We start from the raw sequence: 57,183 nt of genomic DNA on the forward strand, positions 1-57,183 counted from the left end.
GTCATCTCTTCGGAGATGGAGGAACTCAAAGGGCTCTGCGACCGCATCGCGGTGATGCACCGTGGGGCGGTTTCCGGCGAGTTCCGGCGCGGCCCCGCCGGCTACGACGACCAGCAACTGCTCGCCGCCGCGTTCGGCAGGAGGAACGAACAATGACCCGCCGCCGCGCCGTCACGTTCCGCCAGCGGCTCGCCGCTTGGACACTGGGGCTGCTGTATCTGGCGATCGTCGTCGCGTTCTCGATCGCCAGCCCGCGGTTCTTCACGCTGACCAACGCGCTGAACGTGCTCACGCAGGCGTCGGTCGTCGGCGCCGCGGCGGCCGGGCTCACGCTCGTGATGCTGACCGCCGGCATGGACTTGTCGATCGGCTCGACGATGCTGCTCGCCAGCGCGGTCGGCGGCGCGCTGGTCGTGTGGGCCGACGCGCCGGTCGCGGTCGCGCTGGGCGCGATGCTCGCGGTCGGGGTGCTCGTCGGCTTGGTGAACGGGCTGCTCGTCGTGCGCGCCAAGGTGTCGCCGATCATCGCCACGATCGGCGTGCTGTTCGTCGCGCGCGGGTGCGGCCTCTGGATCACGCAGACCCGCGCCCTCAACCTGCCGGACGAGTTCCGCCAGCTCGCGACCGCGCGGCTCGCCGGCGTGGCCACGCCCGTGTGGACGCTGGCCGCGGTCACGCTGGCCGGCTGGCTGATCACGTCGCGCACCGCGTTCGGGCGGCAGCTGTACGCGATCGGCGCCGACGAGCGTGTCGCCGAACGGGCCGGTGTGGCCGTCGGGCGGCACGTGATGGCGGCTTACGCGCTCAGCGGCCTCACCGCCGGCGTGGCCGGCGTGCTGCTGCTCGCGCAGCTGGCGACCGTGTCGCCCGGCCTGGGGCGCGGCCTCGAACTCGAGGCGATCGCCGCGGCTGTCCTGGGCGGGGTCAGCCTGTTCGGCGGGCGGGGCGCCGTGCCCGGCGCGGTGTTCGGCGCGCTGGTGATCCAGACGGTCCGCAACGGCTTGAACCTCGTCGATGCGAACCCGTTCATTTATCCTCTGGTCACCGGCGGCGTGATCCTCCTGGCGGTCGCCCTCGACTCGCTCCGCCGCGGCTCGCCCGCCCGCGACGCCGCCGGCCCTTGAGCACGCCCCCGACGCGGCGCCGGAACCACCCAGCAACGAGCCCCAAAAGGCGTCGCCCCCCCGCGGCGGGCCCACCCGGAGCGAACCTACGATGAGCAGCACCAAGGTCGCGTTCTACGGCGACGACTTCACCGGCTCCGCCGACGTGATGGAGGTGCTCCAGTGGCACGGCGTGCCGTCGGTCCTGTACCTGGAGCCGCCGACGCCCGCACAGCTCGAGGCGTTCGCCGGCAAGGCGGCCATCGGCGTCGCCGGGTCGGGCCGCACGATGACGCCCGATCAGATGCGCGAGCGCCTGCCCGCCGTGTTCCGAGCGCTGGCGGGCGCCGGCGCACGGTTCGTGCACTACAAGACCTGCTCGACGTTCGACTCGTCGCCGGAGATCGGCAGCATCGGGGTGGCGCTCGAGGTGGGCCGCGAAACGGTCGGCGGGGCGGTCACGCCGATCGTCGTCGGCGCTCCGAACCTGGGCCGCTACCAGGTGTTCGGGAACCTCTTCGCGCGGTCTGGCCTGGACTCGGTCCCGCACCGGCTCGATCGCCACCCGACGATGAGCCGCCACCCGATCACGCCGATGGCCGAGGCCGACCTGCGCGTGCACCTGAGCCGGCAGACGGGCCTGCCGATCGCCCTGTGCGACGTGCTCGACCTGTCGCAGCCCGGCTTCACGCCTGACTACACCGCGATGGCCGAGCGGGGCGAGCGGGCGTGCCTGCTGGACGTGCTGACCGACGACCACCTCGCCGCGGTGGGCCGCGCGATCGAAGCGGCAGCGGCCGACTCCGAGCAAATCTTCGTGCTCGGCTCGTCGGGCGTCGAGTACGCGTTGTGCCGGCACTGGGAGCAGACCGGCGCGATCCCTGGGCTAACCGGGCCGGTCGAGCCGGACTTCGGCCCGGTCGATCAGGTGCTGGTCGTCAGCGGCAGCTGCTCGCCGGTCGGCGCGCGGCAGCTCGAGCACGCGGCGCAGAACGGCTACACGCTCGTGGCGATCGACACGCCGCGGCTGGTCGACCCCGAAACCCAAAAGGCCGAGGTCGAGGCCTCGATCCAGCGCGCGCTAAAGCCGCTTCGCAGCGGCGAGAGCGTCGTGCTGCACGCCAGCCGCGGGCCCGACGACCCGCGTGTCGGCCAGACCATCGATGGATTGAAGCGCCTGGGGATGAGCGACCTCGACATCCGCTTGGGCAGCGGCGAGCGGATCGGCCCGGCGCTGGGGCGGATGATGGCGGCCCTGCTGCGCGAGCACCCGCTGCCGAGAGTGGGCGTCGCCGGCGGCGACACGTCGGGCCACGTGGCGCACGCGCTGGGCATCTGGGCCCTCGAGGCGGTCTCTCCCCTCGCGCCCGGCTCGCCGCTGTGCCGGTGCTACGCCGATGGCCATCAGCAGCCGTTCGAGGCGTTCTTCAAGGGCGGCCAAGTCGGCCGCGACAACGTGTGGCCCCTGTTCCGCGACGGCTCGGCGGCAGCAGCCGCCCCTTGAGCCGATGGCGCTAGCCACGGGCGGGCGGGGTGTGGCGGCCGGCGCTCCGATCGCCCGACGCTAGCGCGTTCGGCTCAAGCGCTCGCCAGCCGTCGCCGGTTCGAGGGCAGTCCGAAGACAAGAAACAAAAAGCGGCCCCGCCGGTAGTCCGGCGGGGCCGCGGTCGATTAGCGAGTCGAGCCGATTCGTCGATCAACGACCAGCACGAACACGGCGGGCGCCGGCCAGGCAGCCGAGCACCGCGAGCGACGCCAGGGTCGACGGCTCGGGCACGACCGAAAGGTCGAACGTGTCGAAGTTGACCTGGAAGTACGAGCCGCCGAAGTTGCCGGCGCCGGCCGTACGCAGGCCGTAGTAGAGCGGGTCGCCGGGGTTCAGCGGCTGGATCACGTCGGTCGAGAACGCCTCGATGGTCCAGGTGTCGAGCGAGGGGAACACGCCCATGGTCTCGTCGCTCTGGTAGCCCCAAGCGGTCAGCGTGCCGGTGATCTTCACGCCCGGCGTGCCGGCGCCGTCGGCGTCGGCCACGTCGACGACCGACATCGACATCGCGAATTCGCGGAGCGAGCCGTCGCGCTCGTCGACGTAGTCAAAGCGGTTGTCGTTGGGCGCCTCGGGGAGGTCTTGGAAGGTCACGAAGTTCAGCTGGGTGTCCGTGCCGTCAACGACTTGACGGATCCGCATGCGGCCGGTGTTCGGGCGCCAGTCGAAGTAGTAGTACTCCGCGGCCGGCGGGCCCGTGGCCGAGTCGTCGTTGTCGATGACGATCGTGTTCGCCCGCGACGCGATGCCGAACGTCATGTTGTTGCCCGGGCCGACCGACGGGATCGTCATCGTGGTGCTGACCAGCAGGTCGTCCGACTCGCCCGCGGGAACCGAAACGAGCGCCGCCGACTTGTTGTTGCCGTTATCGGGGTTGTCGGGGATGCCGTGGTTGATGACCAGCTCGCCCTGCGCCTGGTCCCAGGTCCACATGCCGTCGTTCTTGCCGACCTCGTTGTACGAGTAGAGCGTGAAGTCGCTGATGTCGGTGAGGAAGTCGTTCGAGTACGGCGGCGACACGGCCCAGCCGGTCGAAGCGGCGAGCGTCGACAACACGAGCGCCGCGGTGAGAGAAGAAAACCTTAGTTGCCAAGTCATAAGTCTCACTCCAGAAAAGAAACAGAAAACGTACGCGTGCTGCTGTGTCGCAAATCGGCCGCCACGGGATCGCCCGCGGCCGCCGACCGACCCACGCTCACGCCCCAGCGGGTGGGGCGCTCGCCTGTGGGATCGGAGTAGCCCTCTCGTTGCCTGCAGCTTGCTCCGTTGGTCGCTGTCGTGTCCGCCGCGCCGCTCGCCTGAGGGTGCGAACCCGTTACTGGACAGGCGCCCCGTCGGATGTGAGGTTGAAATCGGCCTGGTCCGTCCCGCCGGGCGGGACGTCGTAGGTCAGTTTCGATTGCACGTTGTACGCGTAGGGGATCCGCTCCGGCGCGAGCAGCTTCGACGTGTTCTTCTCGTCCTCCACGGCGGTGCTGATCCACACCCGGTTTTCTCCGACCACGGCCCCCTCGGGGCCTTCGAAGATCGTCAGGCTGTAGCGCCCGTCGGCGTCTGTCTTGCCGAGGCCGACCATCTTGGTCACCTCGGGGTGGTCCGGCTGCGGCAGCGGCATGAACTGGACCTTGGCTTCGGGCACCGGCTTGCCGTCGAGCGTCACGACGCCCGACACGGGCCCGACCTCGGGCCCGCAGCCGACACACGCGGCGATCGCCACAAGCACAACGGCGGCGAACACACAGCGACTCATTCAATCCACTCCTTAAACGTTTCTCGATTCGTTCTTCGTTCCGGCGCCGCAGCCGGTGACTCGTTCCTCTCCGTCGTCGCCCGCTCAATCGTCAAACGACGACACCTCTTCGCCGGCGATGGTCGCCATGTCGGCGAGCACGAACACGTCGGCCGTGTCGGGGATGCCTTGCACCGAGCCGTCGACCCGCAGCCAGTTGATGATGCCGCCGGAGTGCTTCGAGCCGAACGCCCGAGAGCACGGGTCCTTCGGCAGCGACTGGCGACAACGCTCGTGGTCCGACAAGAAGAGCAGGTTGCCCAGCTCCGGCACGATCGTTCCCTCGTTGTAGCCGTACGGCGTGTAGGCCCAGAAGAGCCCGCGCGGCGGGTGAGAGATCGTCGCGTACTCGCCCACCATCAGGGTCTTCGACGCGCCGTCGATCACGTCGGTGATCGACTCGGGCCGGAGCTTGTGGAAGGGGTCGCTGGAGTTGCCGCGCGCCGCGTAGATCTGCTGCTGGATCTCGGTCGGGCGCTGCGGCTTGGTGACCACGTGCAGGGCGCCGCGCCACTCGCGGGGCACCTGGTTCGGCGTCGAGGCGTCGCCGATCCGCACGCCCCACGCGTCGAAGTACATGTTGGGGTCGCCGGCAACGTACTTGCCCCGACCCGAGACCGACGCGTACGACCCCCGCGCCCACTCCCCGCCGCGCGGCCCGCTCGCCGGGAAGACCAGCTGGCCGGCGTCCTCATCGGACGGGCAGCCCATCACCGCCAGCGGCGTTTGGGCGACGAGCCGGTTGTCCGCGTGGCTGTTGAACGTGTTGAAGTTGTACGCGTCTTGCAGGGTGCCTTCCTCTAGGTAGGGGAGGATCGACACCGCCCAGTTCTCCCAGAAGTCGGCGCCCGAGTTGTTGTTGTTCAGCCACACGCTGCCGGCCGGGAAGGCCTTCATGGCGTCGTGGTAGTTGTGCAGGCCGAGGCCGATTTGCTTCAGGTTGTTGGTGCACTGCATCCGCCGGGCCGCCTCGCGGGCCGCTTGCACGGCCGGCAGCAGCAGGGCTACCAAGATGCCGATGATGGCGATCACCACCAGCAGCTCGACGAGCGTGAAGCCGCGGCGCGTTTTTTGAACGGGCTGCATACTGAAGTCCCTCACTGTATGAACCGAGATTCGAAAGGGTAAGAAATCGCCCGCACGCTCAGAGCGAAGCCCGCCGGCGGCCGATCGTGCCCGCCAACGCGCCGGCCGCCGCCATCAGCAAAGCACACGCGCCCGGCTCGGGAACGGCCGCGGCCGAGCCGGCAGACGCGCCGTAGTTGCCCGCCCAGACGTCGTAGTCGGCTTGCGTGTAGGTCGTGCCCAGGCCGTCGCGCCAGACCGTGTAGTCGGCCGCGTCGACCGTGCCGTCCGAGTTGAAGTCGCCGGCCAGGCCGCCCGCTTCCACGTCGACCGTGAGGTCAAAGTCCAGGAAATCGTAGAACCAGTTGCCTGCGCCCGGATCGTACCGCTGCTCGCGGATGCCGAAGTACTCGCCCATCAGCAGGTCACCCGACGCGTCGTAAGCGGTGAAGGTCTCCTCGGTGAACACGGGCTGCACGCCCTCGTTCTCGTTGACGTTGCCGTACCAGACACCGAGCGTCGCGTCGAACTGCAGGCCCTCGACCATCCCGCCGAGTCCGTCCGGGACCATCGTCTTGGTGACCTCGAGCGAGATCGTGTTCTCCCGCGCCGGGGTCCCTTCGAGCGACAGCTCGGCCAGATCGAGCCGGTTGCGGACGTTCGGCGACGGGTCGAGGTCGATCATGCCGAGGATCTCGTCGACCATCTCCCCTTCGCTGTTGAACGCGCGCTTGACGACCGAAAACTCCGAGGACCGCGAGTTCGCCCGGAACTCGTAGTACTCCGCGTCGTCGAGCTCCGCGACGTTCGCGACGTAGTCGTCCGGGAAAGCCTTGCCGTTGGACAGCTCGCGGGCGAAGCCCTGGGTGGTGTACGGCTTGTTGCCGTAGGCCACGAGGCTAAAGAACGTGTTGTTCTCGAAGCTGTGCCGCGGGAACTGCGTCCACGTGGTCGACACCATCGCCGACTCGCCGGTCGGGTTATTGACCTGCAGCAGGGCCGCGTTGTCGCCGGCGCCGCCGCGGAAGTAGTTCGGGCTGTCGACGTGCGTCAGGCCGGTCTCGAGCCGCAACACGCCCGTGCCGCCCAGCGGCTTGGGCTGCTCGTCCAGCTCGGGCTCCGGCTCGTCCGGCAGGAAGGTCCACTCGCCGTCCGGCGTGAGAATCTCAGGCGTGGCGCTCGGATTCGGGAGGCCGAACTCGTTGAAGCCGTCGCGGTCGTCGTCGTAGTAGACCTGCTCGTTGTAGTAGACGAAGTCGTTGAAGTCCTCGAGGTTGTCGAACTCTGTGCTGTAGGAGAACGTGTCCGCGGCGGCGGGGGCTGCGAGCAGCAGCGCCGCGGCGGTCAGAGAAGCTGCACAAACGAGACCGGGTAGGCCGCGCCGGACCGTTAGGTTGCTGAGCATCGGGGTCGCCTCCAGAGACACGAAAAGCAAGGACGGGGGGTGAGCGTCAGGGTGAGTCGCACCGCCGCAGTTTGTCGAACAGAGGGCAGGAGCCAGCTGCGCCGCGAGGAAAACTCCAATTGCGTAACAAGGCGGAACGCCGGGGTCGCGGAACGAATCCCTCCATCAGCGACGGCCCTCGAGCGGGTCGCCAGTGGCCCCCGCGAGGCCGCCCTGGGGCGACGCGGCGTGCAAGGAAAAGTCGTCTGAACGAAAAGCCCGCCGCGTTTCCGCGGCGCCCGCCTGGCCGCAGGTTATTGGCTAGGGTAAGGCTGAACCTATCTGAGATCTCAGCAAGATTCAACTGCAATTTCTCATCGAACCTTAAGATTTCGCAGGGCGCATCGAGTGGGCGCATTCCGCACGAACCCCCGCGGCGGCCAGGCGTCGCCCGGCCGCGTCTGGCCGCCGGCGCAATCGCAAATTACCGCCCTCCGACGCTGCCCGCGAAGCGCCGCCGGCGGCGCCGCATGGCCGTGGCTCAGCAGCCACTTCCCGGGCGCCGCGAGCAGCGCCCGCCGGAGGTTAGTGCGCCTAATATCCTCCGTTCTATCCCATGCCTTCCGCCGCGGCACACACAGTTAGGATTTCGAACCCAGCGCCTCGGCAGCCGGCCCCTCCCCGAAGCAGCGACCGCTACCTACTTACCCCGACCGACGATCTTGGATGCCGACCTGATGCTCGCCGCACGCCTGCCCGTCTTTCTGGCGGTGCTGGCGATCATGTCGCTCGCCGAGGCCCTCGCGCCGCGGCGGACGCAGGTCGACCGCACGGTGAGCCGCCGGCTGAGCAACGCGGTCTTGTTGGCGGTGGGGGCGACAATCTTGCGCCTCGTCCCGGTGTTGTCGGCCGCGGGGGCCGCCACGTGGGCGGAGGCCCACCGAATCGGGTTGCTGGCGCTGGTCGACTGGCCGCTGTGGGCCGAGCTCGTCGTCACGGTGGCGCTGTTCGACCTGTTGATCTACGCGCAGCACGTGGCCCTGCACCGCACGCCACTGCTCTGGCGGGTCCACAAGGTTCACCACGCCGACTCCGACCTCGACGCCACCAGCGCCCTGCGGTTCCACCCTGGAGAAATACTCCTGTCGGCCGCGATCAAGTCAGCCGCGGCCGTGGCGCTCGGCGCGCCGGCTTCGGGGGTGGTCTTGTTCGAGATCGTGCTCAACGCGGCGGCGATCTTCAACCACGCCAATCTTGCGATCCCGCCGCGTGTCGACCGGTGGCTACGCCTGGCCGTCGTCACGCCCGACATGCACCGCGTGCACCATTCGGTGCGCCGGGCCGAGACCGACAGCAACTTCGGGTTCAGCTTTCCGTGGTGGGATCGCATTTTCGGAACGTACCGCGCTCAACCCGAGGGCGGGCATGAGTCGCTCGAGCTCGGTCTGGCCGACGCGCGTCGGCCCGAAAGCAACCGCGACCTGCGTGTCTTGTTGGGGATGCCCTTCCGTTCCGCAAAGACAGCGGCCCGACGAGATACGCCGAAACGAACGGGCGGCGGCCGATAATGCCGGCTCGCACGCCGCCGCGCCGCGCAGAACGGGATAAAAAACGGGGCGACCGGGACCCCAAAGATCCCGGCCGCCCCGGTAGCGTACATAGCATTATCGATGGCTTAGCGACGCTGCGTTTGTATCAACTAAGCCCTCATCAAGAAACTGAGCCCTCAAGAAACCTGGCGCCAGCCTTCGGCGCCGGCCGCGAAGTCGTAGACCTCTTGGTAGCCGGCCTTTTCTAGCTTCGACGCCGCTTTGTCCGACGAGTGACAGGACTCGCTCGCACAATAGACGACGACGGGCTTGGACTTGCCGCCGGCGATCTTCTCGACTTTTTCGACGAAGTCCGGGTCTTCCTGCGGCACGTTGACCGCGTCAGGGATCTCGGTCGACTCGAACTTGTCTTCGGGCAGCGTGTTGACAATCAACACGTCGTCTTGCGCCTTAAGCTTCTTCAGTTCGTTGGCGTCGATGGTCTTCATCGTGAAGCCTCCCTCAGGTTAGGACGTTTCAACCGATGCCGACCGCCGCGTCGCCGGCAGGTTCACGCCTGGCCCGCGGCGGTGTTCACGTACGACTCGGCGATCTCGGTCAGCTTCTTGTCGGCCGCGCCCTCTTCGTCGAGGGTCTCTTGCAGCAGCGAGACCGCTTGCTGCTTGCCGAGCTGCTTCGCCAGCGCGCGGGCCGAGCCATAACCGGCGATCTCGTAGTGCTCGACACGCTGGGCCGCAGCGATCAGGCCCGCGTCGATCACGTCCGGGTCGCCGTCCGCGTCGATGAACTCCTCACCCTCGCTGATGAGGCCCTTCATCGCGTCGCAGGACTCTCGCTCGGGCTCCACGCCCAACGACGAGAAGACCTTCTCCAGGCGGTTGATCTGCGACTCGGTTTCCTTCAGGTGGTTGTTGAAGGCGGTCCGGAGTTCGGGATTCTTGGCCGTTTTGGCCATCTTGGGCAGGGCCTCGGTGAGCCGGTGCTCGGCGTCGTAGAGGTCCTTGATCTGAGCCGCGAGCAGCTCGTCGAGTGTTTCGAATTTCTTGCTGGTGAATAGTCCCATTTGAGTTCCTCCAATGAAGGTTGCTTGAGTGTTCGTTTAAGGGCGGAAGCCAAGCCCATCGGGGGCGCGGCGTTCTGCACAGCGATACTTGGTTGCAACCCGTGTGCCATCACGGCCCCCATCAGGCCACGCGCGGCGGGCATCTTTCGGTCTACTTGCGAGGCTGAGCGGCCGGCGCGCAGGTCGCGCCGTGACGCACCGCCGCCTGGCCCGGATGTGGCTAGCGGCCACGAGGAACGACGAACGACCCCTAGCCTCGACTAGGAAAACCCCTAGCGAGAGGGGGCAAGGCGCTGACGCGCTCCCCCAGCGGGGCTTATGATTACGGCCATGTCTCGGCCCCACGAACCACGACGTCCGGCGCCCGTCGCGCGGACGCATCGGGCTAAGCGCCGCCGAACCGAACGTGGCCAATCCGCGCGGCAGAGCCCCCGGACGGCCGGCCGCTCGTGTGCCGCCTCACCGTTACGGGCCTCCCCGCGCAGGTGGTCAACGCCTGCTTGGCTGGGCCGTTGGGCGATCACTGCCTGCTCGGTTCTCTTCTTGATTGCGCTCGGATCGCCCGCCCGCGGCGGCGACGAGGCCGATCGCGCGGCGCTGCGTGAGTCGTACGCCGAGCAGATCCGCCCGCTGCTCGAAGGGAGCTGCCTCGATTGCCACGGCTACGGCAGCACCGAGGGCGGGGTCTCGCTCGACCTGGACGAAACGGGCCCCGAGCTGCTCACCGACGCCGACCTCTGGGCGCGGGTGATCAAGAACGTCCGCGCTGGGATCATGCCCCCCGAAGGGTACGACCCCCCGACCGAGGCTCAAACCCGCACGCTCGCCGACTGGGTGAAGCGATCGGTCATCCGGATCGACCCGACGCGCGTCGACCCGGGTCCGGTCACCCTCAGGCGGTTGAACCTGTTGGAGTACCGCAACTCGGTGCGCGAGCTCACGGGCGTCGATTACAACACCCAGCTCAACTTCCCGCCGGACGACACCGGCGAGGGGTTCGACACCGTCGGCGACGCGTTGCTCGTATCGCCCTTGCTCCTCGAGAAGTACCTGCGGGCCGCCGACGAGATCGTCCGGCAAGCGATCCCGAACGGCCCCCGCAGCGAAGAGAACGCCCAGCAGCACGAGCGCTTCTTTGCCCACCCGTCGCCGCCGGAAGACCCGGCCGAGCGCCACGCGTACCTGCGGCGAGTAATCGAAGCGTTCGCCAGCAAGGCGTTCCGGCGGCCCGTCGACCCGACGGCGCTCGACCGGCTCGTCGCGATGGCCGAGGCCTCCGCTTCGGCGCCGGGCCACACCTTCGAGCAAGGCGTGGCGCAGGCCGCCAGGGCGGTGCTCGCCTCGCCGCAGTTCCTCTTCCGCTACGAGGCGGCGGACCCCGACGATTCCGACCCGCTCTACCCGCGCGTCGACCAGCACACCCTCGCGGGCCGACTCTCCTACTTCCTCTGGGCCTCGGCGCCGGACGACGAGCTCCGTCGCCTGGCGGACGAGGGCCGGCTCCGCGAGCAGCTCACCGCGCAGGTCGACCGGATGCTCGCCGACAAGCGGGCGGACGCGTCGCTCAGCAGCTTCGTGTCGCAGTGGCTCCGCGCCCGCGACGTCATGCACACGCCGGTCAACAAGCTGGCGGTAGCGGGCCTGACCGACCGGCGCCGCCAGGTGCTGAGGAAGCTGCGGCAGGCGCGCCGGTCGGACGCGCCGGCCGAGCGGGTGGCCGAGCTCCGCGACAAGTACAACGGGCTTCAAGAGCTGCTCAAGGAGCCGTCGTACCCGCTGCGGAAGGCCATGCGGCGCGAGGCAGAGATGCTCTTCTCTCACGTCGCGCGCGAGGACCGCAGCGTGCTGGAGCTGATCGACGCGGACTACACGTTCCTCAACGAGCCGCTCGCCGAGCACTACGGCGTGCCCGGCGTGGAGGGCGACCGCATGCGGCGGGTGGAGCTGCCGGCGGACAGCCCGCGCGGCGGGGTGCTGACGCTCGCGTCGACGCTCGTGGTCACGTCGAACCCGACCCGCACGTCGCCGGTGAAGCGCGGGCTGTTCGTGCTCGACAACCTGCTCGGCACGCCGCCCCCGCCGCCGCCGCCGGACATCCCGGAGCTCGAAGCGGCGGCCGAGCAGTTCGGCGATCGCCAGCCGACGCTGCGCGAGCTGCTGGCCGCCCACCGCGACTCGCCGTTGTGCTCGGCCTGCCACCAGCGGATGGACCCGATCGGCCTCGCCCTGGAGAACTTCGACGCGCTCGGCCAGCACCGCACCGAAGACAACGGCGCGCCGATCGACCCGTCGGGCGTGCTGGTGTCGGGCGAGCGGTTTGCGGGCGTCGAGGAGCTGAAGGCCGCGCTGGCGGGCCCCCGGCGGCGCGACTTCTACCGCTGCCTGACCGAGAAGCTGTTCGTGTACGCGCTGGGCCGCAGCGTGCGGCCGGAGGACCTGCACACGATCGACCAGATCGTCGATCGGACCGACGCCCAAGGGGGCCGCTTCCGTGCGCTGCTCGACGCGCTCGTCGAGTCGCCCCAGTTCCAGCGGATCCGCCGGGCCGAACCGGCCGCCGAGGCGACCGCCGCAAAGCCAACCGCCGCCGCCACCCACGGCGGCTGAACCGCGGAGACCCACCGATGCACGAGAACCTCCCCGCCCGAATCGGACGCCGACAGTTCCTCCGCGCCTCGGGGGTGTGCGTCGCGTTGCCGGCGCTCGAGTCGCTCGCCGGCGCCGCCCCGGCGCAGGCCGCCGCCGGGGCCGCTGCGGGCGACGCCGCGGCCGCGCCGCTGCGGATGGCGTTCCTCTCGATCCCCAACGGCGTTCAGCAAGACGCTTGGTACCCGACCGGCGCGGGCGCCGATTTTCAGCTCAGCCCGACCCTGGCGCCGCTGGAGTCGGTCAAGGACCAACTGCGCGTTTTCGTCGGCCTCGAGCACGAGAACGCCACCCCCGGCGAAGACGGCCCCGGCGACCACGCGCGGGCCAACGCGACCTACCTGACCGGCGCGCGGGCACGCAAGACGCCGGGCCGCGACATCCATTGCGGCGTGTCGGTCGACCAAGTAGCCGCACAAGCCACCCGCGGCGCGACGCGCTTCGCGTCGCTCGAGCTGTCGTGCGACGCGGTCCGCAACTCCGGCGCGTGCGACTCCGGCTACGCGTGCGCGTACCAGTACAACCTGTCGTGGAGCTCGCCCACCACGCCCGTCACGCCCGAGCCCAACCCGCGCCTGGTGTTCGAGCGGCTGTTCGGCTCCGGGGGCCCGGAAGAGCGGCGCCACAACTTCCTCGTGCGGCGCGAGCAGCAGCGGTCGGTGCTCGACTTCGTGCTCGACGACACGCGCCGGTTGCACCGGCGCTCCTCGGGCTTGGACCGCCGCAAGCTCGACGAGTACCTCACCGCCGTCCGCGACCTCGAAACACGCCTGTCGCGCTCCGGCGACGACGACGCCCCACCCGAGGTCCGGTTCGAGCCGCCCGAGGGCGTGCCGGGAGACTTCGGCGCCCACATGGACGCGATGTACGACTTGCTTACGCTGGCGCTGCAGACCGACTCGACGCGGGTCGCCACGCTGCTGTTGTCGAGCGACGGCAGCAACCGCGCGTTCCCACAGATCGGCGTCGACGAAGGCCACCACGTGCTGTCGCACAACCAGCACGACGCGGCGGTCCGCGATAAGATCGCGAAGATCGACCGCTTCTACGCGGAGCGGTTCGCTCAATTCCTCAAACGACTCGCCGACACGCCCGACACCGACGGCGCCACGCTGCTCGATAACACGCTGGTCGTGTACGGCGGCGCGCTGAGCGACGGCAACCGCCACACCCACGACCGCTTGCCGGCGGTGGTCGCCGGCGGGGCAGGGCGGCTGGGGGTTGTCGAGCGGCTGGGGGGGCCGGGGCGTATCGACGTTCCCGAGCAGCCGATGACGAACCTCTTCGTTTCGATGCTCGACGAATTCGGCGTTCCGACCGAGCGCTTCGGCGACTCGACCGGCCCCCTCCGCGGGATCGGCTGACCGGCCGCCCCCCCCGCGACGAGACACCGCATCGCGGGAGATTCAATCCGGGCCGCTTCTGGGTTAAGCTGATCGGCAGATGGGCGCGGCCGGCTTGGTTGCTGCGGCGGCCCCGAGGCCTCGCAGCGATTGGGGCGACTCGCCCGAGGGCGATTCCCTACTCGCTGCCCGGAGGCTTTTCTCATGACCGTCGCGACCTCTTCCGCGAAGGCGGCCATCGCCGCCAATGTGCCCGACCCCGAGTCGATCCGCGTGCTCTGCCTGTGCGGGCATTCCGGCTCGGGGAAAACCACGCTCTGCGAGCGCCTGCTGTACGACGCCGGCGTCGTCACCCGCATGGGCGACGTCGAGCACGGCACGACCTTCTCCGACCACACCCCCGAGGAGCGGCAGCACAAGCACTCGCTGCAGCCGAGCTTCCTGCACTTCGACCACGAGGGGCATCACGTCTGCGTGATCGACACGCCGGGCATGGCCGACTTCATCGGCCACACGATCGCTTGCTTCCCGGCGGTCGAGTCGGTCGTCGTGGTGATCGACGCAACCAAGGGCATCGAGAGCGAGACCCGCCGCCTGATGCGGATCGCGACCCAGCGCAACCTGCCGCGGATGATCCTCGTCAACAAGATCGACGCGCCCGACGTCGACCTCGGCAAACTCACCGAGCGGATCCGCAACACGTTCGGCCAGGTCTGCCTGCCGATCAACATGCCGAGCCCCGATTGCGAGCGTGTCGTCGACGTGTTCGAGACCGACGCGCACGACGCCACCGCGTTCGGCTCCGCCGAAGAGGCCCACACCCAGATCGTCGAACAAGTCGTCGAGGTCGACGAGGGCCTCATGGCCGAGTACCTCGAGGTCGGCGCCGAGGGGCTCGACCCCGCACGTGTGCACGACGCCTTCGAGCAAGCCCTCCGCGAGGGCCACCTCGTGCCGATCGTTTATGCGTCGGCCAGCTCCGGCGCGGGGATCGCCAACCTGCTGCACGTGACCGCGTCGCTCTTGCCGAGCCCCCTGGAGGGCAACCCGCGGCCCTTCGTCCGCGGCGACCGCCCGATGTCGACGGAGTTCGACGCCGACAAGCCGACCGTGGCCCACGTGTTCCGCGTCACGACCGAGCCCCACCTCGGCAAGCTCGGCGTGTTCCGCGTGCACCAGGGCACGGTCCGCGCCCGCAGCGAGATGTACATCGACGGCCAGCGCAAGCCGCTCCGCGTCGGCCACGTGATGCGCCTGCAAGGCAAAGAGCACGTCGAGACCGACTCGATCGGCCCCGGCGAGATCGGCGCGGTGTCGAAGCTCGAAGACATCCACTTCGACGGCGTGCTGCACGACGGCGCCACGCCCGAGGACCCGCCGCACATCCGGCCGCTGCCGCTCCCCAAGCCGATGTACAGCCTGGCGGTCGAGCTCAAGAGCCACTCCGACGAGACCAAGTTCTCCACCGCCATCCAGCGGCTGCAAGAAGAAGACCCCTGCTTCGTGATGCAGCGGATCGCGGCCACCAAGCAGACGGTCCTCCGCGGCCTCGGCGAGCTGCACCTGCGCGTGATCCTCGAGAAGCTCCAGTCGCAGCACGGCATCGAGCTAGAGACCTCGCCGCCGAAGATCGCGTACAAAGAGACCATCACCACCGCCGCCGAGGGCCACTGCCGCCACAAGAAGCAAACCGGCGGCGCCGGGCAGTTCGGCGAGGTCTACCTGCGCGTCGCGCCGCTGCCGGACGACCACCCCACCGGCTTCGAGTTCGAGAACAAGACCGTCGGCGGCGCGATCCCCCGGCAGTTCATGCCCGCCATCGAGAAGGGCGTTCGCCAGGCGCTCGACGAGGGCGCGATCGCCGGCTACCCGGTTTGCGGCGTGCGTGTCGAGGTCTACGACGGCAAGCACCACGACGTCGACAGCAAAGAGATCGCCTTCATCACGGCCGGCAAGAAGGCGTTCATCGACGCGGTCGGCAAGGCCCAGCCGGTCTTGCTCGAGCCGTTCGCGGCCGTCGAGGTGGTCGCGCCGCTGCAGCACGTCGGCGACATCACGAGCGACCTCTCTACGCGCCGCGGCCGGGTGAGCGACTCGCTCGTCAGCGACCAGACGTGCGTCGTCCGCGCGGTCGCGCCGCTGGCCGAGCTGCGCGAGTACGCCACCCAGCTACGCAGCCTCACCGGCGGCGCCGGCGCGTTCACGATGGACTACAGCCACGACGAGCCGGCCCCCCGCCAGACGCAGGACGAGGTGGTCGCCGCGTACAGAGCAAACGGCGAGCACTGAGCCCGCCACCACACCGACACGCGCCGCTCCGCCCACTCGGAGCGGCGCGCGTCGCTTGTTTTGCCAGCCACCGGCGCTTACCGCAGCACCGCCGTTTGATGGAGCACCCCACTATGCGAACCGATCTAGCCGCCAAGCTGATCGACGACTACCAGCGCGGCCGCATGTCGCGGCGCGAGCTGGCCCACCGCCTGCTCGGCCTCGGCGCAGCGATGGCCGCGGCGTCCGCCGCCCGCGGCGCCGAGCCCGCCGGCGACCCGGCGGGCGACGCGCTGCTGCACGCCAGGGGGATCGACCACGTCGCGCTCGACGTGACCGACATCGCTCGGTCGCGCGAGTTCTACAAGAAACACCTCGGGCTGCGCGTGCTGCGCGACGGCGGCGAGCGGCAGTGCTTCATGGGCCCGCCCGGCGGCGAGTTCATCCTCGCCCTGTTCCGCTCCGACACGCCGGGAATGAACCACTACTGCTACGGCATCGCCGACTACGACCCCGATCGGGTCGCCCAGGCGCTCCGCGAGGCGGGCGTCGAGCCGCGCCGCGAGGGCGGCCGGGTCTACTTCCCCGACCCGGACGGCCTCACCGTCCAGGTAACCGGCTGGTCGGATCGGTAGCCGATCGCCGGTGGCCCGCGCCGCGCGGCCCAAAACGCGGGAGACCGAATGGGAAGCTCCGGCGGGGCAGAGCGAGCGCCAGAGTGAATCGAGGGCCTGACGTCAAGGTCTGCGCGTCTTTGCGCAGATTTAGCCGCTTTCCGTTTGACAGCGGATAGCCGTAGAAACAGAATCGGTCCCGCGACTGCACCTCCTTCGATCGACCGCCCTGACACTGCTCGCGAGCGTTCTCCATGCTGACCTTCCCGCCCGCTCTGCGCACCGGCCTGATCGCGATCCTGTTGCTCGTGGGGCCCGTGGCTCTGGGCCAGCCACGCGACTTCGACGCCGGCGGCGACGGCACGACCTACACCGACCCCGCCAACTGGTCCGACGACGACGTCCCCAACTCGGCTGGCGAATCGGCCGTTATCGACGCGGGCGGCTCGTTCGACGTGGTGCTCGGCGCCACGATCAATATCGGCGGCCTCACCATCGGCGCCGACGACAGCCTGTCGGTCAACGGCGGCATCACGCTGGGGGTTATCGGCACGTCGCTCGCCAACGACGGCCTGCTGGTCATCAACACCGGCGCGACCGCCGGCAACACGTTGCTCGACCCGAACGGCGGCGAGCTGCTGATCTCGGGCCTCGGCGAGCTGGTCCTGAACGCGTCGTCCGACGCCGCGCTGCAGCACGCGCAGATCGGCGCCGCCAGCAACGACTTCGGCGTGCGCAACGGCGTCGGCCACACGATCAGCGGCACGGGCCAGATCGTCACCGCGTTCTTCAACGACGGGACGGTCGTGGCCGACGTCGCCGGGCGGACGCTCTTTGTCGGCTTCGCCAACGGGACCAACAGCGGCCTCTACACGGCCGACGCCGGCGGCATCCTGCGTATCGGGACCTCGATCAACAACACGGGCGGCCTGATCGACTCGGCCGGCGGCACGGTACAGTTCGCCAGCGGGGCGAACATCACCGGCGGGCAAATCGCCGGCGCCGATATCGACGTCGTCGGCACGTCGACATTCAACTCGTTGGCCACGTCGGCCTCGATCGACGTGCTCGAGGGCCTAACCCTGGCGGTCAACGGCGAGATCGCCAACACCGGCGTGATCACGGTCAACCGCGACGGCCTCTCCGGCAACACCACTCTCGATCCGAACACGAACACGACGTTCTCCGGCGCCGGCCAGATCGTGCTCAACGCGTCGTCCGACGCCGCCCTGCAGCACGCCCGCATCGGCGCCGCGTCGAACGACTTCGCGGTCACCAACGGCGCCGACCACACGATCCGCGGCACGGGGCAGATCATCACCACGCTGGTCAACGACGGCTCGGTCCTCGCCGACGTCGACGGCCGCACGCTGCAACTCGCCTTCGGCACGAAGACCAACAACGGCACGCTGGCCGCTACCGGCGGCGGCGTGCTGCTGCTCACCAACACCACCATCGAGAACGCAACCGGCGAGGTCGCGAGCCAGTCGGGCCTCGTCCAGTTGCAAGGCGCCACGATCAACGGCGGCCTCCTGAGCGGCGACGACGTCCGGGTCATCGGCTCCAGCACCCTCAACGCCCTGGCGACGTCCGCCCAGGTCGACGTCGAAGCGGGGAACTTGCTCGTGGTGAACGGCGACATCACCAACACGGGCGTGATCACTATCAACGTCGACGGCGCCGCGGGCGGCACGACACTGGACCCCAACTCCGCCACGAACTTCCTGGGCGACGGCCAGGTCGTGCTCAACGCGTCGGGCAACGGCGCCCTGCAGCACGCCCGCGTCGGCGCCGCGGTGAACGACTTCCAGATCACCAACGGCGCCGACCACACCTTCCGTGGCACGGGCCAGATCATCACCCAGTTCGTCAACAACGGCGCGGTGGTCGCCGATGTCGACGGCCGCGTCCTCGAGCTCTCCGGCGGCGTGAAGACCAACAACGGCTCGATGACCGCCGCCGGCGGCGGCGTGCTGGTCCTCTCCACCACGGTGAACAACGCCGACGGCCTGATCGACTCCGACTCGGGCGCGGTCCGCCTCGGCGGCGCCACGATCAACGGCGGCCAGCTCGCCGGCGCCGACGTGCTGGTCACCGGCACGACCGCCCTCAACGGGTTGACCACATCGGCGCAGGTCGCCACCGAGGCCAGCCTGTCCCTGACCGTCAACGGCGACATCACCAACACGGGGATCATCACGGTCAACCGCGATGGCGCGTCGGGCGTCACGACGCTCAATCCGGACAGCCTCACCACCTTCTCCGGCGACGGCCGAGTCGTGCTCAACGCGTCGGACAACGGCGCCCTGCAGCACGCCCAAGTCGGCGCCGCGAGCAACGACTTCCTGATCACCAACGGCGCCGACCACACCTTCCAAGGGACCGGCCAGATCATCAACCCGTTCGTCAACGAGGGCGCCGTCGTCGCCGACGTCGACGGCCGCGTGCTGCTGCTCTCCGGCGGCGCGAAGACCAACACCGGCTCGATCTCCGCAACCGGCGGCGGCCAGCTGGTCATCTCTACCGCAGTCAACAACGACGGCGGCCTGATCGACTCCGACTCGGGCGTGCTCTTCTTGCGGGGCGCGAACATCACCGGCGGCCAACTCAGCGGCGCCGACGTGCGCGTCGACGCACCGAGCACGCTGAACAACCTGACGACCGACGCCGACACCGACGTGCTCGGCGGCCAAGCCCTGTTCGTCAGCGGGAACATCGAGAACAGCGGCACGATCGCGATCAACCCCGACGGCGACGCCGCCAACACCCGGCTCGACCCGAACTCTGCGACGACGTTCTCGGGGACCGGCGAGATCGTGCTGAACGCCTCATCCGACGCGGCGCCGCAACACGCCCGGGTCGGCGGCGCGACGAACGACTTCGCCATCACCAACGGCGCGGGCCACACCTTCCGCGGCGCCGGCGATATCATCACCGGCTTCGTCAACAACGGCACGGTCTCGGCCGACGCGGCTGGCCGCACGCTCTACCTGAGCGGCGGCGTCAAGACCAACAACGGCGTCTACCAGGCCATCGGCGGCGGCGTGCTGAACCACACCGCGTCGCTGACGAACCACTCGGGCGCCGGCGTGCTCACGGGCGGCTCGTACCGCGCGATCGGCGCCGGTTCGACGCTCACCCTCCCCGGCCCGGCCCTCGCCGAGGTCGGCCCCGACACCGAGGTTGTCCTCAGCGGCGCCGGCTCGCTCGCCACCTTCGGCGGCGTCGCGCCGGAGGCCTCCACCACGGTCAACCGCGGCGCGATCCGCTTGCTCGACGGCCGCGACTACGAGATGACCGCCGCCGTCACCACGTTCGACAACTTCGGCGTGGTCGAGCTCGGCGGCGGCACGATCACCGGCGTGGGCCTCGTGCAGGCCCTCGCCAACAACTCCGGCGGCGAGTTCTTCGGCTTCGGCGCCCTGGCCGGCCCGATCAACAACAGCGGCCTCGTCCGCGCCGCGGGCGGCACGCTCTCCACCGGGCAGATCGCCGGCCCCGGCGGCGCCGTGCAGATCGACGCCGGCGCGTCGCTCGACCTTTCGACCGCTGCGGGCGCGTCGGACGCCGACACGCTGGCCCACAACGGCGAGGGCCTGAACCTCGGCGCGAACGACTTCCTCGTCCGCAGCGATTACACGAACGCGTCGTTCGGCGTGGGCAACGCCTTCAACCACCGCGCGAACGTGACCGGCGCCGGCCAGATCCTCGCCGACCCGGCGGTCGCCCAGACCATCACCGGCGATGTCACCGGCGGCGACACGGCGACCCCCTCGATCGACTTCGGCGTCACCCGCGTCGGCGAAGCCGTCGTGCGCAGCTACGCGGTCAACAACGCCGGCGCGTCGGGCCCCGTGCTCCGCGGCGCGATCCAGACGGACAACACGGCCGGCAATGGCGGATCGCTCAGCGATTCGCGCCTGAGCGGCCCCGGCGTGACCGCGGCGAACTTCGGCCCGCTCGCCCCGGGCGAGTCGACCGGCTCGCTGGCGGTGACCTTCGACGCGGCCACGGCCGGCGCGCTCGCCGGCCAGCAGGTCGCCGTGGTGAACAACTTCGACAACGTCGCGAACCAGACGATCGCGCTCAGCGGCGCCGCGTACAACGCGGCCGTCCTCGGCGTGGCCCCCACCACGATCGACCTGGGCATCCTCCACGTCGGCGACGCCGTCCCCGGCGCCGCCATCACCCTCAGCAACGACGCCGCGGCCGGCGCGTTCAGCGAGGACCTCCGCGTCGAGAACTTCGCCGCCACCGGCGACGCCGCCATCGGCGCCGGCAGCCCGACCGGCGTCACGCTCGAGGCCGGCGCCCAGACCAGCAGCCTGCTCGCGTCGATCGACACGTCGACCGCGGGCGCCAAGTCCGGCAGCATCACCTTCGACGCGACCTCGACCGGCGAGGTCGCCGGCCAAGGGGTCGGGCTCACGCCGCTCGCGCTCGCCGGGGGCCAGGTGATGGTCTCCGCCCAGGTGAACAACTACGCGGCCGCCCTGCTCGAGCTCCTCTCGGGCGACGCGGGCTTCGCCGTCGCCGGCCCGAACGAGTTCTCGCTCGACTTCGGCCAGGTCCTCCAAGGCGCGCCAGGCCCGGTCGCCGAGCTCGGCCTCACCAACGACGCGGTCGCCCCCTCCGACGACTTGGCGGGCACGTTCACGCCGTCGCTCGGGTCGGGGATCCTGATCGATGGGTTCGGGGCGTTCGATCAGCTCGCCGCCGGCGACATGCTGGCCGGCCTGCTTGTCGAGCTCGACACCACGACGCTCGGCGACTTCAGCGGCACGATCACGCTCGACCCGCGCAGCGAGAACGCCAGCGGCTTCAGCGGCGCGTTGCCGTCGATCACGATCAACGTGACCGGCGAAGTGGTGATCCCCGAACCCGCCGCCGGCTTGCTCGCCCTGCTCGCGTCGGCCGGATTGGCCGCCACACGCAGCCGTTCGCAACGGGTCGCCTGAGACACGGGCCGGCTGACTCGGGCTGGCTGACTCGGGTCGCCTGACCAAGTGGGCCGCGCAACGGCGCCCAAGATCTGGGATAATGGACCCCCGTTTTGGCGGCGACATCGCGGCCGGTAGTTGGCCGAATGTGGCGAATCGTGGCCAATTGCCCGGCCGACGTGTAACGCTTCCGCAACCACCGACGCAGCAACGACTTAAGGTCGATTTTCAGGCCCCGAAACGTGACGCGCGTTTTTCTGCGCGCCTGTCGCGTTTCAAACGAAGCCAACCGCTCGGCCAAGAAAAAACGCCGCCCCCGCGCCGGCGGCGGCGGCGGCGGCGCGGGGGGCGGCGATCGATTTGGTCGGCCGATCGCTCAGGCGGCGGGGACCATGCCGTGGGGGTCGAGCACGAACTTCTTGGCGGCGCCTTTGTCGAAGTCCTCGTAGCCCTTGGGGGCCTCTTCGAGCGAGATCACCTCGACGTTGCACGCCGCCGCCGGGTGGGCCTTGTCGTGGAGGATCGACATCATCAGGCCGCGGTTGTACTTCATCACGGGGCACTGGCCTGTGGTGAAGTGGTGGCTCTTCGCCCAACCCAGGCCGATGCGGATGCCGAGCATGCCGACCTTCGCGTTCTCGTCGACCCCGCCGGGGTCGCCGGTCACGTACAGCCCCGGGATGCCGATGCCGCCTGCGGCTCGGGTGATGTCCATCACGCTGTTGAGCACGGTGGCCGGTTTCTCTGAGCCGGAGTCGCCGCCGTGGCCGCGGGCCTCGAAGCCCACGCAGTCGACGGCGCAATCGACCTCTGGCACGCCGAGGATCTGGTCGATCTGCGCGGCCAAATCGCCGTGCTTGGCCAGGTTGACGGTCTCGCAGCCGAACGAGGCGGCCTGGTCCAACCGCTCTTGGATCATGTCGCCGACGATCACGACCGACGCGCCGAGGATCTGGCACGCGTAAGCACAAGCGAGGCCGACCGGCCCCGCGCCGGCCACGTAGACCGTGCTGCCGGTGGTCACGCCGGCCGTGTACGCGCCGTGGTAGCCCGTGGGGAGGATGTCCGACAGCAGCGTGAGGTCGCGGATCTTCGCCAGCGCGGCGTCGCGGTCCGGGAACTTCAGCAGGTTCCAGTCCGCGTAGGGGACCATCACGTACCGCGCTTGGCCGCCGATCCACCCGCCCATGTCGACGTAGCCGTAGGCGGCGCCGGGGCGGTCGGGGTTCACGTTCAGGCACACGCCGGTGTCCCGCTCTTTGCAGTTGCGGCAGCGGCCGCAAGCGATGTTGAACGGCACGCTGCAGATATCGCCCTTCTTGATGAACTCCACGTCGCGGCCGCACTCGATCACCTCGCCGGTGATCTCGTGGCCGAGGATGATCCCCGCCGGCGCGGTGGTGCGGCCGCGGACCATGTGCTGGTCGCTGCCGCAGATGTTGGTCGAGACGATCTTCAGGATCACGCCGTGCTGGCACTGGCGGGTCTTGCCCTTGTACTCGAGCTCGAGCTTGGGGTCGTCGATCGACTGGACCTCGACCACGCCGGGCTTGATATACGCGACGCCGCGGTTGTCAGACATGCTGGGGGGCTCCGTGGGTTGAAGAGGGACCGCCGCGGGGCCGCGGGTTGCTGGGGCGGTGTCGGTCGGCGGGCGGCGATCGCCGCCGCCCCGTTATCACGCCTAGCCGCGATGGCGACAAGCACCGCCCCCGCTGCGGTCGGCGCCCACGCTCGCCGCGGCTCGTGCGACGGCGGCGGCGACCCGGCCCTCGGCGCGGGCCGCCGGATTCCCACTTTTCAACGCGGTGGCACGGGCCGGCGCGGGCCCGTTGGTTTAGAATGTCGCCTCGGCCACGCCGCACGGCGGTCACCGCGGCGGGGCGGGAACATCAGGCACGCGACAGCAGCGGCCAGCCCTCGTTCTGCGGGGCGCGGCCGGCACGAGAAGAGAGGCAACGACAGACATGCACCGCACGGCGAAAGCGGCCGCTCTAGCGGCCTTCCTCGGATGCTACGCCCCGGCCCTCGCGGCGTTGCTCGACGCGGCGACGCTCGAGAAGTACGTCGACCCGCTGCCGATCCCGTCGGTGCTCTCGCCGGTCGGCCAGCTCGACGGCGCCCCGCTCTACGAGGTCGCGGTCAGCCAGTTCCAGCAGAAGCTGCACCGCGACCTCCCGCCGACGACCCTGTGGGGCTACGAGGGCGTGTTCCCGGGGCCGACCATCGAGGTCCAGAGCGGGCAGCCGGTCGCCATCGAGTGGGTCAACAACCTCCGCGACGAGCAGGGCGACCCGCTCGATCACCTCCTGCCCTACGACACCACCATCCACGGCGCGGGGCCGCGGTTCCCGCAGGCGCGGACGATCACCCACGTGCACGGTGCGGTGACCGACGAGTTCTCCGACGGCTTCCCTGAGCACTGGTTCGGCCCCGACCCACAAGCGCCGGCCAACGGGCTCGGCGGGCCGGCGGGCAACGCGTTGCTGGCGACCTACCCGAACAACCAACGCGCGGCGGGCAACTGGTATCACGACCACTCGATGGGCATCACGCGGCTCAACGTTTACGCGGGCATGGCGGGCCTGTACACGATCCGCGACGCCAACGAGGCCGCGCTCAACCTGCCCTCCGGTCCGTACGAGGCGCCCCTCCTGCTGCAAGACCGCTCGTTCAACCAGGACGGCAGCCTCTTCTACCCGGCCGGGCCGGGCGACACGGGCCAGCCCGGCGACGACCCGCTGGCGGGCCTGCCCGGCGACTTCCCGAGCGCCGCGTCGCAGGTGAGCAGCTTCCTGGCCGACGCGAACCTCGTGAACGGCGCCGTGTGGCCCTTCATGGAGGTCGAGCCGCGCAAGTACCGCTTCCGCGTGCTCAACGGCGCCAACTCCCGATTCTACGACCTGGGCCTCGAGCCGGAGGCCGGCGCGTCGCAGGCCGTGGCGCCCGACTGGTGGCAGATCGGGACCGACGGCGGGTTGCTCGCGGCCCCGGTCACGCGCGACCGGATCGAGCTGGCCCCGGCGGACCGCGCGGACGTGGTGGTCGACTTCTCGACCTTCTCGCCGGGCGACTCGCTGCTGCTGCGTAACTACGCTCAAGGGGCGAGCTCCGGGACGACCGACCGGGTCATGCAGTTCCGTGTGGTCGAGCCGACCGGCGCCGACCAGAGCGACCTGCCGGCCGTGCTATCGACGGTCGACCGCTACGACGAGGCCGACGCGGTCCGCGTGCGCACGCTCACGCTCGACCGAACCTTCGACGAGTACGGGCGGACGGAGCTGCTGCTGAACGACAGCAAGTGGACCGACCCGAACACCGAGACGATCGTCCAAGGCGAGATGGAGATCTGGGAGTTCGTCAACAACACGAACATGCCCCACCCGATGCACGTGCACATGGAGGCCTTCCAGGTGCTGAGCCGCACCAACCGGTTCGGCTCGGACATCCCGCTGGAGGACTTCGATAAGGGCTTCGAAGACACGGTCACCGTCGGCCCGCGCGAGACCGTTCGGATCATGGTCAAATTCGACCAGTACACCGGCGAGTTCGTGTGGCACTGCCACATCCTCGAGCACGAGGACCTGGAGATGATGCGGACGTTCCGCATCGTGCCGCTGGGCGACTACGACCAGGACGGACTGGTCGCGATGGCCGACTACGAATTGTGGCGGACTTCGTACGGCGCGACCGGCGACACACTGGCCGACGGCAACAACGACGGCGTGGTCGACGCGGCGGACTACACGATCTGGCGCGACGCGTTCGCCGCCAGCCAGTCGCCCGCGACCGTGCCCGAAGCGGCGACCGCCGCGTCGGCGGCCCTGGCGCTGCTGACGCTGGCCACGGGCCGGCCCCGCGGCTGACGGGGTTCTTCGGGGGGCCGCGGGCGGGCGCCTCAGCTCGCCCGTTGCCCTGCGGTCAGGGCCGCGCCGGCCGCGTAGAGGCCGGCGAAGAGCTTCAGGTCGGCGGCCGCGTCGCGCTGTTGGAGCCACGGGATCACGTGCGCCAGCGGCACGTGGTGCACGGTGATCTGCTCGCCGCCGTGGCCGCCGCCGGGCCCCTCGCGCGTGAGGCCCTCGGCCAGGTAGAGCTGGATCGCCTCGTCGGTGAGGCCGGGCGTGGAGTAGCCGATCACGAGCTCGGTCCACCGGCTGGCCGTGTAGCCGGTCTCTTCGAGCAGCTCCCGCTGGGCCGCCGCGAGCAGGGGCTCGTCCTCCGCGCCGGCCGTGTCGCCCGCCAGGCCCGCGGGCAACTCGACGACCGAGCGGCCGACCGGCGGGCGGGGCTGCTCGACCAGCACCACCTCGTGCCCGTCGGTCACGGCCACCACGCCCACCGCGGGGCGGCCGGTCACCCGCGACACGTACTCCCAGCCGTCGCGCTCGCGGAGCGTTAAGTGCCGGCCGGCGTACAGGGTTATCGGGTCACCGTCGTTGGGCGAAGGCATAGCTGAAAGCGGGGAGGACCACGTGGGGAGAATCGAAAAGTTAGCCTACCCCAACCGGGCGCCGGCCGGCGCCTCCCCTGCTTGTGTCAGCCCTGCCAAGGGCAAAAGCCGAACGCGGCGAGCCAGTCTGGCCCGCCGCGTCGGCGAAACAGTTATCAAATCGGCGAACGCTGTCGACGAGGTCGCGTCGGCAGCGGTCACACGTTGAACTGGCGGTAGCGCGACTGCACGAAGCAGAAGACCGCGTAGCACATCAGGCCCAGCGCGGTGAACAGCAGCACCCACGCGCCGTACGGCTGGCGGGCGAGGACGTCGAGCGCCTCGCCGGTGCCCTTGACCTTGCTCGGGTCGAGCGTCATTGCGGCGATGATGATAAAGATACCGATCACGCCGAAGGTCACGCCGCGGGCGGGGAGGCCGATCTTGCCAGACAGGCGGGCGACCTTTTGCTCGGTTTGGCTCATCCGCGACGAGTCGTACTTCTCCTGGAATTGTTCGGTGGCGCCGCGGTACACCAGCCGGATACCGTAACCGATCACCGCCAGGCCGATCGCGGCCACGATCCACTCGCCGCCCGAGAGCGACATCAGCCACCCGAGGAGGCTCTGCTTCGAGCCGCCGCCCTGGCCCTGAGTGGACGACGACGCGGCGGCGATCGGCGCGGCCTTCCACGCCAGCATGCCGTACAAGATCGCGCTGATCGTGTAGCCGACGCGCTTGATCATGCTCGTGTGCTCGTTGTAGGCGTCGCTCTTGTAGAACGCCTCGACGAGCCGCCAGATCGAGTAGGCGGCCAAACCGACCGCCGTGATCCACAGCAGCGCGTAGCCGAACGGCTGTTGGCCGATCTCTCGGATCGCCCCCTCCGAGCCGGTCGTCTGGCCGCCGGCGCCCCATGCGGCCGCGGCCGCCAAGCCGCCGACGATCAGGTAGACGACGCCCTTGGTCGCGTAGCCGATCCGCCCGCAGACTTCGAACGCGCTGGTGGCGTGCTCCTTGCCGGTCGCGGCGGCGGCGTTCGTGTGGCGTTTGAGCGATTCACCAGTGGCGGCGTCCATATCGGAACAACTCCTCGTGAGTGGGGATGGGGAGTGACGGCGGCTGGAGGTGCTGGAGTAGCAACCCCCGTGCCGCCGGCGGCTTCGCGACCCACCCCAGCACACGCGCTCGGCCAAAGCGAACGGGGGATCCGTCCGCGGCTCATCAGCGGAGATCACCCTGAGCTCGACGAAGCAGGGGCCGGCTCAGGCGGCGTGAGGAGACCGCGCCGCTCCGAGCGATCGGTCGCTCGGCGACCGCGTCGGGCGCAGGGCGGTCAGCGGCTCGGCTTCCGCTTCTTCTTCGGCCGATCGATCGGCAGCTCCTCGCCGTCGGGCGGGGGAGGGGTCACCTGCGTGATCGGTTTGCCCTCGAGCACGCGGACGCCGTCGACGTCGGTGCGGCGGGTCTCCGGGAACGAGTCGAGGTTGCCCAGCAGCTTCTCTTGCGTGGCGAACAGCGGCTCGTGGGTCGCGTACGCGACGAGCAAGTCGGCGACGCTCCGCAGCGAGTCGAGGTTGGTCCGCTCGTAGCCGTGCGAGCCATCGACGCCGAACGCGACCAGCGCGGTGCGGATGTCGTTGCCCGCCTCGATGGCGGAGGCCGCGTCGCAGCGGTAGTAGCGGAAGATGTCCCTGGCGTGCTGCAGGTGGTTCGCCTTGCAGAGCTGGATCAGGTGGCGCGTGAGGTGGAAGTCGAACGGGCCGGTCGAGTCGGCCATGGCGATCGTCACGCCGTACTCGGACGACGCCTGCCCGGGCGCGGCGGCGCCGTTGTCGACGGCGATCAGCTCGGCCACGTCGCCGTGGAGGACGGCCGACGCGCCGGAGCCGACCTCTTCGCTGATCGTGAACAGCAGGTAGAGGTCCGACGGGAGCTCGGCGTCGGACTCGACGATCGCCTTGGCCGCCGCGAGGATCGCCGCCACGCCGGCCTTGTCGTCGAGGTGGCGGGCGGTCACGTAGCCGTTGGGGAAGGTCTCCACGCCCGCGTCGAAGCCGACGAAGTCACCGACCCGCACGCCCAGGTCGATCAGCTCGCGCAAGGTGGTGCAGCGCTCGTCGATCCGGACCTCGACGTTCTCCCAGCTAACGGGCTGGGTGTCGACGGCCTCGTTGTAGGTGTGGCCGGAGGCCTTGAGCGGCATCACCTGCCCGCGGTAGATCTCGTCGTCGGTGAAGATCGACACCCGCGCTCCCTCGGCGAACCGCGCGGACCACGTGCCGACGGGGATGAGCCCGAGCCGGCCGTTGTCCTTCAGCTCCTTGACCATCGCGCCGAGCGTGTCGACGTGGGCCACCACCGCGCGGCCCGGCGCGTGCCGCTTGCCGGGCAGGGTCGCGCGGATCGCGCCGCGGCGGGTCAGCTCGTACTCGAGGCCCAGCTCGTCGAGCTCGCCGCACACGGCGCGCACCACGGGGTCGGTGTAGCCGGACGGGCTGTGGATGCCCAGCAGCCAGACGAGCTTCTCGAGCAGGTAGTCGGCGTCGGTCGCGGATGGCTTCTTCACGTGGGGTCGCCCGCCGTGGGGCGGCGCTGGGGTGTCGGGGAGAGCGTGTGGGGGAACAAGAGGTCGATGAACCGCTCGGCGGTCGGCTGCGGCTCGTGGTTCGCCAGGCCGGGGCGCTCGTTCGCCTCGATGACGGCGTACCGGTCGCCGCCCACGTCGGGGGTGATCAGGTCGAGGCCGACGACCGGGATCTCCAGCGCGCGGGCCGCGCGCTGCGACGCGTCGCGCAGCGCTTCGCTGAGCAGCGGCGTGACGTCCTCGATCGTGCCGCCGGTGTGCAGGTTGGCCGTCTTGCGGACCGCGACGGACTCGCCCGCCGGGACGACGTCGTCCAGGCCGTAGCCTGCCGCGCGGAGGCAACGCTCGGTCTCCGCGTCGATCGGGATGACGCTCTCCCCCTCGGTGGCCGCGCTCCGCCGGCGGCTGAGCCGCTCGATCAGGTCGCGGGCCGTGTGCCGCCCGGTGCCGCTCACCCGGGGGGGCTTGCGCACCGCGGCCGCCACCACTTGGAAGTTGATCACGACGACCCGCACGTCCTCGCCCTCGACGAGCCGCTCGAGGAGGACGGTGTCGTCGTGTCGGCGGGCGGTGAGGATCGCGTCGGCGAGCGCTGCCTCGTCGCGCACGTCGACCGTGACGCCGGCCCCCTGTTCTCCGACGGCCGGTTTCACGACCACCGCGCGGTGCTCCCGGAGGAAGGCCCGGGCCGGCTCGCCGCCGGAGTCGGGGGGCAGCGCGAGCTGCTCCGGCACGGCGAGGCCGGCCTCGGCCAGCACGTCGCGCGTGAGCGACTTGTCGGAGCACCGGCAGAACGCGATGGCCGACGTGAGGTCCGACAGCGATTCGTGGCAGGTCACCCGCCGCGACGCGTGCACCAGGCGGAAGAAGCCCCGCCGCCGGTCGACCGGCTCCACCGCGATGCCCCGCCGGAGAGCCTCCTTTATGATGATCGTCGCGTAGACGTTGTAGCCCTCGGTCGGGTCGGTCGGCACGAACAGCGGCTCGTTGATCTGGTTGCGGCGCTTGATCGCCAGGACCGGCACGCGCTCGAAGCCCATCTGTTCGTAGAGGGCGATCGCGGCGTCGTTATCTTGCATGACCGACAGGTCGAGCAAGTCGCGGCCCCGCGACTTCATCCGCTCGGCGATCGCGGTCACGATCGCCCACCCCACGCCCGGCAGCTCCGACTGCGGGTCCACCGCCAGCGCCCAAAGGCTGCTCGAGTTGAGCAGGTCGTCGAAGCACCGCTGGTGGTCGACCTCCAGCGCGACGCCGAGGATCCGCTCGGACCCGGTCGGCCGGGCGACGCAGTAGGCGAATCGCGGGTCGCCGCGTTGGCGCCACACGTCGTCGGCGTCCAGCGGGACCATGCCCTGCGCGGCGTAGATGCGGTTGACTTCGTCCAGCTCCTCGCGCGAAGCGATCGGCGTGACGCGGATCGGGTTCTTCGCCGGCCCCGGCTCGAACGTCGCCAGCGGCAGGCGGAACGTCGTCGACGGGTCGAGGAACAGGTCCTGCGGCGCCTCGGCGAGGATCAGCTGGGGGTCGGTCACGTAGAACGCGATGTCCCGCTGGTCGCGCTTCTCGTCGAGCAGCGCGCGGGCGACCGACGACGCGTCGGGGAACGTGTGGGCGAACAGCAACCGGCCCCAGCCGACCGAGATCACCGAGGCTTGTTCCGGCAAGGGCGTCGGCTCGGCCATGGGGCTGCGGGGGGTTTGGGTTGGGTTCGCGGTGGTCGGAGGGATCAGCCGGGCAGGTGGGTCTGCAGCCACAGCTCGAGCAGGGCGAGCTGCCACAACTTGGAGCCCTGCAGCGGCGTGATGTGCGCCTCGGGGTCGGCCAGCAGCGTGTCGACGTACTCCTGGTTGAACACGCCCCGGCGGCGTGCGGCCGGCGCGGTGAGCGCCTCGCGGGTCAGCTCGAGGAAGTCGCCCCGCAGGTACTTCAGCGCGGGCACGGGGAAGTAGCCCTTGGGCCGGTCGATCACCTCCGACGGGATGACCCGGCGGGCCGCTTCTTTGAGGATGTGCTTGCCGCCGCTGGCGATCTTCAGCTCCGGCGGCACGGCCGCGGCCAGCTCGAGCACCTCGTGGTCTAGGAACGGCACGCGGGCCTCGAGGCTGGCGGCCATCGTGTGGTTGTCGACGCGCTTGACCGGGTCGTCCACGAGCATCACCAGCGAGTCGATCCGCAGCGCCTTGTCGATCGGCGCGTCGGCGCCGGGCCGGGCGAAGTGCTCGGCGACGAACTCGGCCGCCGCGTCTGGGTCGGCGTACTCCGCCGCCACCGCGCGGCGGTACTCGGCGAAGTCGCGGTCGAAGAAGTGCTCCGCGTACGTGGCGAACGCGTCGCGCGTGTCGAGCATCGGCGGGTACCAGTGGTAGCCGCCGAACACCTCGTCCGCGCCTTGGCCGCTCTGGACCACCTTGCAGTGCTTGGCGACCTCCTGCGACAGCAGGTAGAAGCCGACGTTGTCGTGGCTGACCATCGGCTCGGACATCTGCGCGATGCACTCGCCGAGCGCGGGCAGCGTGCGGCGCGAGTCGATGAACAGCTTGTGGTGGTCGGTCCCGAACCGCTCGACGATCACGTCGGAGTACTTGAACTCGTCGCCCAGTTCGTCGCCGACCGACTCGAAGCCGATCGAGAAGGTCTCCAGGCCGGTCTCGCCCTGCTCGCACAGCAAGCCGACGATCAGGCTCGAATCGAGCCCGCCCGACAGCAGCACGCCGACCGGCACGTCGGCCACCAGGCGGCGGCGGACCGCGCGGCGGAGCACGCCGAGCGTCGCGTCGCGCCAGTCGGCCTCGCTGTAGCCCTTTTGGTCGTCGCTCGCTCCGAAGGCGAGCGTCCAGTACGGCCGCTGCGTCATCGACCCGTCCGGCTCGATCACCGCGACGGTAGCGGGCGGCAGCTTCTTCACGCCCTGGAGGATCGTGCGCGGCGGCGGCACGACCGAGTGGAACGACATGTAGAAGTTCAGCGCGACCGGGTCGATCGACGTGTCGACGCCCCCCGCGGCGAGCAGCGCCGGCAACGCCGAAGCGAAACGCAGCACGCCGTCTTGCCGGGTGTAGTAGAGCGGCTTGATGCCGACCCGGTCTCGCGCCAGCACCACGCGGCCGGTGTCGCGTTCGTGGATCGCCACCGCGAACATGCCGTTGAGCCGCTCGACGAAGTCGAGGCCCCACGCGTGGTAGGCCTTGAGGATGACCTCCGTGTCGCCGTGGCTGAAGAAGCGGTAGCCCTGGGCGGTGAGCTCTTCGCGTAGCTCTTGGTAGTTGTAGATCGCCCCGTTGAACACGATCGTCAGGCCGAGGTCGCTGTCCACCAGCGGCTGCTGGCTGGCCTCCGACAGGTCGATGATCTTCAGCCGGCGGTGGCCCAGCGCGACCGGCCCCCGCGCGACCAGGCCGTGCGCGTCGGGCCCGCGACGGACCATGCAGCCCATCATCCGGCCCACGGCGGCCGTGTCGGCCGGCCGGTTGTCAGAACGGACTTCTCCGCAGATGCCGCACATGCGTCGTTGGTTTTCGAGGGAAAGCGGTTTGTAGGCGCGCGACGCGTTAGCCGGCGCGCGGGCTGAGTTGGTCGACCCAGCGGCGCGCGATCTTCGCCGCGACGCTGTAGTTCGGGTTCACGAGCGCGCCCACCCGCAGCTCGCCAACCAGGCCCACCAGCTCGTAAGCGTCCAGCGGGTCCAGGTCGGCCTCGTCCGCCAGCCAGCGGACCAGCTCGCGCGCGGCCATCCGCGCGGCGTCCTCGAGCGGCCTCGCGCAGCCGAGGGCCATCAGGTGCGTGTCGGTCGTGATCCGCGGCGCGGCGATCGGCGCGGCCTTCAGCAGGCCGAACCGCAGCACAACGCGGGCCGCCATCTCGGCCGCCACGCCGGTCAGCTCGCCGTCGCCTTGCAGGGCGTGGGCGTCGCCGCAGAAGAACAGGGCGCCCTCGTTCTTCACCGGCAGCCACACGGTCGCGCCGGGGCCGGTCTCCGCGCAGTCGAGGTTCCCGCCCCAGTAGCCGCACGTGAGGCTCGATATCGCCTCGAGGTCTGGCGCCGTGCCGATCGTGCCGAGGAACGGCGCCAGCGGCAGACGCAGCCTGTCGCGCCACACGAGGTCGCCCCCTTCGATCGGCAGCACACGCGTCCGCTCGGGGAGCGGCTCGTCGAGCGTGGCGGTCTGGGCGCTGCCGGTGAGCGCGCCGAACTCGGGGATCAGGGCCGTGACGGCTTGGTCCCCGCGCGGCTCGATCCGCTCGATCGTGACCAGCAGCGTGTCGCCCGGCTCGGCGCCCTCGACGTAGATCGGGCCGGTGAGCGGGTTGGAGCGGGGCGGGCCGGGGCAGCGCTCGGAGAACAGGTCCGCCTCGGAGCGGAGCGCCCCCCCGAACGCATCGACCGTCTCGACGCCGATCGATTCGCCGCAGGGCACAGCGGCGATCGGCGGGTGGGCGGCGGAGAGCGTGTACGCGTGTCGGTCGTCGGGCTGCCGGAGCGTATGCATAGCGGTAGGCCACCTACCTTCGCAGATTCGGCGCCGGGTGACTACCGAGTGAGCCAAGAGGTGATGGGTGGCCGGCGGCGCGTAGCGAGTCGCGCCGTCGGGTTCGTCGCCCTCGGGGGGGCCACGGCTCATTGGCCGGTGAAGAGCGACACCAGTGCGCCGCCCACGCCGGCCAGGCTCTCGCCGGCGACCAGGCCGGCCGCGACCGGCAGCGTGAACCGCCGCGCGGGACCCGGCGCGAGCTTCGCCGCCAGCGCGGCCACCGCTGCGCCGAGGAACAGCGACACGCCGTAGTACGCCGGGATCACGAACGCCAGGCCGAGGCTCACCGCGCTGGGCGCGTAGCCACGGATCGCCTTCGGCGCCACGCGCGCCACGAGGGCCAGCGCGATCCCGATCGCGACCCCCGCTAGCGACGCGGCGATGGCGCCGCTGGGCGCCGCGTCGAGGCCGTCGCGGAACAGCTCGGCCACGGCTTTCCAGGTCGCCACCGCAGGGGCGGGCCACTCTTCGGTGAGGAGTTGCCGAGCCGGGTCGCGCACCACCGCCAAGTAAGCGGCGCTGCCGGCCATCGAACCGACCAGCACGCCGAGGAACTGGGCCACCGCTTGAGCAGGGACCGACGCGCCGAGCAACCTCCCGGCTTTGAGGTCGTGCAGCAAGTCGGAGCACTGCCCGGCGGCGCCGCCGGTCACGTTGGCCGTCATCAGGTTGACGCTCACGCTCGTCGGGTGGATCAAGCCGAACGTGAGCTGGGTGACCTTGCCGAGCGCACCGATCGGCGGGATGCCGGTCTCGCCCGACACCTGCGCGGCGACCACGGCGAGCACGAACGTGAGCAACACCGCGAGCACCGCCATCGGAACGGCGATGTCGAAGATCAGCGACTGGGCCGCCACGGCGCCCGCCCCCGCGACGACGAACCCCGCCGCCAGCCAACGGAAGGGCACGCCCTGGCGCGGCGGGCCTTTGGGCAGGGTGGGCTGCCCGGGCTCGGTCGAGGGCCCATCGCCATCGGCCGAGGCGGCGGCGGATCCAGGCGACAGCGCGTCCCACAGGGAAATCGCGAAGGAGGTTATCGCCGCCGCTACCATCAGCCCCACGCCCGGCCAGAGCAAGAACTCGACCGCGACGGCGTACAGGCCCGCGTCGCTGGCGGGCGGCGTGAGCCTCCCCGTGGCGAACATCCAGGGGGTGATGAGCCCCCATGCGATCACCGAGCCGACGAGCATCGACGCGCCCACCCGCAGACCGACGATCGCGCCGAAGCCGATCATCATCCACGACGGGTCGAGCACGAACCCGAGGCCCTTGGTCGTGAGGGCGGCCGGGCCGAGTTTCCCGACGCCGATCGCCGGCCCGATCTGCGGGATCCGCCAAACGAACTCGTGCACGACCTTGGTCAGCGCCGCCACGGCGCCGGCGGCGATCAACGCGCGGAACCGGGCGGCCGCTTCGCGGCCGGACGCGTAGATCTCGCGCACCGTCTCGGCGGTCGCCACGCCGGAGGGGAAGGGCAGGCCCTGGCGCTCGATCATCGGCCGCCGCAGCGACAGCCCGACCAGCACCCCCAGGCAGCTCACCGCCAACAGCCACACCGACAGCACCGGCCAGGAGAGCGTCTGCCCCGTGAGAATCGCCAGCGCCGGGATCGGCGCGACCAGGCCGGCCGAGATGATCGACGCGGCGCTCGACGCGCAGGTCTGGTTCACGTTGTTCTCGAGCAGCGTCCAGCCCGGCGTGGCGGCGCGGACGCGTGTCGCGGCGCCCCAGAAGCCGCAGCTCAGCAGCGCCGCGGCGATCGACATGTTGGCCGAGAAGCCGATCTTCAGGCCGGAGTACACGTTGCACGGCACGAGCAACGCGCCGAGCACCGCACCGGTCGCGAGCGCGCGGAACGTCAGCTCGCGGCGGAGGTCGGGGGCCGACGGCGGCTGGCTCGTTGGCTCGATGACGGCGCGCTAGTGGGTTTCCTGCTCGGGCGGCGAACGCGAGCCCCTAGCAAACGCCAGCGCGGCGCGGAGGGCAACCCCACGCCGGCGCGCCGGCCGCCGGGCGGATCAGTTCGACAGGTAGACCGCGATCGGGCGCAGCCCCTCTTGGCTCTCGCAGAAGATCTTCGCGATGATCAGCAGCGGCACGCTGAGGAACACGCCGACGATCCCCCACAGCCAGCCGCCCAGCAACACGGCGAGCAGGATCACGACGGGGTTGAGGTCGATCGAACGGCCCATGGCCGCCGGCGTGACGAGGTTCGCCTCGATGCCGTTCGCGATCAGGTAGATCACCGGCGGCAGGATCGCGCGGCCGAGCTCTTCGAACTGGGCGAGGCCGGCGATCGCCGACAGGACAGTACCCACCGCGAGGCCGACGAAGGGGATATAGTTCAGCAGCGCGGCGAGCACGCCCCAGACCATCGCGTTGGGCATGTCGATGAGCCAAAACCCGACGCCGATCACCACTCCCAGCCCGATGTTGACGATCGTGATCGCGCCCAGGTAGCGGGAGATCCGCCGCTCGATTTCGCGGAGCGTCTCGACCGCGTCGCGCTTGCCGCGCCAGGTGGGGATGAGCTGCACGGTCTTCTCGAGGAAGCGGTCGCCCAGCGCGAGCAGGAAGTACAGCAGCGCGACGGTGATGGCGATGCTGGCCGCGTAGCCGCCGGTGGCGTTGAGCGTGTCGCTCGACAGCGTGGGCTGATCGATCTGGACCCTGACCGCCCGGATCTCGCCGGGGGCACGGGTGACCTCGTCGACTTGTTCTTGCGCTTCCTCCAGTTGCTCGAACGGCTTGGCGTACTCGCGGAGCCGCGCCGCCACGTCGGTCAGCGTTTCGGGCGCTTTGGCGATCATGCCTTGGGCCGGCTTGAAGAGCGTCACCGACGCGACGGCGACAAGCACCAGCGCCGAACCGAAAATGATCGTCGCCGAGAAGCCGGCGGGCACGCCGTGCCGCCGGAACGCCGCGACGACAGGCCGGAGGACCAAAGCCAACACGAGGGCGAGCGTCGCCGGCATGAGCACGGCCTTGGCGAAGTACACCACCGCCAGCAGCGCGAGGGCCGTGAGGATGATCAGGCAGGGCTGCACCGCCCCCATCGCCGCGTACCGCTCCCGCATTCCGGACGCGTCAGGCGCGGGCCGCGTGGGGCTGTTCGGTTGACTTGTGCGGCCTTCGGGCGTGGGCGACGTGGTCGCGATTCCCATTGAGGGGCTCGGGTTGTGGCGATTGGGGTTGTGCGATTAGGGGTGTTCAGCCGCCGCCCCCGCTTGAGAGGCGACGCGTCATAGGCAAGCAGTGTGCCGGTCCGCGCCGACGAAAAGCCCCCGCAAGGCAATCCCAGCCAGAACAGAACAGAGTGAGGGCTGGCCGCCCGTCAACCAACGTGGCCCGGGGATGACCAGTCGGCGCGGTTGGAAGGGGCGCGTCCGCTTCCGTCGTGCGACGGCAAGCGGCGCAGGCCCGACAGCTCCTCGGCGCCGGTCGTGTCGCGGCTTCCGGCGCACCGTTTGCCCACCTAGCAGATGGCGTCCGAGCCCGTGCGGGCGGCACAGCCGTACGGATTGAGAGTGCTAGCCTGTACTAGATCGGGGTTGGCGTACTCTGCGATACCCAATCGACGCGATACCCGATCGACACAGCGGTCAGCGTGTGCGGCGCGAATGCTGCACTAATCGCCGACGCCCTGCCAGTAAATCACACCTCCCACCACAAGCGAGCGATCGATGGTGACCGAGCAACACGTAGAAGGCGGTTGGACCGAGCTGAAGGGTCAAGCCAAACAAAACTGGGGAGACCTCAACGACGACGAGCTGAAGCAGTTCGAGGGCTCGCTCGATGAGTTCTTCGGCCTGCTGCAACGCAAGACCGGCGACGCCCGTGTCGAAATCGAGCGCTGGTTCTCGAACCTCGGCGACGACTACCGGGCGCTGCTGGCCCGCACCACCAGCCAGGCGCGGGAGTACATGCACTCGGCGGGCGAGGGGGCGGGGCGCCTCCGCGACCAGATGCACGCCGGCCAGATCGAGGCCGAGCGGTTCGTCCGCCGCCGCCCCGGCGAATCGGTCGCTGTGGCGTTCGGCGTCGGGATCATCACCGGCGTGGTGGTCGGGCTCCTGACGAAATCGCGCTGAGCGAACCGGCGAGCACGCGTCGCCAGTCCATCAATCTCTCACCCCCCCCCGAGCCACGACCATGCCCACTGTCGAAACCACCCCTCCCGACGTGTCCGACCAACGTTTCGACCAGCCCAAAGCGGCCAGTGAGGGCAACTGGGCGGAGCGGCTCGTGGCGGACCATCCCGAGCTGGCCCTCGCCACGGGCGTCGTGGCCGGGGCGATCGTCGGAGTGGCCCTGAGTTCCCTGCTCGCCCCGGCGCCCCCGTCGCGGCGCGCCAGGGCGGCCGGGTACGCCGGTGACCTCGGCCGGCGCATTGCCGCGGCCGTCGAAGACGCCGTCGCGCAGCCGGTGCGATCGGTGCGCCAGCACCTCCATTCCTGACCCCGAAGACGCATGACGCCCACCTTCCCGTCCCAGCAAGCCCCCCGGCACGGCGTGAGCAGCGACACCCCCCCGAGCGACGAAGACGCAGCCGCCATCCGCGAGCGGATGAAGCGCGTGCGGCACAAGCTGAACGTCGACGTCGAGTCGGTCCGGAAGGAGGCTTCCGATTTGCTCGACTGGAAGAGCTACGTGCAAGCCAAGCCCCTGACGTGCGTGGCCGCCGCCGCGGTCGCCGGGTACTTCCTGGCGCCCGCGACAACCCGCGTGGTCCGGCTGACTGACGACCAGGTCAAGGGTCTCGCCCGCGCGGGCGGGATCAACGTGACGGCGAAGACCACCGGTGGGTCTTCGCGTTCGGGCCTCGCCGGCGTGCTGATGACCGTGGGCGGCTTGGCCGCCCGGGGGATCCTCGCCCGCTACGCCGCGCAACTGACCGAGAAGCACAGCCCGCTGCCAACGATCGACCCAAACAGCTAAAGCCGACCTAAACAGCTAAAGCCAAGCCGCGTCGGCCAAAGCCAAGCCGCGTGTCCCCCGGCAAGTCATCCCCCCGTAAACCACCATGATCGCGTTCCCCGAAACCGACGCCGCCTACAACGTTCCGCCCGGCGGCAGCCACCAGCGGCTGCTCCCCGCTCCGCAGAGCGAAACGGCGCTCGACAAGGTGCGCGAGGTCATCCGCTCACAGCCCGCCATCGCGCTGGCGACCGCCGCGGTCGTCGGCTTGTCCGTCGGATTCTGGATCAAACGATGAGCACCGCCCAAGCCACTCCCTCGACTCCCGTCGAGCCGCCTCCCACGCGCACCCCGCCGCTGAGCCGCGCGGCCTCCGACGCGATCGAGCTCGCAACCCTGCAAGGGCGGCTGTTCCTCGCCGACGGCCGCGCCTGCATGGCGTCGGTCCGGACCGGCGTTGCGCTGGGCGCGGTCGGCCTGGCGCTGCTGGTCGCCGCCGCGCCGCTGGCGCTGGTGGCGCTGGCGATGTGGCTACAGGGCATGTACGAGCTGTCGCCGGAAGCGGCGTACGCGATCGTCGCGGCGTCGGCGGCTGTCATCGGCGCCTGCTTCGGCTACGCGGCGATCCGTTCCAGCCGCGATGGCTTCGCTCTGCTGTCACGCTCGTGTGCCGACCTAGAAGAAAACCTTAAAGCGCTGACCCACCCCGACGACACCGCCACGACCCCCTCCCGCTGACCCACCGGCGGCGGCCCGCCGCCCCGACCATAAAGGAGCAACCCGCGATGCCCGATACCATGAACCCCCCGACCTCGACCTCCGTGTCCGGCGCCCGGTCGCAGCCGAGCGGCGGCGAGCTGCGGACAGAAGACCTGCCCGACCTCGTCACCTACGTGAAGACCTACGCGAAGCAGAACCCCGACGTGGCCGCTATGTGGTGCTTCGGCGTCGGCTTCGTGCTCGGTTGGAAGCTGAAGCCGTGGTGATCCCCGTCGACCGGTAACCCGGCCCATGGATACGCCGGGGCCGACGTTATCCCGAAGCTGAAAAACGCCGGCGCCGCCCACCTGCAAGGTGCGCGGCGCCGGCGTCGTTTTGCGTTGACGGGGCCCCTTGCGCGGGGATCCAGCGATCGCCGGATCACCGCCAGCGGCGGCAGAGCCCTAGCGAGGCCACGAGCACCACCGCCCAAGTGGCGGGCTCCGGCACGGCGACCGCCCCCGCGGCGCCGTAGTTCTGCGCCCAGGTGGTGTAGTCCGCCTGGACGAACAAGCCGCTCGCGTTGTCGCGCCACACGGTGTAGTCGGCCGCGTCGACCGACCCGTCGAGGTTGAAGTCACCGGGCAGGCCCTCGGCGAATTCGACGACGCCGTCGAACACGCCGCCGGTTTCGGCGTCGCGGTACGCGAAGGAGAGCTGAGCCTCGTCGCCCGCGAGGTCGAAGGCCGCCCCCAGCGGCAACGCGCCGCCGGGCTGGACGGTCGATTCGCCGAGCAAGAACGACTCGGACAGGACCGACTCGTCGGCGCCGCCGGCCTCGGTCCACCGCTCGCCGACGCCGTCGCCGGCCGTGTCGCCCGCGTCGGGCCCGTCGACCGCGTCCGTGCCGCGATCGGCGAGGCTCGCCCACCGCCCGGTCACGAGCGACCCGTCGCCGCTGCCGATGCGGTAATGGTCGATCGCGAAGGTGCTCCCCGTGTCGTTGTACACGGTCACGTAGCCCGATTTCGGGTGCACGCGGAGCGTGAGCAGGTCGGGCTCGACGATGATCGGCAGCTCGTCGGCCAGGTAGAAGCGGTCGATCAACACGTTGTCGCCGGACAGGTCGTTGTTGAGCGTGAGCCGCACGGCCTCGATCCCGCGATCGGCATTGATCGGCGCGGAGCCGATCGTCTGGAACGAGGAGCCGCCGTTGTTCGAGTAGAGGACCTCGTAGGTGTCGTTGGTCAGGTCGGTCGCGAGGATCGCCAGGAACTTGTCGGTCTGTGTGAGGCTCCCGCCGTTGATCACCGTGGAAGCAATGCCCGCCGCGCCGCTGCCATTGGCCACGCCTTGCAGGTCGAGCGTGTTGCTGTCGTTGCGGGTGATGCGGAACTCCGACGTGATCTCGGTGCCGCGGGGGTCGTTGTTCGTGAACGAGATACGGATCTCTTCGTTCTCTGCCGGGTCGAGCGTGCTCTGGAAGTCCCAGGTGAGCTCGAGCACGCCGTAGATCAAGCCGGAGGTGATCCCCGGGTTGATGTCGATGTAGTTGGTGCCGAAGCCGGTGTTCGCTTTCAGCGACGCGTCGAGCTGCCCGAGGCCGTTCGTGACGACGTCGATCGTGTCGGTGTCCTCGTCCCACTGGTTGCCGGGGTTCGCGCTGTTGACCACCGACGTGAGCGGCGTGCCGGCCGTGTCGTCGAACAGGAAGTCCTCGAAGATCACCGCCTCGGCGGAGCGGGGCGCGGCGAGGGCCGCCAGCAGGGCGGCCCCGAGTAACAAGCGAGCGGGCATGGCGGTCTTCCCTTGCTGAGGTGCGGTCTCGTGGAGCGGTCGGCGCCGCAGTCGGCGCCCCCGGGCGAGGATCGCGGCGAGCGACAACGCGGCCATCGAGCCCGCCGCGGGCTCCGGCACGCCGGCGACCAGGCTCGCGAAAGCGACCTCGCCGTTGGCGGCGATGTAGGCGTCCTTGAACAGGCCGAAGTCGACGACGTCGTTCGCGCCGCTGCCGTCGAGGTCGCCCAGCACGTAGGCCTCGGCGGTCGACAGGCCGGACAGGTCGGTCTCGGCGTTGGCGGCGAGCACGGCGTAGTCGTCCGCGTCGAGCTGGCCGTCGAAGTCCAGGTCGCCGGCGACCCACTTCTGGCCGCCGTTGCCGACGAAGTCGACGTCCAGCGTGCGGACGCCGCCGCCGCTGAGCGCCAGCTCGGCCCGCACGTCCTCGACCGGGTTGCGGACCCACAGGCCCGGCGCCGCGCCGGGCGAGGAATCGAGCGCCACGGACTGGCCGTTGGAGAGCGTGCCGGAGAAGCCGGTGAAGTCGGTCAGGTCGATCGCGCCGATGGCCGACTCGAGCGTCACCGACGCGACGCCCGACACCGCCGCGCCGGAGTTGTTGACCAGCGTCATCGCGCCGGTCTCTCGGTCGACCTGGAGGGTCACCAGGTCGGCAAGGGGGTTCGTGTCGGAGAGCACGATCGAGTCGACGTTCACCTCCTCGACGACGACGAACGGCAGGAAGTTGTCGGCGCCGAAGCTGCTAGTGACCAGGCGGACCGAGTTGCCGTTGCGCACGCGCGACACGCCCCCCAGGCCGAGCGACTGCGACGGGTTCGCCCCGTCCTTGTAGAACACCTCGTAGCTGTTGCTGTCCTTGTCCAGCGCGAGCACCACGGTGAAGGGGGTGGTTTGCGTGTCCGGCAGCGGCACGGCGTTGGGGATGTCGAAAGAGCCGGCGGTGCCGATCGCGTCGCCCACGAGCTCCATCGCGCCGGTCTCCGCGTTGCGGCGGATCTGCACCTGGGCGGTCACGGTCGAGCCGCTGTCGCCGGAGTCGTCGTCGAGGAAGGTCAGCCGCACCTGCTCGTTGTTGGTGTTGTCGTAAGGCTCGAAGTTCCAGCTCGAGAAGGTCGCCGACAGGTAGACCTGCCCGCTGCTAACGTTCGCGATGTCGAGGAAGCGCGACTCCAGGCCGGTGGCGAACGCGCTGTCGGTGATGATCCGGTAAGCTCCCGACTCCACCACCGAGATGTCGCCGGTGGTCTCGTCGCCGGGGGCGGTCGCTTCCTCGTCGTAGAACCAGGTGTTGCCCGGGTTGGCCGTGTTGGCGGCGGCCGTCAGCGGCGTGCCGTCGGGGTCGTTGAAGTTGAAGCGTTCCAAATCGATCGCCATCGCGGGCGTGGCGAGGCAGGCCAGCAGCAGGGCGTAGCGGCGCATAGCGGTTCTCCTTCGGGCTCAGACGCTGCGGGTTGCAAAGCGGTCGGATCGGGGCGCCGCGGCCGCCAGGCCGGCGAGCGCAAGAAGCGTCGCCGCGCCGGGCTCCGGCACGGCGGTCAGCAGCCGCGCCCAGGCGCCGTCGCCGTGGGCGCTCTGGTAGGCGGCTTTGAAGAGGGCGAAGTCGTGGACGTCGTTGCGGCCGTCGGCGTTGAGGTCGCCGCGCGTGTAGGCCTCCAGCGCCGACAGACCGGCGAGGTCGGCCTGGGCCCACTGGCTGAGGGCGAGCCAGTCGTCGGCGTCGAGGTCGCCGTCCAGGTCGACGTCGCCCGGCTCGGGCAGCGGGGCGAGCGTGTCGGCGAACGCGCGGCCGAGGTTCTCGCCGAGCGCGACGAAACGGTCGGCGTTCTCGCCGGCCAGGAAGCGTGTCTCGAACGTGGTGGTGAACCGCGCGCCGAGCTCCGCGAAGCCGAACTTGGCGGCCGTGTCGTCGACCAGGCCGGCGTCGAGCGTGTCGACCGTCGGCTCCAGCTCCAAGAACCGGCGCCAGACCGGGTTCAGGTGCATGCCCCGGTCGATGTCGACGTAGCCGAAGTGGTCGCCCCCTTTGGCGACGGTCGAGTGGAAGTCGATGAAGAAATCGACGCTCCCGGCTGTGTCGGCGAGGATCGCCGTGGCGACCGCGGCGATCTCGCTCTGCCCGCCGTACGCGGGCGGGTCCCAGAAGCGGTTTGGGTCGAGGGTGGGCTTCTCGACGGTGCTGCGGTTGTAGCCGGCCAGGCGGCCGTCGGGGTTCGCCATCGGGTAGACATAGAACTCGGCGCCGCGCCGCAGCAGGGCCGCCTCGAGGGTGTCGGCCGTCAGGTAGTCGACCATCGCCTCGAGGGTGCGGCTGCCGAGGGTCTCGTTCGAATGGACGCCGCCCAGCAGCACGACCTTCGCCTTGCGGCCGGTCGCGGCCGGGTCGGTGATGCGGTAGCCGTACAGCGGCTGCGGGTCGATCGTCCGCCCCAGGTCGTCGACGCCGCCGGGCGACTGGCCGATAACCAGGCCGCTGTCGGCGCTGGCGGTCGGCGCGACCCACGGGATCCCCTGCAGCGACTGCGTGTGCTCTGTCGCCCGGCCTGCCGGGTAAGGCAGCCCGTACGCGACGTACACCCGGTCGCTCGTGAAGGGCGCGTCGTTCGAGAACCGGTACAGGTCCGACGCCGCGAAGCGGGCGTTGTTGTCGAAGAACTGCCAGGCCTGGCCGTCGTAGCTGTAGACCATCTCGTGCGTGTTGAGATTCGACCCGCCGGTCGCGAAGTTGTCGCCGATCTCGAACGTGGGCCGCACGCCGCTCACCCCGTCGGCAGCGAAGTAGACCCACTTCCACTGCCCGGGGTTGAAATTGTCGCGGCCGACGAGCGTGACCGTGTCGCCCGCCACGCTGCTCGCGGCCACGTCGAGCGAGCCGCTGTCGAAGCCGGCCGAGAGCGTGATCGCCCTGGCCGCCGGCGGCGCAGCGAGCAGCCCGGCGAGCAACAACACAGCGGCTATCAGGGACGGTCGACTCACAGGAGCAACGGCGCCGTGCGGTGGGGGATGGGGGAGGGGAGGGGAGGGGGGAGTGTCGGTCTGAGCCGGGAGGGGGAAGAACCGTTGTCGTCGCGCTAGTCGCCGGCCGCGTGGTTCGTACGCCGGTCGTCGGCGACAGCCATCAGCCGGTCTCGTCCGAGCACCATCACGCCGTTGCCGCCGCCGAAGTACAAGCCGGTCGCCGGCTTCAGCGAGGTCTGCCACCCGAGGTCCGCTAGCGCCGCGCGCACGCGCCGCAGCTCACCCTCGGCAGCGCCCTCTTCCAGGTCGATCAGGTTCTCTGGTTGCTTGGAGCTCGTTGGGCGCCGCAGGTGGAAGCGCGGCCGGGCGAACGCCTCGCCGAGGGGCGCGCCCGCGCCGAGGCAGTCGGCCACGATCTGCAGCGTCATCGTCGGGATCCGTTGCCCCCCCGGCAGGCCCATCGCCAACGCCGGCAGACCGTCGCGGGTCGCGATCACCGGGGCGACGGTGCTCCGGGCGCGCTTCGCCGCGCCGGCGTAGTTGGGCGACGCGGTCCAGTTCGTCGCGAAGTTGCTCAAGCTGTCGTTCAGCAACACGCCGGTCCCCGGCGGCACGACCGCCGCGCCGAAGTGCAGGCTCAGCGACTGGGTGAGGCTCGCCATGTTCCCTTGGCTGTCGATTACGGTCAGGTGGGTGGTGCCGGCGGCCGGGGCATCGTCGAGTGTGGCTTCGTCGACAAACGGCGCGTCGAGGTCCTCCTCGGCCGGGTCGATCTGCTGGGCGAAGTCGGCCAGCCGCTTGAGCGCCTCGTCGGCGAGCAACCGCCGGCAGTAGGCCATCGCGTCGGGCGTGTCGGCCACGTTGCGCGTGACCGGCGGGTAGATCGCGCGCAGCAGCCGGCCGAACCGGTCGATGTAGGCCGCGTTGCGCTCGCTGGGCAGCGGCGCCCCGGCCAGCTCCGCCGCACGCAGCGCGGCCAGCACCGTGACCCCGCCGGTCAGCGGCGGCGGGCTGCTGTACACGCGGTAGCCGTGGTAGTTGACCGACAACGGCTCGACGAACTCCGCGCGGTAGTCGGCGAAGTCCCCCAGCGTCAGCGGCGACCCGGCCGCCTGAGCCGCGGCCACGATCCGCCGCGCGGTCTCGCCGGTGTAGAACCCGTCGGCGCCCCCCGCGGCGTAGCGGGCGAGGGTTTCGGCCAGTTCGGGATTGGGCAGCCGCGCGCCGACCGGCGGCGTCTGGCCGTCGACCAGGTACAAGCGGGCCGCCTGGGCGTCGGCGGCGAGGTCCTTTTGGTGCGGCGACCAGAGGCCGCGCATCGTTTCGTCGACCAGGATCCCCTCCCGCGCCAGCCGCTCGGCGGGGCGGACCAGTTCGGCCCACGGCTTGGCGCCCCACCGCTGGTGGGCCGCGTGCAGCCCGGCCGGCAGTCCCGGCACGGCGACCGCTTGGTAGCCGTACTTGCGCGCGCTGCTCGGCAGGTCGGTGAACGACTCGGCGTCTAGGCCCTCGGGCGACTCGCAGAGCGCCTCGACGCAGGTGACCTCGGCGGAGGCCGCGTCGTAGTAGAGCAGCACGAGCTTGCCGCCGAGGCCCGAGCCGTAGGGCTCGGCCACGCCGAGCGTGAGCGAAGCGGCCACGGCCGCGTCGATCGCCGTGCCGCCGTCGCGCAACACGGCAAGCCCCGCGGCGGTCGCCGTGGGGTGCCCGGTCGCGATCGCCCAGCGCTGGGCCCCGACGGACTCGGCCCAGGCCGGCTGCCAAGCGGCGGCCCACGCAAGCGCGCAGGCCGCCGCGGCGGCAATTGCCGGCTGGCTCACGGGCTTAGGCACGTCGGCGTCCCAGACCACCAAGGGCAAGGGCCGTCACGCCGAGGGCCAACGCGCCCGGCTCGGGGATCGTCGCCAGGTAGACCCGCTCGATCAGCACGTTGTCGCCCGAAAAGTCGTTGTTGAGCGTCATCCGCAACGACTCGATCGTGTTGCGGGCCGGGTCGAGCGACGCGGGGCCGAGCGTCGTGAACGAGGCGCCGCCGTCGGCCGAGAAGTGGAGGAAGTACTCGTCGGTCGTCATGTTGGCGTCTACCACCGCGATAAACGGCACGCTCTGCGACAGCGAGCCGCCGTTCAGCAGCACCGGGTCGATGTCGCTGGAGCCGTCGCCGACGCCGTTGCCGAGGATCGTCAGGGTGTCGTCGTCCTCGCGCTGGATCTCCCACTCGGCGACAATGAAAGTGCTGCGCGGGTCGCTCTCGATTAGCGAGATCCGGATCTCTTCGTTCTCGGACGGGTCGAGCGTGCTCTGGAAGTCCCACGTCAGCTCCATCACGCCCAGCACTCGGTAGGCCGACGCGGCGGTCAGCACGTCGTTATCGACGTAGTTGGTGCCGAAGTCGTTGTTCGCTTTGAGCGACGCGTTGAGCTGGCCCGAGCCGTTGGTGACCACGTCGATCGTGTCGGTGTCCTCGTCCCACAGATGGCCGGTTCCCGCGCTGTTCGCAGCGGCCGTCAGGACTGTTCCCGAGGGGTCCTCGAACTGAAAGTCCTCGATGATCGTCGCCGCGGCGAGGTCTTGGATGATGTCGGCCTGAGCGGCCGGCGACGCCGCCAACAGGGCGGCGGCTAGTAAAACGGTGCTTCTCATGAGGTCGTCTCCGTGGTGTGGGTGCGCCTGGCTGAGCCGCGGCGGCCGCTGAGCATCGCGCAAAAGCGCAGGGCGTGGCCCTCGCGGGCGGGCCGCCGATCCACCGAATATAGCCACCGCCGCTGCCCGATCACCACACGCAGGTGGCGTTAAACCCGGGAAAAATACCCATCTTTCGCATGCCCCATGGCCGCCGACGCGCGCGAATTCGTCGGTTTTCCACTTTTCGATGCCCTCCCTCGCTTTCTACAATCGGCGGCGGATAGAGGCAGGCGGCCCATCCCCATAGCCGACGCGTCGGTGACCAGCTCTGGCGCGTCGCCCACGGTCCCCACCTGACGCTTCGGAGCTGAATCTATGCCGCCGTCCCCGTTGCGTGTGTCGCCGCCCCGCCGCCCGAACGGTGTGGCTCGGCCTCTGAATCGCTTCTCGAGCCGACCCGGTTTCACGCTGGTCGAGCTGCTGGTGGTGATCGCCATCATCGGCATCTTGGTCGCGCTGCTGCTGCCGGCGGTTCAGTCGGCGCGCGAAGCGGCCCGTCGCTCCTCCTGCCTGAACAACCTGCGGCAGGTCGGTCTGTCGCTGGCGAATTACGAATCGAGCCAGGGCGTGCTGCCCGAGGGGCACGTGTCGGTGATCGAGTACGTCGACCCGGCCACCAACCAGCGCGTGCAGGGCTCCGAGGCTTTCTCGGCCTACTCCTGGGTCACACGGATCTTGCCGTACCTGGAAGAGTCGTCAATCTATTCGACGATCGATTTCAAGGTGCCCTTCTACCTGCAGATCGCCAACGGCGTTGCGAACCCGTATCACCACATCGAGTTCGAAACGATGCGCTGCCCGTCGGACGAGGACGTCGGCATCATCAGCGACTTCTACGGCGCCCGCGGCAACTACGCGGCGAACGCGGGGATTGGCTTCCTGTGGATGAACGACCGCACGCCGGATCAGTGCGGAAATAACAACCCGTTCGCGACCATCGAGCCGGTTGGCAACCACGTCGACCGCTGCCCGAGCGGACGCTCTTCGATGCTCCACCTCGGCCCGTTCCAGGTGAACCGCCCGCTGCGGCTGGCGAAGATCACCGACGGCACGAGCAAGACCGTCGGCCTGAGCGAGATCCGCCTGGTCGAAGGGCAAGACACGCGCGGCTCGCTGCACTTCTCCGCCGGCGTGCTGTACATGCACGACGCACCGCCCAACGCGGATCAGGTCACCCGCGGCGGCCGGACTTCCGCTTGGCCGGACTTCACACGCTTCTGCATCGAGAACCAAGACTACGCGCCCTGCAGAGCCAACCGCGAGCAGTGGCGCGGCCAGTGGCATCACATCGCGCGCAGCACGCACCCGGGCGGGGTGAACTCGATGATGCTCGACCAGAGCGTCACGTTCGTCACCGACGACGTCGAGCCCGCCCTCTGGCAGGCCTACTCGACATTCAACGGCGAAGAGGTCGTCGAGCCGCTGTAAGCGAGCGCTAGGCCTTCCGCGCTTGAGCCGCACGCGCTAGCGTCGGGCGATCGAAGCACGGGCCGCCACCCTGCGTTCACCCGCGGCTAGCGCCGGCGGCTCAAGCGCTGGGGACGCCCCCCCGGGACACGTGGCGCTTGAGCCGTACGCGCTAGCGTCGGGCGATCGAAGCAGGGGCCGTAACGCTACGTTCGCCCGCGGCTAGCGCCGGCGGCTCAAGCGCTCAGGACGCGGGACGCGTGGCGGCGCGCGGGGTCGGCGCGTGGCGGGTGTGGTAGGTTCGCGGCACGGCGGTTGCTTCAGCAGCCGACCCACCAACCGCGCAAGCCGCCTGCCCCCCGCGTATGAAAGCGATCCGCGAAGCGATCCGTGGCGCGTTGAGCCACGTGCGCCACCGCACGAACCACGCGACGCGTTTCGCGTCGCGTTTCACGCGGATCACGCGCTACGGCCTCGACCTCATGCTCTGGTCGCGGCTGTTCGACCGCCGGCTCGACGCGGTGCCGATCGAGCTGGCCCGCACGCTGCTGTCCAAGAAGCACCTCGGGCACGTCGCGCCGACGCTGCACGTGGCCGACGCGAGCGGCAAGCTGGCGGTCTGGGAAGAGGGCTTCGCGGGCGTGTACGCCACGCTGCTGCTGAACCTGAACAACCCCGACACGCTCTCCCCCGTGCGTTACGCCCACCCCGCGCCGTCCTTCCGCGGCGTGTACCTGTGGGACTCGGCGTTCATCGCGCGGGTCTGGCAGGCGTGGGACCCGGCCGTCGCGCGCGACGTGACCCAGGCCGTGCTCGACCTGCGCGACGGCGACCGCTTGCAGCACGTGGTCGCCGAGTTCACCGAGAGCGTGTACACCCAGCCGCCGGTGCTCGCCTGGGCCATCGCCCAGATCGCCCACGCCAGCCGCCCGCTCGACCGCGAACTGTTGGCGCAGGCCTACGACACGCTGGTCGCTTACCAGGGTTGGCTCGCCGAAAACCGGCGGCTGCCGAGCGGCTTGTACGCGTGGGCGCACCCTTACGAATCGGGGATCGACAACTCGCCGCGGTTCTCCAACGTTGACGAGTCGCGGTTCGCCGACACCACGGTCCTCGCCGCGCCGGACTTCTCGAGCTACGTGGTGCTGCAACTCGAATCGCTCGGGCAGATCGCGGGGCTGCTCGGCAGAGAAGAAGCCGACGCCCACCTGGCGGAGGCCGACACGCTGCGCGCGGCGATCAACGAGTCGCTGTGGTGCGACCGGGCGGGGCTCTATTTCGACCGGCACGAAGTGACCGGCGAGTTCGTGCGGCGCAGAACGATCGCTTCGCTGCTGCCGCTGTGGGCCGGCGTGCCCGACGCGGCGCGCGCCCAGCGCCTGCGCGACCACGCGCTCGACCCGGCGTCGTTCGGCACGCCGATCCCGTTGCCGTCGGTCGCGCGCGACGACCCGACGTTCGTCAAGGACATGTGGTGCGGCCCGGTGTGGCTGAACACCGCGTACGCGGTCGTCGAGGGGCTCGCCCGGTACGGGTTCTACGAGGCCGCCGGCGAGCTGGCCTACCGGCTCTGCGACGGCGTGTTCAAGACCTTCGAGCAAGAGCGCCGCTTCTTCGAGTTCTACGACCCGGACCACCGCGGGATCGAGGACCTGCAGCGCAAGCGCGGCAACCGCTGGAAGCACCTGACCCTGGGCGCGAAGCCGGTCGGCGAGTTCATCGGCTGGACCGGGCTGGTGAACACGCTGGTGGTGAACGTGCTAGTCGGCCTCCGCCACGAGGGGGGCCGGCGGACGCTCCGCCCGCTGCTGCCCCCCGAGCTAGACGGCGTGGGGCTGTCGGTCCGGCTGCCGGCCGAGGAGCTCGCCGTGACCGTCGAACGGCACGGCGATCGCATCCTCGCCACGATCCGCACGCCCGGCGGCGTCGCGCGACGCGAGGCGGCCCTGGGCCAACCTATCGATATCGACCCGGCCCCTCCGGGCCGCCCCGCCGCGGGCGCCAACGGCGCCACGCACGGGGACCCCCACCGTTCCGAGGCGCTCCGATGAAGCTCTGCGACGTCACCCTCGCCTACACCGCCACCAGCGGCGGCATCCGCACGTACATCGACAACAAGCGCGCCTACCTGGCCGAGCACACCGACCACGAGCACCTGCTGATCGTGCCGGGCGAGGAGGACGCGCTGGAGCACGACGGGCCGCTCACCAAACAAACGATCGCCAGCCCGATCCTGCCGGGCTGCGAGCCGTACCGCTTCTTCTGGCGCCCGGACAAGATCCAGCACGCGCTCAAAGAAGCCGCGCCGGAGGTGGTCGAGCTGGGGAGCTTCTACGTGGCGCCGTGGCCGGCGTTCAGCTACCGGCGAGACCGCCGCAAGGAGGGCTTCGCGTGCCTGGTCAGCGGTTACTTCCACAGCGACATCGCCGACGCGTACTTCGGCGCGCCGCTGCGCGACGCGTTCGACGGGTGGAGCGACGTGCTGGAGTGGTTCGGCGACCGGCTGGCCGGAGCGGCCGAGTCGGGCGCCGAGAGCTTCGTCGGCTCGGTCTTCGAGAAGTGCGACGTGCGCCTCGCCGCGTCGCCGGCCCAAGCGAAACGGCTCGCCGAGTACGGCGTCGAGCACCCGGTCGAGATCCTGCCGCTGGGGGTCGACATCGACCTGTTCACGCCCGACCGCCGCAGCGACGAGTTCCGCGAGCGTCTGGGCGTGGACCGCGACACGGTGATGATGGTCTACGCGGGCCGCCTCGACGCGGAGAAGCACCCCCACGTGCTGATCGACGCGTTCGAGCGGCTACCCAAAGGGTTCAAGGCCTGTCTGGTGATGCTCGGCGAGGGCCCGCTAAAGGACGAACTCCGCGCCCGCGCCGACAAGCTCGAGGGGGTGTTCGTGCTCCCTTACGAGAGCGCGGCGACGCGGTTCGCCGAGCTGCTCGCTTCGGCGGACGTGTATGTCACGGCCGGCCCGCACGAGACGTTCGGCTTGTCGGTCGTCGAGGCCCAGGCCAGCGGCCTGCCGGTGGTGGGCGTGGCGAGCGGCGCGCTGAACGAGCGGGTCTCGCCAGCCGACGGGCGGCTCGGCCCGGTCAACGACGCCCAAGCCATGGCCGACAATATCGTGGCCGTCGCCCGCGACCGGTCCGCGTTGGGCGCCGCCGGGCGCGAGAAGACGGTACGCGAGCTGAGCTGGGACCGCTCGTTCGAGAAGCTCCTGGCGATTTACGAGCGCGAACTCGCCAAACCAACCGCGCGGAAACCTTAACGCCCGCGCCGGGGCGGCCCGATCGGCAGGCCAAACCCCTCTCTCAACCCGAGGCGGGCCGCGTGATCTCGTCTGACTGGGCGGCGGCCCAGCCTTGGTCTTCGGTCCGCGAGCGTTCCAGGTCGGCGAGGCTCTGGAGCACCTCCTTCGCGCGGGGCGACTGCACCTGGTCGGCCGCCAGCCGGTAGAGGTTGACCAGGCGCGATTCGAGGCCGATGACCTCGTCGATGATCTCCTTGCAAGAGCCGCCCGACTCGGGCGGGTTGCGCTGGCTTAGTTTCTGCAGCGCGACCCTCAGCTCGTCGTCCTCGGTGTACTGGACTTGCGTGTTGAGCACGCTCGGTTGCGCGTCGTCTTTCACGTCGGAGAGGGTTTGCTCCACCTGGCGGTGGTGGTGGGCGACGCGGTCCGTCAGCCGCGCGGCCATCTCGTTGCCGTCCCGGCAATCGCCGAGCAGCCGCTGCGTCTCGCTGTGCAGCTCCTGGGACAGGCTCAGCAACTGCTCCACACTCTTGTAGCTCATACGGTCCTACAGATGGTCGGGACGTGAATCGGGTCCGATCGATCCGGTCAATCGGCGCTGGGCCGGCGGGGGCCGGTAGGCCAGCCAACGATGGCTGCCCGCCGAGGTGTGCAACCCTTACACCACCCCGGATCGAAACGCCCCAACGCCCGAACGGGCGCCTTCGAGGCTGACAACCTGGTCGCCGGACAACCAAGTCAGTCGCCGGGGTGGCCACCCTGCCGGACGCCGACGTAGGGCCTATAACTCACCGAGCGACAACCAACGAAGGAGGCCCGCTATGGGCGGATCCGCACGCGTCGGCAAGCTGGCCGGCATCGACTTGTTCATCCACTGGACCTTCCCGCTGCTGCTCGCGTGGATCGCCATCAGCCACGTGATGCAGGGCGACTCGGTCGGCGTCGCGGTCGAGGGCGTGGTCTTCGTGTGCCTGCTGTTCGCGTGCGTGGTGCTGCACGAGCTGGGGCACGCGCTGGCGGCCCGGCGCTACGGCGTGCCGACCCGCGACATCACGCTGCTGCCAATCGGCGGCGTCGCGCGGCTGGAGCGGATCCCCGAGGAGCCGCGGCAAGAGCTGGTGATCGCGATCGCCGGGCCGCTGGTCAACGTGGTGATCGCGGCGGGGCTGTTCGCGTTCCTGTTCCTGGCCAGCGGCTACACCGGCGCGTTGCCCGAGGAACTGGTGGGGGTGGGGGGCAACCTGCTGGTGAAGCTGATGTGGGTCAACGTGGCGCTGGTGGTGTTCAACATGCTGCCCGCGTTCCCGATGGACGGCGGCCGTGTGCTCCGCGCGTTGCTCGCGACCCGGATGAGCTACTCCCGCGCGACGGAGATCGCCGCTCGCGTCGGCCAGACGATGGCGGTCGGGTTCGCGCTGCTGGGCCTGTTCGGCAACCCTCTGCTGCTGTTCATCGCGATCTTCGTCTACCTTGGGGCGGGGGCCGAGGCCCAAGCCGCGGCGACCAAGTCGCTGCTGCGCGGCTACACCGCCGGCGACGCCATGATGACCCGCTTCCGCACGTTCCCGTCCGACGCCTCGCTGAAGCAGCTGACCGACGAGCTCCTGGCCGGCACGCAGGACGCGTTCCCGCTGGTCGACGACGGGGCTTACCGCGCGCTGGTGACCCGCGCGTCGCTGCTGGCGGCGATCGCCGAAGTCGGGCCCGACGCGCGGGCGGACACGGCGATCGACTCCTCGACGATCCGCGCCGGGCGGGGCACGTCGCTCGACAAGCTGGCCGACAGCCTCAGCGAGTCGACTTCCAACACGGCCGTCGTGCTCGACGGCGAGCAACTGATCGGCCTGGTCTCGACCGAGAACGTCGGCGAGATGCTCCTCGTACGCGCGGCCACCTCTCCGCAGCGGGGCGACAGCGAGGCGGCCCAGCGTGTCGGCGACCGCTTCGTGAAGACCGCGGCCGCTAGTTGAAGAGGCCGCTGGTTGAAGAGCCTGCCGAGACAAGAAAGAACGAAGGGGGCGGCAGTACGGCAGACTCTGCGCCGCTACTCGGGCTCGCGCTTGAAGGCCTCGTGGTTAACGGCCGAGCCGTCGCGCGGCAGCTCGCCGATGTGCTCCACGTAAAGCTTCTCACCGCACTGCGGACAAGCGGGCATGCCTTGGGCGACCTCGGCTTGGCAGTTTGGGCACTTCGCGTCGCTGCTCATCGGATCCTCGTTCTTTTGTCGGCCTGAGAAGGCGGATCAACACCGCGGCGTGGCGTCAGGCGGCGTGGCGGCGCGCCGGCGGTCAACGCCCCGTGTGGGAACCCAGTGTGGGAGTCCAGTGTGGGAGTCCAATGTGGCAACCCAGTGTGGGAGCCCAACGTAGGAACCCGGTGTAGGAACCGACGCGAGCCGCGATCGGTTCACGCCATGCGCCCGGCCGCCGCTAACGCCAGCAGGCGTTGCTGCTGCCGGTAGGCCGCCAATCGGCGGGCGGCGCGCTCGCGGTCCGACCACTTTGAGCGGACTCGCTTCAACCGCTCGTCGGTCGCGGCGAATCCTGCCGCGCGGCGATCCGATGTCATCGCAACTCTCCGTTGTTCGTTGAGCGTGGCGGCGGGCGTTCGGGACGCGCGGCCGCTGAGTGGGCGGTCGTTTCGCGGCACTTTACGCACGTCGATACGCACGTTGCGTGCCGTTCGCCCAACTGCTCAAACGACGCCCCGCTCGAGAGTCGACTGGGCCACCTTCTTGAACGCCGCCAGGTTCGCGCCCCGCACGTAGTCGACCCGGCCCTCGTGCTCCCCTTCGGCTACGCATTGGCCGTGGATCTCACGCATGATCTTGCGCAGCCGCTCGTCGACCTCCTCGCGCGACCAGCTCAGCCGCATCGCGTTCTGGGTCATCTCGAGCCCGCTGACCGCCACCCCGCCGGCGTTGCTCGCTTTGCCGGGCGCGTGCGGCACGCGGGCGTCGCGGACGTGCCGCGCGGCGCCCGCCGTGAGGGGCATGTTGGAACCCTCGCAGACGAGCGCCAGGCCGCCCTCGAGCAGCCGCTGCGCGTCGTCGTCGTCGAGCTCGTTCTGAGTCGCGCACGGCATGGCCACGTCGCACGCGACGCGCCACGGCTTCTCGCCGCCGCGGTACTCCACGCCCGAGCGCCCCTCCGCGAAGTCGCTGACGCGGCCGTTCTCCTTGTTCTTGACTTCGCGTAGGTCGGCGAGGTGCTCCTCGGTCATGCCGTCGTCGAACACGGCAACGCCGTCGGAGTCGCTCATCGTGACGACCCGGGCGCCCATCTGGATCGCCTTCTCGGCCGCGAACGAGGCCACGTTGCCCGCGCCACTGATGGCGACGCGTTTGCCCTCGATCGAGCCGCCCGCGTGCTGCAGGACCTCGGCCGCGAAGTACACGCAGCCGTAGCCCGTGGCCTCGGTGCGGATGGCGCTGCCACCGTTGTGCTCGTCCTTGCCGGTGAGCACGCCGCCCCAGCGGTTCTCTAGCCGCACGTACTCGCCGAACAGGTAGCCGATCTCACGCCGCCCCACGCCGATGTCCCCGGCCGGCACGTCGACGTGCTCGCCGATGTGCCGGCGCAGCTCGGTCATCAGGCTCTTGCAGAACCGCATCACCTCGCGGTCGCTCTTGCCCCGCGGGTTGAAGTTCGACCCGCCCTTGGCGCCCCCCATCGGCAACCCCGTCAGCGCGTTCTTGAACACCTGCTCGAAGCCGAGGAACTTCAGCACGCCCTGCGTGACCGACTTGTCGAAGCGCAGCCCGCCCTTGTAGGGGCCCAGCGTGTTGCTGAACTGCACCCGCCACGCGCGGTCGCTGCGCACCTCGCCGGAGTCGGTCTCCCACGTGACGCGGAACGAGATGATCCGGTCGGGCTCGGTCAGCCGCTCGAGCACCTGCGCCTGGCGCAGCTCGTCGTGCTCCAGGTACCAGGGCATGACGTCCCGGGCGACCTCCTCGACCGCTTGGTGGAACGCGTCTTCGCCCGGGTTGCGTTTCCGCAGCCCGGCCATGAAGCACTCGAGTGGGTTGTCGGCGTCGCTCGGCGGCACAGGGGCTTCTCGGTCGTTTAGCAGGCGGCTGGGGTTACGCTTTGACCCGGTCGAGCTTCTCTAGCAGCCGGTCGGCCGCCTTCTGGATGTCCGGGTGGTGGGAAGAGCCGGCGCGTTGCTTGGCGGCGATCAGCGCGCTGCGGTGCACGCGGCGGAAATCGCCGTAGTCGAAGCCGTAACGCGACTTCGTGTGCTTCGTCGCGTCGGGATCGACCGCCAAGAACCACCGGGCGTATTCTTGCCAGGAATGGTCGTCGAGGAAGTCGTTCTCTTCGTCGGTCGAGGCCTGCGCGTCGCTCCAGTCGCTGTCGAGCACGTACTGCTGCTTGTCGATCAGCTCTTCGGCGTGTCGGACGGCCTCTTCGTTGACTCTGTATTGCGGCATGGGAAGCCCTCCTGAGGAGTGGGGTCCCCGTGAGCGGGGTCGGCTGACAGCCGGTGGCCAAAAAGGGGATCGGCGCACGCGAGCGCCGTCCGGCCGGGCCGCTCCGAGCGGCCCGGCGGCCTACGGCACAGCAGTAGCGCCGCTCGTCCGCCAAGTCGAGCAACGGCCCGCCCAGGCGAGCAGCGGCGCTCCGCCGACTTACCTGTGCAACACCCGGGCCAAAACGTGCGGCAAGTAGAGCAGCCAAGCGAGCGTCACCCCGCCGACCCAGCCCCAGCCGGTCCACGCGACCCACGCCGCTTTGGCTGAGGGCAACTGGGTCATGGCCAGCGTCGCCAGAGCCACCGCGAAGGCCGCGCACGCGCCTGCGAGGGCGCAGTAGAGCAGCGTCGGCTTTTTTTGCTCCAGAGCGAGCCAAGCGAACAGCGGGTAACCGAGGGCCGCGAGCGTGAGCAGCAGCCGGATCGTGGCGTCGTCCATGGTGTGGGCAGAGCGATTTGAATGAGCGTGTTTTCAAGCGAGCTTCGCAGCGATCTCCGCCACGTGCTTGCCTTGGAACTTGGCGATCGCCAGCTCGTTCTCGCTCGGCTGGCGGGAGCCGTCGTCCTTGGCCAGGGTGGTCGCCCCGTAAGGCGTGCCGCCGGTGATCTCGCCCATCTCGGACAGCTCGGGGCACGAGTACGGCACGCCGACGATCACCATGCCGTGGTGCAGCAGCGTGGTGTGGAAGCTGGTGATCGTGGTCTCCTGGCCGCCGTGCTGCGTGGCGGTCGAAGCGAACACGCTCCCCACCTTGCCGATGAGCGCTCCCTTTTTCCAGAGCCCGCCGGTCGCGTCGAGGAACGAACGCATCTGACCGGCCATGTTCCCGAACCGAGTGGGCGTGCCGAAGAGGATCGCGTCGGACTCCGCCAGCACGTCGACCGACGCTTGCGGCACATGGTCGAACGCCTTGCGGGCGTCGATGGCGCCCATCTTTTCGAGGACCTCCTTGGGCAGCGTCTCGGCGACCTGGTACAGGCCGACCTCCGCGCCCGACACCCCCTTGGCCCCCTCGGCCACCGCCTCCGCTAGCTGGTACACGTGGCCGTAGGTGCTGTAGAAGACGATCGAAACTTTCATTTCGCGCAAAGCCTCTAGGTAGATTGAGGGGGATAGGAACTCATTCGGCCACTAAAACGGTCGCCCGCGCGCCGGCGCCGGGGCGTTCGCGGGTTTCCCCAACGGCGGGAGCCACCAGAAGGTAGTCCCTGCGGCGCGATTTGGCGACAATCCCCTGCCACCGTCGCGCCGACCGCCTAGCGACGGTGCGCTCGCGGCGTTCTGATAGGTGGTGGGAACCCGGCGAAGCGATCCAGCGACACACGGCTTAACTACCCTTCCGTCTGCGCGGCCCCCGATGTCGGACATCACCTGCCCAGCCGACGAACAAACGCGACTGCTCCGCCGGTTGATGGCGATCGAGCAGATTGCCTCCGACGCGGTCATCACGGTCGACTCGCGCTTCGACGTGGTCGCGTTCAATCCAGCCGCCAGCGAGCTGACTGGTTGGCCGACGACCGAGGCCCATGGGCGGCCGCTGGACCAGGTGGCGCCGCTGTTCGACGTCCACCAACCCATGCCGTGGGCGTCGGTTCTGAACGACGGGCGGCCCGCCTCGCGCCGGGCCGCGTGGCTCGGCCGCCGCGAAGGCCGGCCGCTTGATATCGACTACTCGTTCCGGTCCCTCGGACGCGGCGCAGGCTGGGTCGTCGCGCTCACGCCGCAGACGGCGGACGACGCGTCGGCGATCGCGCTGCGCGAGAGCGAGGACCGGTTCCACACGCTCGCCGACAACATCTCGCAGCTCGCTTGGATGGCCGACGAGAAGGGCTGGATCTTCTGGTACAACCGCCGCTGGTACGAGTACACCGGCACGACCCTCGAACAGATGCAGGGCTGGGGCTGGCGGAGCGTCCACCACCCGGACCACGTCGACCGCGTGGTCGCCAGCTTGCAACGCTCGTGGGACACCGGCGAGGCCTGGGAAGAGACCTTCCCGCTCCGCAGCAGCCACGGCGAGTACCGCTGGTTCCTGTCCCGCGCACTGCCGATCCGCGACGCGTCCGGCGCGGTGGTGCGCTGGTTCGGCACCAACACCGACATCACCGAACGGCGCCAGGCCGAAGAGGCCCTCCGC

The 57,183-nt window shown here is 69.9% G+C and carries 47 protein-coding genes (2 of these 47 running past the window's edge); 21 read left to right on the forward strand and 26 right to left on the reverse strand.

Features of this window, described 5'->3' with window-relative positions:
• From RIC11_RS19685 to RIC11_RS19695, 3 genes are all read left to right on the forward strand, one after another.
• On the forward strand, positions 1–156 hold the end of the coding sequence (locus tag RIC11_RS19685) for a sugar ABC transporter ATP-binding protein (protein ID WP_350214105.1). It extends 1,359 nt beyond the left edge of the window; the window shows 156 of its 1,515 coding nt (coding positions 1,360–1,515); its start codon lies off the left edge, out of view; the stop codon is at positions 154–156.
• Positions 153–1,124 carry an ABC transporter permease gene (locus tag RIC11_RS19690; protein ID WP_350214106.1) on the forward strand — a complete coding sequence of 324 codons (972 nt, stop codon included), beginning with the start codon at positions 153–155 and terminating at the stop codon, positions 1,122–1,124. The genes RIC11_RS19685 and RIC11_RS19690 overlap by 4 nt, the downstream gene beginning before the upstream one ends.
• A gap of 91 nt (positions 1,125–1,215) precedes the next feature.
• Positions 1,216–2,607 carry a four-carbon acid sugar kinase family protein gene (locus RIC11_RS19695; protein WP_350214107.1) on the forward strand — a complete coding sequence of 464 codons (1,392 nt, stop codon included), beginning with the start codon at positions 1,216–1,218 and terminating at the stop codon, positions 2,605–2,607.
• A gap of 192 nt (positions 2,608–2,799) precedes the next feature.
• On the opposite strand, the gene RIC11_RS19700 is transcribed toward RIC11_RS19695, so the two are convergent.
• The 4 genes from RIC11_RS19700 to RIC11_RS19715 form a co-directional block, all read right to left on the reverse strand.
• A complete protein-coding gene (locus tag RIC11_RS19700) occupies positions 2,800–3,747 on the reverse strand; it encodes a PEP-CTERM sorting domain-containing protein (protein WP_350214108.1) in 948 nt (315 codons plus the stop codon).
• A gap of 217 nt (positions 3,748–3,964) precedes the next feature.
• Complete coding sequence (locus RIC11_RS19705; RefSeq protein ID WP_350214109.1) at positions 3,965–4,399, reverse strand: hypothetical protein; 435 nt, start codon at positions 4,397–4,399, stop codon at positions 3,965–3,967.
• Between the two features lie 84 nt (positions 4,400–4,483).
• A complete protein-coding gene (locus RIC11_RS19710) occupies positions 4,484–5,524 on the reverse strand; it encodes a DUF1559 family PulG-like putative transporter (protein ID WP_350214110.1) in 1,041 nt (346 codons plus the stop codon).
• A gap of 58 nt (positions 5,525–5,582) precedes the next feature.
• A complete protein-coding gene (locus RIC11_RS19715) occupies positions 5,583–6,908 on the reverse strand; it encodes a PEP-CTERM sorting domain-containing protein (protein ID WP_350214111.1) in 1,326 nt (441 codons plus the stop codon).
• Positions 6,909–7,624: 716 nt separating this feature from the next.
• Between RIC11_RS19715 and RIC11_RS19720 the strand changes: the two genes are divergently transcribed.
• Positions 7,625–8,455, forward strand: coding sequence for a sterol desaturase family protein (locus tag RIC11_RS19720; RefSeq protein WP_350214112.1), 831 nt, complete (start codon positions 7,625–7,627; stop codon positions 8,453–8,455).
• Positions 8,456–8,613: 158 nt separating this feature from the next.
• Here the strand turns inward: RIC11_RS19720 and RIC11_RS19725 are convergent, their stop codons facing one another.
• Together RIC11_RS19725 and RIC11_RS19730 are read right to left on the reverse strand one after the other, a co-directional pair.
• Positions 8,614–8,925, reverse strand: a complete 312-nt coding sequence (locus tag RIC11_RS19725; RefSeq protein ID WP_350214113.1) for a rhodanese-like domain-containing protein — start codon at positions 8,923–8,925, stop codon at positions 8,614–8,616.
• 62 nt (positions 8,926–8,987) lie between these two features.
• A complete protein-coding gene (locus RIC11_RS19730; RefSeq protein WP_350214114.1) occupies positions 8,988–9,500 on the reverse strand; it encodes a YciE/YciF ferroxidase family protein in 513 nt (170 codons plus the stop codon).
• A 543-nt stretch (positions 9,501–10,043) separates the two neighbouring features.
• Here RIC11_RS19730 and RIC11_RS19735 point away from each other — a divergent pair.
• From RIC11_RS19735 to RIC11_RS19755, 5 genes are all read left to right on the forward strand, one after another.
• The gene (locus RIC11_RS19735; protein WP_350214115.1) at positions 10,044–12,107 is read left to right on the forward strand and encodes a DUF1592 domain-containing protein; all 2,064 of its coding nucleotides are present in this window, start codon (positions 10,044–10,046) and stop codon (positions 12,105–12,107) included.
• 17 nt (positions 12,108–12,124) lie between these two features.
• A complete protein-coding gene (locus RIC11_RS19740; RefSeq protein WP_350214116.1) occupies positions 12,125–13,510 on the forward strand; it encodes a DUF1552 domain-containing protein in 1,386 nt (461 codons plus the stop codon).
• 183 nt (positions 13,511–13,693) lie between these two features.
• On the forward strand, positions 13,694–15,778 hold the full coding sequence (gene fusA, locus RIC11_RS19745; RefSeq protein ID WP_350214117.1) for an elongation factor G: 2,085 nt from the start codon (positions 13,694–13,696) through the stop codon (positions 15,776–15,778).
• A 113-nt stretch (positions 15,779–15,891) separates the two neighbouring features.
• Positions 15,892–16,392, forward strand: a complete 501-nt coding sequence (locus RIC11_RS19750; RefSeq protein ID WP_350214118.1) for a VOC family protein — start codon at positions 15,892–15,894, stop codon at positions 16,390–16,392.
• A gap of 233 nt (positions 16,393–16,625) precedes the next feature.
• Positions 16,626–21,329, forward strand: coding sequence for a beta strand repeat-containing protein (locus tag RIC11_RS19755; protein ID WP_350214119.1), 4,704 nt, complete (start codon positions 16,626–16,628; stop codon positions 21,327–21,329).
• 358 nt (positions 21,330–21,687) lie between these two features.
• Here RIC11_RS19755 and fdhA read toward each other — a convergent pair whose 3' ends face one another.
• Positions 21,688–22,893 (reverse strand): formaldehyde dehydrogenase, glutathione-independent, encoded by a 1,206-nt coding sequence (gene fdhA / locus RIC11_RS19760; RefSeq protein WP_350214120.1) that lies wholly within the window; start codon positions 22,891–22,893, stop codon positions 21,688–21,690.
• A gap of 385 nt (positions 22,894–23,278) precedes the next feature.
• On the opposite strand from fdhA, the gene RIC11_RS19765 reads away from it, so the two are divergent.
• The gene (locus tag RIC11_RS19765; RefSeq protein WP_350214121.1) at positions 23,279–25,177 is read left to right on the forward strand and encodes a multicopper oxidase domain-containing protein; all 1,899 of its coding nucleotides are present in this window, start codon (positions 23,279–23,281) and stop codon (positions 25,175–25,177) included.
• Positions 25,178–25,209: 32 nt separating this feature from the next.
• Here the strand turns inward: RIC11_RS19765 and RIC11_RS19770 are convergent, their stop codons facing one another.
• The 8 genes from RIC11_RS19770 to RIC11_RS19805 form a co-directional block, all read right to left on the reverse strand.
• The gene (locus RIC11_RS19770; protein WP_350214122.1) at positions 25,210–25,761 is read right to left on the reverse strand and encodes an NUDIX hydrolase; all 552 of its coding nucleotides are present in this window, start codon (positions 25,759–25,761) and stop codon (positions 25,210–25,212) included.
• A gap of 197 nt (positions 25,762–25,958) precedes the next feature.
• Positions 25,959–26,819, reverse strand: a complete 861-nt coding sequence (locus RIC11_RS19775; protein ID WP_350214123.1) for a DUF1206 domain-containing protein — start codon at positions 26,817–26,819, stop codon at positions 25,959–25,961.
• A 257-nt stretch (positions 26,820–27,076) separates the two neighbouring features.
• On the reverse strand, positions 27,077–28,309 hold the full coding sequence (locus tag RIC11_RS19780) for an osmoprotectant NAGGN system M42 family peptidase (RefSeq protein WP_350214124.1): 1,233 nt from the start codon (positions 28,307–28,309) through the stop codon (positions 27,077–27,079).
• The gene (gene ngg, locus RIC11_RS19785; RefSeq protein ID WP_350214125.1) at positions 28,306–30,012 is read right to left on the reverse strand and encodes an N-acetylglutaminylglutamine synthetase; all 1,707 of its coding nucleotides are present in this window, start codon (positions 30,010–30,012) and stop codon (positions 28,306–28,308) included. The genes RIC11_RS19780 and ngg overlap by 4 nt, the downstream gene beginning before the upstream one ends.
• A gap of 44 nt (positions 30,013–30,056) precedes the next feature.
• Positions 30,057–31,832 (reverse strand): N-acetylglutaminylglutamine amidotransferase, encoded by a 1,776-nt coding sequence (locus RIC11_RS19790; RefSeq protein ID WP_350214126.1) that lies wholly within the window; start codon positions 31,830–31,832, stop codon positions 30,057–30,059.
• Between the two features lie 46 nt (positions 31,833–31,878).
• Positions 31,879–32,817: an acetamidase/formamidase family protein gene (locus RIC11_RS19795; protein ID WP_350214127.1), complete on the reverse strand. Its 939-nt coding sequence runs from the start codon at positions 32,815–32,817 to the stop codon at positions 31,879–31,881.
• A 128-nt stretch (positions 32,818–32,945) separates the two neighbouring features.
• Complete coding sequence (locus RIC11_RS19800) at positions 32,946–34,769, reverse strand: OPT/YSL family transporter (RefSeq protein WP_350214210.1); 1,824 nt, start codon at positions 34,767–34,769, stop codon at positions 32,946–32,948.
• Positions 34,770–34,877: 108 nt separating this feature from the next.
• The gene (locus RIC11_RS19805; RefSeq protein ID WP_350214128.1) at positions 34,878–36,023 is read right to left on the reverse strand and encodes an AI-2E family transporter; all 1,146 of its coding nucleotides are present in this window, start codon (positions 36,021–36,023) and stop codon (positions 34,878–34,880) included.
• 519 nt (positions 36,024–36,542) lie between these two features.
• Here RIC11_RS19805 and RIC11_RS19810 point away from each other — a divergent pair.
• The 6 genes from RIC11_RS19810 (at position 36,543) to RIC11_RS19835 (ending at position 38,762) form a co-directional block, all read left to right on the forward strand.
• The gene (locus tag RIC11_RS19810; RefSeq protein ID WP_350214129.1) at positions 36,543–36,950 is read left to right on the forward strand and encodes a CsbD family protein; all 408 of its coding nucleotides are present in this window, start codon (positions 36,543–36,545) and stop codon (positions 36,948–36,950) included.
• Between the two features lie 61 nt (positions 36,951–37,011).
• Positions 37,012–37,317, forward strand: coding sequence for a hypothetical protein (locus RIC11_RS19815; RefSeq protein ID WP_350214130.1), 306 nt, complete (start codon positions 37,012–37,014; stop codon positions 37,315–37,317).
• A gap of 12 nt (positions 37,318–37,329) precedes the next feature.
• Positions 37,330–37,797, forward strand: a complete 468-nt coding sequence (locus RIC11_RS19820) for a hypothetical protein (RefSeq protein ID WP_350214131.1) — start codon at positions 37,330–37,332, stop codon at positions 37,795–37,797.
• A gap of 85 nt (positions 37,798–37,882) precedes the next feature.
• Positions 37,883–38,074, forward strand: a complete 192-nt coding sequence (locus RIC11_RS19825) for a hypothetical protein (RefSeq protein ID WP_350214132.1) — start codon at positions 37,883–37,885, stop codon at positions 38,072–38,074.
• Positions 38,071–38,514 (forward strand): phage holin family protein, encoded by a 444-nt coding sequence (locus RIC11_RS19830; RefSeq protein ID WP_350214133.1) that lies wholly within the window; start codon positions 38,071–38,073, stop codon positions 38,512–38,514. The genes RIC11_RS19825 and RIC11_RS19830 overlap by 4 nt, the downstream gene beginning before the upstream one ends.
• Before the next feature lie 47 nt (positions 38,515–38,561).
• Positions 38,562–38,762 carry a hypothetical protein gene (locus RIC11_RS19835; protein WP_350214134.1) on the forward strand — a complete coding sequence of 67 codons (201 nt, stop codon included), beginning with the start codon at positions 38,562–38,564 and terminating at the stop codon, positions 38,760–38,762.
• 154 nt (positions 38,763–38,916) lie between these two features.
• Here RIC11_RS19835 and RIC11_RS19840 read toward each other — a convergent pair whose 3' ends face one another.
• The 4 genes from RIC11_RS19840 to RIC11_RS19855 form a co-directional block, all read right to left on the reverse strand.
• Positions 38,917–41,694, reverse strand: coding sequence for a hypothetical protein (locus RIC11_RS19840; protein ID WP_350214135.1), 2,778 nt, complete (start codon positions 41,692–41,694; stop codon positions 38,917–38,919).
• Between the two features lie 18 nt (positions 41,695–41,712).
• Entirely contained in the window at positions 41,713–43,248 is a 1,536-nt protein-coding gene (locus tag RIC11_RS19845; protein WP_350214136.1) for a M14 family zinc carboxypeptidase, read from the reverse strand.
• A gap of 95 nt (positions 43,249–43,343) precedes the next feature.
• Positions 43,344–45,062 (reverse strand): gamma-glutamyltransferase family protein, encoded by a 1,719-nt coding sequence (locus RIC11_RS19850; protein WP_350214137.1) that lies wholly within the window; start codon positions 45,060–45,062, stop codon positions 43,344–43,346.
• Positions 45,055–45,873, reverse strand: a complete 819-nt coding sequence (locus RIC11_RS19855; protein ID WP_350214138.1) for a hypothetical protein — start codon at positions 45,871–45,873, stop codon at positions 45,055–45,057. Before RIC11_RS19855 ends, RIC11_RS19850 begins: the two co-directional genes overlap by 8 nt.
• Before the next feature lie 357 nt (positions 45,874–46,230).
• Here RIC11_RS19855 and RIC11_RS19860 point away from each other — a divergent pair, with 357 nt between their 5' ends.
• From RIC11_RS19860 to RIC11_RS19870, 3 genes are all read left to right on the forward strand, one after another.
• Positions 46,231–47,343 (forward strand): DUF1559 family PulG-like putative transporter, encoded by a 1,113-nt coding sequence (locus RIC11_RS19860; protein ID WP_350214139.1) that lies wholly within the window; start codon positions 46,231–46,233, stop codon positions 47,341–47,343.
• Positions 47,344–47,687: 344 nt separating this feature from the next.
• Entirely contained in the window at positions 47,688–49,373 is a 1,686-nt protein-coding gene (locus RIC11_RS19865; RefSeq protein WP_350214140.1) for an MGH1-like glycoside hydrolase domain-containing protein, read from the forward strand.
• Positions 49,370–50,587, forward strand: a complete 1,218-nt coding sequence (locus tag RIC11_RS19870) for a glycosyltransferase (RefSeq protein ID WP_350214141.1) — start codon at positions 49,370–49,372, stop codon at positions 50,585–50,587. Before RIC11_RS19865 ends, RIC11_RS19870 begins: the two co-directional genes overlap by 4 nt.
• Before the next feature lie 43 nt (positions 50,588–50,630).
• Here RIC11_RS19870 and RIC11_RS19875 read toward each other — a convergent pair whose 3' ends face one another.
• The gene (locus RIC11_RS19875) at positions 50,631–51,110 is read right to left on the reverse strand and encodes a ferritin family protein (RefSeq protein WP_350214142.1); all 480 of its coding nucleotides are present in this window, start codon (positions 51,108–51,110) and stop codon (positions 50,631–50,633) included.
• Between the two features lie 280 nt (positions 51,111–51,390).
• Here RIC11_RS19875 and RIC11_RS19880 point away from each other — a divergent pair, with 280 nt between their 5' ends.
• Positions 51,391–52,539, forward strand: coding sequence for a site-2 protease family protein (locus tag RIC11_RS19880; RefSeq protein WP_350214143.1), 1,149 nt, complete (start codon positions 51,391–51,393; stop codon positions 52,537–52,539).
• A 74-nt stretch (positions 52,540–52,613) separates the two neighbouring features.
• On the opposite strand, the gene RIC11_RS19885 is transcribed toward RIC11_RS19880, so the two are convergent.
• From RIC11_RS19885 to wrbA, 6 genes are all read right to left on the reverse strand, one after another.
• Complete coding sequence (locus RIC11_RS19885) at positions 52,614–52,775, reverse strand: zinc-ribbon domain-containing protein (RefSeq protein ID WP_350214144.1); 162 nt, start codon at positions 52,773–52,775, stop codon at positions 52,614–52,616.
• Between the two features lie 200 nt (positions 52,776–52,975).
• Positions 52,976–53,137 (reverse strand): hypothetical protein, encoded by a 162-nt coding sequence (locus RIC11_RS19890; RefSeq protein ID WP_350214145.1) that lies wholly within the window; start codon positions 53,135–53,137, stop codon positions 52,976–52,978.
• A gap of 126 nt (positions 53,138–53,263) precedes the next feature.
• A complete protein-coding gene (gene gdhA, locus RIC11_RS19895; RefSeq protein ID WP_350214146.1) occupies positions 53,264–54,619 on the reverse strand; it encodes an NADP-specific glutamate dehydrogenase in 1,356 nt (451 codons plus the stop codon).
• A 34-nt stretch (positions 54,620–54,653) separates the two neighbouring features.
• Entirely contained in the window at positions 54,654–55,004 is a 351-nt protein-coding gene (locus RIC11_RS19900) for a hypothetical protein (RefSeq protein WP_350214147.1), read from the reverse strand.
• A gap of 198 nt (positions 55,005–55,202) precedes the next feature.
• Positions 55,203–55,484, reverse strand: coding sequence for a hypothetical protein (locus RIC11_RS19905; protein ID WP_350214148.1), 282 nt, complete (start codon positions 55,482–55,484; stop codon positions 55,203–55,205).
• 33 nt (positions 55,485–55,517) lie between these two features.
• Entirely contained in the window at positions 55,518–56,126 is a 609-nt protein-coding gene (gene wrbA / locus RIC11_RS19910; protein ID WP_350214149.1) for an NAD(P)H:quinone oxidoreductase, read from the reverse strand.
• Between the two features lie 277 nt (positions 56,127–56,403).
• On the opposite strand from wrbA, the gene RIC11_RS19915 reads away from it, so the two are divergent.
• Positions 56,404–57,183 carry the beginning of a hybrid sensor histidine kinase/response regulator gene (locus RIC11_RS19915; RefSeq protein ID WP_350214150.1) on the forward strand. 1,110 nt of this gene lie beyond the right edge of the window, so the window shows 780 of its 1,890 coding nt (coding positions 1–780); the start codon lies at positions 56,404–56,406; its stop codon lies off the right edge, out of view.

It is taken from the genome of Botrimarina sp. (assembly GCF_040219535.1).
Taxonomy (GTDB): domain Bacteria; phylum Planctomycetota; class Planctomycetia; order Pirellulales; family Lacipirellulaceae; genus Botrimarina.

What these genes read in the sequence shown, in the direction of transcription:
- RIC11_RS19715 (WP_350214111.1), bottom strand. Translation starts at nt 6,908, where the DNA reads ATGCTCAGCAACCTAACGGTCCGGCGCGGCCTACCCGGTCTCGTTTGT.
- RIC11_RS19755 (WP_350214119.1), top strand. Translation starts at nt 16,626, where the DNA reads ATGCTGACCTTCCCGCCCGCTCTGCGCACCGGCCTGATCGCGATCCTG.
- RIC11_RS19875 (WP_350214142.1), bottom strand. Translation starts at nt 51,110, where the DNA reads ATGAGCTACAAGAGTGTGGAGCAGTTGCTGAGCCTGTCCCAGGAGCTG.
- RIC11_RS19710 (WP_350214110.1), bottom strand. Translation starts at nt 5,524, where the DNA reads ATGCAGCCCGTTCAAAAAACGCGCCGCGGCTTCACGCTCGTCGAGCTG.
- RIC11_RS19765 (WP_350214121.1), top strand. Translation starts at nt 23,279, where the DNA reads ATGCACCGCACGGCGAAAGCGGCCGCTCTAGCGGCCTTCCTCGGATGC.
- RIC11_RS19700 (WP_350214108.1), bottom strand. Translation starts at nt 3,747, where the DNA reads ATGACTTGGCAACTAAGGTTTTCTTCTCTCACCGCGGCGCTCGTGTTG.
- RIC11_RS19720 (WP_350214112.1), top strand. Translation starts at nt 7,625, where the DNA reads ATGCTCGCCGCACGCCTGCCCGTCTTTCTGGCGGTGCTGGCGATCATG.
- RIC11_RS19860 (WP_350214139.1), top strand. Translation starts at nt 46,231, where the DNA reads ATGCCGCCGTCCCCGTTGCGTGTGTCGCCGCCCCGCCGCCCGAACGGT.
- RIC11_RS19870 (WP_350214141.1), top strand. Translation starts at nt 49,370, where the DNA reads ATGAAGCTCTGCGACGTCACCCTCGCCTACACCGCCACCAGCGGCGGC.
- RIC11_RS19705 (WP_350214109.1), bottom strand. Translation starts at nt 4,399, where the DNA reads ATGAGTCGCTGTGTGTTCGCCGCCGTTGTGCTTGTGGCGATCGCCGCG.
- RIC11_RS19740 (WP_350214116.1), top strand. Translation starts at nt 12,125, where the DNA reads ATGCACGAGAACCTCCCCGCCCGAATCGGACGCCGACAGTTCCTCCGC.
- RIC11_RS19695 (WP_350214107.1), top strand. Translation starts at nt 1,216, where the DNA reads ATGAGCAGCACCAAGGTCGCGTTCTACGGCGACGACTTCACCGGCTCC.
- fdhA (WP_350214120.1), bottom strand. Translation starts at nt 22,893, where the DNA reads ATGTCTGACAACCGCGGCGTCGCGTATATCAAGCCCGGCGTGGTCGAG.
- RIC11_RS19730 (WP_350214114.1), bottom strand. Translation starts at nt 9,500, where the DNA reads ATGGGACTATTCACCAGCAAGAAATTCGAAACACTCGACGAGCTGCTC.
- RIC11_RS19840 (WP_350214135.1), bottom strand. Translation starts at nt 41,694, where the DNA reads ATGCGCCGCTACGCCCTGCTGCTGGCCTGCCTCGCCACGCCCGCGATG.
- RIC11_RS19890 (WP_350214145.1), bottom strand. Translation starts at nt 53,137, where the DNA reads ATGACATCGGATCGCCGCGCGGCAGGATTCGCCGCGACCGACGAGCGG.
- RIC11_RS19790 (WP_350214126.1), bottom strand. Translation starts at nt 31,832, where the DNA reads ATGTGCGGCATCTGCGGAGAAGTCCGTTCTGACAACCGGCCGGCCGAC.
- RIC11_RS19750 (WP_350214118.1), top strand. Translation starts at nt 15,892, where the DNA reads ATGCGAACCGATCTAGCCGCCAAGCTGATCGACGACTACCAGCGCGGC.
- RIC11_RS19770 (WP_350214122.1), bottom strand. Translation starts at nt 25,761, where the DNA reads ATGCCTTCGCCCAACGACGGTGACCCGATAACCCTGTACGCCGGCCGG.
- RIC11_RS19855 (WP_350214138.1), bottom strand. Translation starts at nt 45,873, where the DNA reads ATGAGAAGCACCGTTTTACTAGCCGCCGCCCTGTTGGCGGCGTCGCCG.
- RIC11_RS19775 (WP_350214123.1), bottom strand. Translation starts at nt 26,819, where the DNA reads ATGGACGCCGCCACTGGTGAATCGCTCAAACGCCACACGAACGCCGCC.
- wrbA (WP_350214149.1), bottom strand. Translation starts at nt 56,126, where the DNA reads ATGAAAGTTTCGATCGTCTTCTACAGCACCTACGGCCACGTGTACCAG.
- RIC11_RS19795 (WP_350214127.1), bottom strand. Translation starts at nt 32,817, where the DNA reads ATGCATACGCTCCGGCAGCCCGACGACCGACACGCGTACACGCTCTCC.
- RIC11_RS19885 (WP_350214144.1), bottom strand. Translation starts at nt 52,775, where the DNA reads ATGAGCAGCGACGCGAAGTGCCCAAACTGCCAAGCCGAGGTCGCCCAA.
- RIC11_RS19690 (WP_350214106.1), top strand. Translation starts at nt 153, where the DNA reads ATGACCCGCCGCCGCGCCGTCACGTTCCGCCAGCGGCTCGCCGCTTGG.
- RIC11_RS19810 (WP_350214129.1), top strand. Translation starts at nt 36,543, where the DNA reads ATGGTGACCGAGCAACACGTAGAAGGCGGTTGGACCGAGCTGAAGGGT.
- fusA (WP_350214117.1), top strand. Translation starts at nt 13,694, where the DNA reads ATGACCGTCGCGACCTCTTCCGCGAAGGCGGCCATCGCCGCCAATGTG.
- RIC11_RS19830 (WP_350214133.1), top strand. Translation starts at nt 38,071, where the DNA reads ATGAGCACCGCCCAAGCCACTCCCTCGACTCCCGTCGAGCCGCCTCCC.
- RIC11_RS19805 (WP_350214128.1), bottom strand. Translation starts at nt 36,023, where the DNA reads ATGGGAATCGCGACCACGTCGCCCACGCCCGAAGGCCGCACAAGTCAA.
- RIC11_RS19820 (WP_350214131.1), top strand. Translation starts at nt 37,330, where the DNA reads ATGACGCCCACCTTCCCGTCCCAGCAAGCCCCCCGGCACGGCGTGAGC.
- RIC11_RS19880 (WP_350214143.1), top strand. Translation starts at nt 51,391, where the DNA reads ATGGGCGGATCCGCACGCGTCGGCAAGCTGGCCGGCATCGACTTGTTC.
- RIC11_RS19825 (WP_350214132.1), top strand. Translation starts at nt 37,883, where the DNA reads ATGATCGCGTTCCCCGAAACCGACGCCGCCTACAACGTTCCGCCCGGC.
- RIC11_RS19905 (WP_350214148.1), bottom strand. Translation starts at nt 55,484, where the DNA reads ATGGACGACGCCACGATCCGGCTGCTGCTCACGCTCGCGGCCCTCGGT.
- RIC11_RS19725 (WP_350214113.1), bottom strand. Translation starts at nt 8,925, where the DNA reads ATGAAGACCATCGACGCCAACGAACTGAAGAAGCTTAAGGCGCAAGAC.
- RIC11_RS19865 (WP_350214140.1), top strand. Translation starts at nt 47,688, where the DNA reads ATGAAAGCGATCCGCGAAGCGATCCGTGGCGCGTTGAGCCACGTGCGC.
- RIC11_RS19900 (WP_350214147.1), bottom strand. Translation starts at nt 55,004, where the DNA reads ATGCCGCAATACAGAGTCAACGAAGAGGCCGTCCGACACGCCGAAGAG.
- RIC11_RS19835 (WP_350214134.1), top strand. Translation starts at nt 38,562, where the DNA reads ATGCCCGATACCATGAACCCCCCGACCTCGACCTCCGTGTCCGGCGCC.
- ngg (WP_350214125.1), bottom strand. Translation starts at nt 30,012, where the DNA reads ATGGCCGAGCCGACGCCCTTGCCGGAACAAGCCTCGGTGATCTCGGTC.
- RIC11_RS19815 (WP_350214130.1), top strand. Translation starts at nt 37,012, where the DNA reads ATGCCCACTGTCGAAACCACCCCTCCCGACGTGTCCGACCAACGTTTC.